The organism is Zoogloea sp. LCSB751, from assembly GCF_002028455.1.
GTDB lineage: Bacteria > Pseudomonadota > Gammaproteobacteria > Burkholderiales > Rhodocyclaceae > Zoogloea.
Window position 1 is genome coordinate 1 of sequence record NZ_MWUM01000031.1, and the last position, 56173, is coordinate 56173.

At 64.4% G+C, this 56173-nt stretch carries 52 protein-coding genes (1 of these 52 cut by a window edge); 34 read left to right on the forward strand and 18 right to left on the reverse strand.

The window, feature by feature from the left end:
- Positions 1-497: 497 nt before the first annotated feature.
- Together B4920_RS22805 and sugE are read right to left on the reverse strand one after the other, a co-directional pair.
- Positions 498-782, reverse strand: a complete 285-nt coding sequence (locus B4920_RS22805) for a hypothetical protein (RefSeq protein ID WP_079436984.1) — start codon at positions 780-782, stop codon at positions 498-500.
- A gap of 717 nt (positions 783-1499) precedes the next feature.
- A complete protein-coding gene (gene sugE, locus B4920_RS22815; protein WP_079436986.1) occupies positions 1500-1820 on the reverse strand; it encodes a quaternary ammonium compound efflux SMR transporter SugE in 321 nt (106 codons plus the stop codon).
- A gap of 175 nt (positions 1821-1995) precedes the next feature.
- Here sugE and B4920_RS22820 point away from each other — a divergent pair, with 175 nt between their 5' ends.
- Both B4920_RS22820 and B4920_RS22825 read left to right on the forward strand, forming a co-directional pair.
- Positions 1996-2520, forward strand: a complete 525-nt coding sequence (locus tag B4920_RS22820) for a PleD family two-component system response regulator (RefSeq protein ID WP_079436987.1) — start codon at positions 1996-1998, stop codon at positions 2518-2520.
- Positions 2495-2929, forward strand: coding sequence for a response regulator (locus tag B4920_RS22825; RefSeq protein WP_139379605.1), 435 nt, complete (start codon positions 2495-2497; stop codon positions 2927-2929). Before B4920_RS22820 ends, B4920_RS22825 begins: the two co-directional genes overlap by 26 nt.
- A 37-nt stretch (positions 2930-2966) precedes the next feature.
- Here the strand turns inward: B4920_RS22825 and B4920_RS22830 are convergent, their stop codons facing one another.
- Positions 2967-3554 (reverse strand): TetR family transcriptional regulator, encoded by a 588-nt coding sequence (locus B4920_RS22830; RefSeq protein ID WP_079436989.1) that lies wholly within the window; start codon positions 3552-3554, stop codon positions 2967-2969.
- Positions 3555-3675: 121 nt separating this feature from the next.
- Here B4920_RS22830 and B4920_RS22835 point away from each other — a divergent pair, with 121 nt between their 5' ends.
- Together B4920_RS22835 and B4920_RS22840 are read left to right on the forward strand one after the other, a co-directional pair.
- Positions 3676-4689, forward strand: a complete 1014-nt coding sequence (locus B4920_RS22835; RefSeq protein WP_079436990.1) for a zinc-binding alcohol dehydrogenase family protein — start codon at positions 3676-3678, stop codon at positions 4687-4689.
- A gap of 37 nt (positions 4690-4726) precedes the next feature.
- Positions 4727-5134 carry a nuclear transport factor 2 family protein gene (locus B4920_RS22840; protein ID WP_161493376.1) on the forward strand — a complete coding sequence of 136 codons (408 nt, stop codon included), beginning with the start codon at positions 4727-4729 and terminating at the stop codon, positions 5132-5134.
- A gap of 61 nt (positions 5135-5195) precedes the next feature.
- Here B4920_RS22840 and B4920_RS22845 read toward each other — a convergent pair whose 3' ends face one another.
- Complete coding sequence (locus tag B4920_RS22845) at positions 5196-6845, reverse strand: NADP-dependent glyceraldehyde-3-phosphate dehydrogenase (RefSeq protein ID WP_079436992.1); 1650 nt, start codon at positions 6843-6845, stop codon at positions 5196-5198.
- A gap of 247 nt (positions 6846-7092) precedes the next feature.
- Here B4920_RS22845 and pgi point away from each other — a divergent pair, with 247 nt between their 5' ends.
- From pgi to B4920_RS22865, 4 genes are all read left to right on the forward strand, one after another.
- A complete protein-coding gene (gene pgi / locus B4920_RS22850) occupies positions 7093-8736 on the forward strand; it encodes a glucose-6-phosphate isomerase (protein ID WP_079436993.1) in 1644 nt (547 codons plus the stop codon).
- 129 nt (positions 8737-8865) lie between these two features.
- Entirely contained in the window at positions 8866-9342 is a 477-nt protein-coding gene (locus B4920_RS22855) for a hypothetical protein (RefSeq protein WP_079436994.1), read from the forward strand.
- Positions 9339-10676 carry a GAF domain-containing protein gene (locus tag B4920_RS22860; protein ID WP_088179534.1) on the forward strand — a complete coding sequence of 446 codons (1338 nt, stop codon included), beginning with the start codon at positions 9339-9341 and terminating at the stop codon, positions 10674-10676. Before B4920_RS22855 ends, B4920_RS22860 begins: the two co-directional genes overlap by 4 nt.
- A gap of 68 nt (positions 10677-10744) precedes the next feature.
- Complete coding sequence (locus tag B4920_RS22865; protein WP_079436995.1) at positions 10745-11431, forward strand: cytochrome c; 687 nt, start codon at positions 10745-10747, stop codon at positions 11429-11431.
- A gap of 79 nt (positions 11432-11510) precedes the next feature.
- Here B4920_RS22865 and B4920_RS22870 read toward each other — a convergent pair whose 3' ends face one another.
- A complete protein-coding gene (locus tag B4920_RS22870; protein ID WP_079436996.1) occupies positions 11511-13127 on the reverse strand; it encodes a methyl-accepting chemotaxis protein in 1617 nt (538 codons plus the stop codon).
- A 359-nt stretch (positions 13128-13486) separates the two neighbouring features.
- Between B4920_RS22870 and B4920_RS22875 the strand changes: the two genes are divergently transcribed.
- Genes B4920_RS22875 through B4920_RS22885 form a run of 3 tightly spaced genes read left to right on the forward strand, consistent with a single transcriptional unit; the run spans position 13487 to position 16015 of the window.
- A complete protein-coding gene (locus B4920_RS22875) occupies positions 13487-14443 on the forward strand; it encodes a thiamine pyrophosphate-dependent dehydrogenase E1 component subunit alpha (protein WP_079436997.1) in 957 nt (318 codons plus the stop codon).
- Positions 14444-14452: 9 nt separating this feature from the next.
- Positions 14453-15421, forward strand: coding sequence for an alpha-ketoacid dehydrogenase subunit beta (locus B4920_RS22880; RefSeq protein WP_079436998.1), 969 nt, complete (start codon positions 14453-14455; stop codon positions 15419-15421).
- A gap of 27 nt (positions 15422-15448) precedes the next feature.
- Positions 15449-16015, forward strand: a complete 567-nt coding sequence (locus B4920_RS22885) for a c-type cytochrome (RefSeq protein ID WP_079436999.1) — start codon at positions 15449-15451, stop codon at positions 16013-16015.
- A 156-nt stretch (positions 16016-16171) separates the two neighbouring features.
- On the opposite strand, the gene groL is transcribed toward B4920_RS22885, so the two are convergent.
- Positions 16172-17806 carry a chaperonin GroEL gene (gene groL / locus B4920_RS22890; RefSeq protein WP_079437000.1) on the reverse strand — a complete coding sequence of 545 codons (1635 nt, stop codon included), beginning with the start codon at positions 17804-17806 and terminating at the stop codon, positions 16172-16174.
- Positions 17807-17860: 54 nt separating this feature from the next.
- Positions 17861-18151, reverse strand: coding sequence for a co-chaperone GroES (locus tag B4920_RS22895; RefSeq protein ID WP_079437001.1), 291 nt, complete (start codon positions 18149-18151; stop codon positions 17861-17863).
- Between the two features lie 378 nt (positions 18152-18529).
- Here B4920_RS22895 and B4920_RS22900 point away from each other — a divergent pair, with 378 nt between their 5' ends.
- The 4 genes from B4920_RS22900 to B4920_RS22915 all read left to right on the forward strand — a co-directional run bounded on the left by B4920_RS22900 (position 18530) and on the right by B4920_RS22915 (position 21360).
- Positions 18530-18850, forward strand: a complete 321-nt coding sequence (locus B4920_RS22900) for a DUF2325 domain-containing protein (RefSeq protein ID WP_161493377.1) — start codon at positions 18530-18532, stop codon at positions 18848-18850.
- Positions 18851-18974: 124 nt separating this feature from the next.
- Entirely contained in the window at positions 18975-19823 is an 849-nt protein-coding gene (locus B4920_RS22905) for a methionine ABC transporter ATP-binding protein (RefSeq protein ID WP_079437003.1), read from the forward strand.
- On the forward strand, positions 19816-20481 hold the full coding sequence (locus B4920_RS22910) for a methionine ABC transporter permease (RefSeq protein WP_079437004.1): 666 nt from the start codon (positions 19816-19818) through the stop codon (positions 20479-20481). The genes B4920_RS22905 and B4920_RS22910 overlap by 8 nt, the downstream gene beginning before the upstream one ends.
- A gap of 42 nt (positions 20482-20523) precedes the next feature.
- Positions 20524-21360 (forward strand): MetQ/NlpA family ABC transporter substrate-binding protein, encoded by an 837-nt coding sequence (locus B4920_RS22915; RefSeq protein ID WP_079437005.1) that lies wholly within the window; start codon positions 20524-20526, stop codon positions 21358-21360.
- Between the two features lie 141 nt (positions 21361-21501).
- Here B4920_RS22915 and B4920_RS22920 read toward each other — a convergent pair whose 3' ends face one another.
- Complete coding sequence (locus B4920_RS22920) at positions 21502-22650, reverse strand: iron-containing alcohol dehydrogenase (protein WP_079437006.1); 1149 nt, start codon at positions 22648-22650, stop codon at positions 21502-21504.
- A gap of 237 nt (positions 22651-22887) precedes the next feature.
- Between B4920_RS22920 and B4920_RS22925 the strand changes: the two genes are divergently transcribed.
- From B4920_RS22925 to B4920_RS29005, 5 genes are all read left to right on the forward strand, one after another.
- Positions 22888-23799: an AraC family transcriptional regulator gene (locus B4920_RS22925; protein ID WP_254051028.1), complete on the forward strand. Its 912-nt coding sequence runs from the start codon at positions 22888-22890 to the stop codon at positions 23797-23799.
- A 262-nt stretch (positions 23800-24061) separates the two neighbouring features.
- Entirely contained in the window at positions 24062-24517 is a 456-nt protein-coding gene (locus B4920_RS22930) for a hypothetical protein (protein WP_079437007.1), read from the forward strand.
- Positions 24518-24654: 137 nt separating this feature from the next.
- Positions 24655-25344, forward strand: a complete 690-nt coding sequence (locus B4920_RS22935; RefSeq protein WP_254051033.1) for a DUF2145 domain-containing protein — start codon at positions 24655-24657, stop codon at positions 25342-25344.
- A gap of 132 nt (positions 25345-25476) precedes the next feature.
- Positions 25477-26703, forward strand: coding sequence for a PAAR domain-containing protein (locus B4920_RS22940; RefSeq protein WP_079437009.1), 1227 nt, complete (start codon positions 25477-25479; stop codon positions 26701-26703).
- On the forward strand, positions 26700-27161 hold the full coding sequence (locus B4920_RS29005; protein ID WP_139379602.1) for a hypothetical protein: 462 nt from the start codon (positions 26700-26702) through the stop codon (positions 27159-27161). Before B4920_RS22940 ends, B4920_RS29005 begins: the two co-directional genes overlap by 4 nt.
- A gap of 99 nt (positions 27162-27260) precedes the next feature.
- Here B4920_RS29005 and B4920_RS22945 read toward each other — a convergent pair whose 3' ends face one another.
- Positions 27261-28073, reverse strand: coding sequence for a hypothetical protein (locus B4920_RS22945; protein WP_079437010.1), 813 nt, complete (start codon positions 28071-28073; stop codon positions 27261-27263).
- Between the two features lie 118 nt (positions 28074-28191).
- Between B4920_RS22945 and B4920_RS22950 the strand changes: the two genes are divergently transcribed.
- Entirely contained in the window at positions 28192-28575 is a 384-nt protein-coding gene (locus B4920_RS22950) for a hypothetical protein (RefSeq protein WP_139379603.1), read from the forward strand.
- A gap of 84 nt (positions 28576-28659) precedes the next feature.
- Complete coding sequence (locus B4920_RS22955; protein ID WP_079437012.1) at positions 28660-28965, forward strand: hypothetical protein; 306 nt, start codon at positions 28660-28662, stop codon at positions 28963-28965.
- Between the two features lie 480 nt (positions 28966-29445).
- Here B4920_RS22955 and B4920_RS22960 read toward each other — a convergent pair whose 3' ends face one another.
- The gene (locus B4920_RS22960; RefSeq protein WP_079437013.1) at positions 29446-30522 is read right to left on the reverse strand and encodes an AraC family transcriptional regulator; all 1077 of its coding nucleotides are present in this window, start codon (positions 30520-30522) and stop codon (positions 29446-29448) included.
- Between the two features lie 148 nt (positions 30523-30670).
- On the opposite strand from B4920_RS22960, the gene B4920_RS22965 reads away from it, so the two are divergent.
- The 6 genes from B4920_RS22965 (at position 30671) to B4920_RS22990 (ending at position 38985) form a co-directional block, all read left to right on the forward strand.
- Positions 30671-31843, forward strand: a complete 1173-nt coding sequence (locus B4920_RS22965; protein ID WP_079437014.1) for an isovaleryl-CoA dehydrogenase — start codon at positions 30671-30673, stop codon at positions 31841-31843.
- 14 nt (positions 31844-31857) lie between these two features.
- Positions 31858-33465, forward strand: a complete 1608-nt coding sequence (locus B4920_RS22970; protein ID WP_079437015.1) for a carboxyl transferase domain-containing protein — start codon at positions 31858-31860, stop codon at positions 33463-33465.
- A gap of 9 nt (positions 33466-33474) precedes the next feature.
- Positions 33475-34266, forward strand: coding sequence for an enoyl-CoA hydratase/isomerase family protein (locus tag B4920_RS22975; RefSeq protein ID WP_079437016.1), 792 nt, complete (start codon positions 33475-33477; stop codon positions 34264-34266).
- 13 nt (positions 34267-34279) lie between these two features.
- Complete coding sequence (locus B4920_RS22980) at positions 34280-36283, forward strand: acetyl/propionyl/methylcrotonyl-CoA carboxylase subunit alpha (RefSeq protein WP_079437017.1); 2004 nt, start codon at positions 34280-34282, stop codon at positions 36281-36283.
- Between the two features lie 86 nt (positions 36284-36369).
- Complete coding sequence (locus tag B4920_RS22985) at positions 36370-38058, forward strand: AMP-binding protein (protein ID WP_079437018.1); 1689 nt, start codon at positions 36370-36372, stop codon at positions 38056-38058.
- A 15-nt stretch (positions 38059-38073) separates the two neighbouring features.
- Positions 38074-38985 (forward strand): hydroxymethylglutaryl-CoA lyase, encoded by a 912-nt coding sequence (locus B4920_RS22990; RefSeq protein WP_079437019.1) that lies wholly within the window; start codon positions 38074-38076, stop codon positions 38983-38985.
- Between the two features lie 38 nt (positions 38986-39023).
- On the opposite strand, the gene B4920_RS22995 is transcribed toward B4920_RS22990, so the two are convergent.
- Positions 39024-39404 carry a rhodanese-like domain-containing protein gene (locus tag B4920_RS22995; protein ID WP_079437020.1) on the reverse strand — a complete coding sequence of 127 codons (381 nt, stop codon included), beginning with the start codon at positions 39402-39404 and terminating at the stop codon, positions 39024-39026.
- A gap of 134 nt (positions 39405-39538) precedes the next feature.
- Here B4920_RS22995 and B4920_RS23000 point away from each other — a divergent pair, with 134 nt between their 5' ends.
- Both B4920_RS23000 and pal read left to right on the forward strand, forming a co-directional pair.
- Positions 39539-40846: an NAD(P)/FAD-dependent oxidoreductase gene (locus tag B4920_RS23000; RefSeq protein WP_079437021.1), complete on the forward strand. Its 1308-nt coding sequence runs from the start codon at positions 39539-39541 to the stop codon at positions 40844-40846.
- Between the two features lie 271 nt (positions 40847-41117).
- Positions 41118-41648, forward strand: coding sequence for a peptidoglycan-associated lipoprotein Pal (pal, locus tag B4920_RS23005; RefSeq protein WP_079437022.1), 531 nt, complete (start codon positions 41118-41120; stop codon positions 41646-41648).
- Positions 41649-41773: 125 nt separating this feature from the next.
- On the opposite strand, the gene fdhF is transcribed toward pal, so the two are convergent.
- The 3 genes from fdhF to B4920_RS23020 are packed head-to-tail and all read right to left on the reverse strand — an operon-like array spanning position 41774 to position 46672.
- On the reverse strand, positions 41774-44623 hold the full coding sequence (gene fdhF / locus B4920_RS23010; RefSeq protein WP_079437023.1) for a formate dehydrogenase subunit alpha: 2850 nt from the start codon (positions 44621-44623) through the stop codon (positions 41774-41776).
- A gap of 10 nt (positions 44624-44633) precedes the next feature.
- Complete coding sequence (locus B4920_RS23015; protein ID WP_079437024.1) at positions 44634-46184, reverse strand: NADH-quinone oxidoreductase subunit NuoF; 1551 nt, start codon at positions 46182-46184, stop codon at positions 44634-44636.
- Positions 46181-46672 carry a formate dehydrogenase subunit gamma gene (locus tag B4920_RS23020; RefSeq protein WP_079437025.1) on the reverse strand — a complete coding sequence of 164 codons (492 nt, stop codon included), beginning with the start codon at positions 46670-46672 and terminating at the stop codon, positions 46181-46183. Before B4920_RS23020 ends, B4920_RS23015 begins: the two co-directional genes overlap by 4 nt.
- Before the next feature lie 418 nt (positions 46673-47090).
- On the opposite strand from B4920_RS23020, the gene B4920_RS23025 reads away from it, so the two are divergent.
- Positions 47091-47903 carry a response regulator gene (locus tag B4920_RS23025; protein ID WP_079437026.1) on the forward strand — a complete coding sequence of 271 codons (813 nt, stop codon included), beginning with the start codon at positions 47091-47093 and terminating at the stop codon, positions 47901-47903.
- Between the two features lie 12 nt (positions 47904-47915).
- Here B4920_RS23025 and mfd read toward each other — a convergent pair whose 3' ends face one another.
- From mfd to B4920_RS23045, 4 genes are read right to left on the reverse strand one after another with little or no spacing between them, the layout of a single operon-like run.
- On the reverse strand, positions 47916-51359 hold the full coding sequence (gene mfd, locus B4920_RS23030) for a transcription-repair coupling factor (protein WP_079437027.1): 3444 nt from the start codon (positions 51357-51359) through the stop codon (positions 47916-47918).
- Positions 51360-51408: 49 nt separating this feature from the next.
- Positions 51409-52176 (reverse strand): NRDE family protein, encoded by a 768-nt coding sequence (locus B4920_RS23035; RefSeq protein ID WP_079437028.1) that lies wholly within the window; start codon positions 52174-52176, stop codon positions 51409-51411.
- Positions 52167-52457, reverse strand: a complete 291-nt coding sequence (locus B4920_RS23040) for a DUF4936 family protein (RefSeq protein WP_079437029.1) — start codon at positions 52455-52457, stop codon at positions 52167-52169. Before B4920_RS23040 ends, B4920_RS23035 begins: the two co-directional genes overlap by 10 nt.
- 9 nt (positions 52458-52466) lie before the next feature.
- The gene (locus tag B4920_RS23045) at positions 52467-53498 is read right to left on the reverse strand and encodes a folate-binding protein YgfZ (RefSeq protein ID WP_079437030.1); all 1032 of its coding nucleotides are present in this window, start codon (positions 53496-53498) and stop codon (positions 52467-52469) included.
- Between the two features lie 173 nt (positions 53499-53671).
- Here B4920_RS23045 and mltG point away from each other — a divergent pair, with 173 nt between their 5' ends.
- The 3 genes in view from mltG to holB are tightly spaced (each overlapping or abutting the next) and all read left to right on the forward strand, a layout consistent with a single transcriptional unit that may run on beyond the window.
- Positions 53672-54673 (forward strand): endolytic transglycosylase MltG, encoded by a 1002-nt coding sequence (gene mltG / locus B4920_RS23050; protein WP_079437031.1) that lies wholly within the window; start codon positions 53672-53674, stop codon positions 54671-54673.
- On the forward strand, positions 54670-55287 hold the full coding sequence (gene tmk / locus B4920_RS23055) for a dTMP kinase (protein ID WP_254051029.1): 618 nt from the start codon (positions 54670-54672) through the stop codon (positions 55285-55287). Before mltG ends, tmk begins: the two co-directional genes overlap by 4 nt.
- Positions 55284-56173: the 5' portion of a DNA polymerase III subunit delta' gene (gene holB, locus B4920_RS23060; RefSeq protein WP_079437033.1), read on the forward strand. Its footprint extends 172 nt past the window's final position; the window shows 890 of its 1062 coding nt (coding positions 1-890); its start codon is at positions 55284-55286; its stop codon lies beyond the right edge, outside the window. Before tmk ends, holB begins: the two co-directional genes overlap by 4 nt.

The window sequence follows — 56173 nt, forward strand, 5'->3', positions numbered from 1 at the left end:
GGTTCTAGAGCGTGTAAATTCACAGATGCGTAACGCGCGAAAGGAGTTAGCCTACCTCAAAGCGGTCGCTCACCGAAGTCGGCTTCTGGCCGACAGCTGCGTGACGCGGCGTGGTTGCTGGAACGAAGGACAGCACCCGACCCAATGCCGTCCTTCGGCCCGTCACATGCGGAAGTGCAGGTAACAAGGTACGGCTGCCGTTCCAAACGATTGCTCACCGACAAGTCCTCGGTCGAAACGGACGATAGCTTTCTAAAAAAATGGTCAGTTCTGATTACAGACCGGCCATTTTCACTTTAAGAACAGAAGCTACAGCATTGTTCGATGATCCTCAGATGGCGAAACTTGGATCAGCAAGCGGTCGATGTACAGCAGTGGGGAAGGGGGCATCACCAATAACAGGAAGAGTTTTGACTGGCATCGTGGTCAATCGCTGTGATGGCAACTCCTGCAAGGTGAAAGAATCGTCTCACGGGAGCTCATTTCCGCTCTCCCTACTACACTGCCTTCCCGGAAAACCGGGTGTTAATGAAATCTTTCACATTGATCGACACGTAGAAGCGTTCTTCGAAAATACTGACATCTACCTTTTCATACCTCTCGACACAGTAGGCCAAGGCCTCTTTCAGCTTTTTCTCGATATCCTGTACCGTTGGATAATTTACGTCAGGAGTGAGTTCAAATTTATACGGCTTTTTGAGTTCGGTCTCAATTTCAACTTGAACCGAGTTGCCCGAGGGGGCAATGCCAACCTTGAAAGATTTGACTTGATGTCTTGCCATGTTTGCACATCTCCTGTGTGGCCAATGAAAATGCATTGGCGTAAGCAATAAAGTTGGGGTGTCAGGGGAAAATAAAAGGGAGATAATCTACTTTTTTGGAATGGTATGAAAAACGGAACACCCACTCAAACGATGGCTTCGCGGGAGATGGATAGCCGGCGGATCTTAGCCGAGAACAGTCAGTCAGATTTGCCTAAACACTCATAGCATTTCTTGAAGAGTCTCACCCAACATGGGTAGATTCTATGAATTATGTCACTTGTGCTTTTCCCGCTTGATGAGCTAAACGTCATCGAGTGCGATATGTCCTGAGAACACCCAGCCTGGCACCCCATCCGTCCCACGAAGACCTCCACGCCCCAGAACTTCATCTCACTCTCCCCAACATTCAACTTCACCACCCCAAAGTTCTTCTCACACCAGTCAACGAAGACCTTTAGCACGTGCACGAAGAACTTCAGCGGCCGATACATCAACCTCGTCGCGTGCACGAAGACCTCACAGCCGTGCACGCTCAACGTGCACGCGCCAATGTTCTATGTGCACGGCGTGTACCTCTTCGTGCACGCGTGCACATTGAGGTAACACGCGCTGAAGTTCTTCTTCGGATGTGAAAAAGCCTTGATCAGGCTGGGCTGATCAAGGCCTTGGGGTGGGATGAAGCACTTGCGGGGTGGGGAGGTCTTCGTGCACCGTCCGCCGTAGCGGTGCTCGATGTCAGGCCGGGGACGACAGCTTGAGGCCGACGATGCCGGCCACGACGAGGCCGAGGCTGAGTATGCGCGGGAGGGAGGCTGGTTCGCCCAGCAGGCTCATGCCGACGATGGCGGTGCCGACGGCGCCGATGCCGACCCATACCGCGTAGGCGGTGCCGACGGGGAGATCGCGCATTGCCCAGCCGAGCAGGCCGAGGCTCATGAGAAAGGCCAGCGCGGTGCCGACGGAGGGCCACAGCCGGGTGAAGCCTTCGGTGTATTTGAGGCCGATGGCCCATACGACTTCAAGCAGGCCAGCGACGAAGAGTGCGATCCAGTTCATCAGTTTTCCTCAAGGTATGGGGCCGTCCCCGATGAAGTGCGAGAAGCAGGGTCGTCCCTGCGTCTGTCCAGCGCCCGGATGGCGATGGAAGAGAATTCGATGAAAGCGTCACAAGGCAGGCGCCGATGGAATATCCTTGTGCCCATTTAGGGCATCGTACTTACGCACGGCACATATGGCTATCAACATCCTGTTGGCCGACAGTGGACATTTGTACCGGGATATTCTCAAGAACGCCTTGGCCGACGAGAGTGTTCGAATCGTGCTGGTCAGGAGCATTGTCGAGGCTCTGGATGCCGTCGCAAAGGAGTATTTCCATTGCTTCGTGGTGGCGTCCTGGAACGCCATCCACGAGCAGCGCTACGACATTCTGATCTGCGACATCGTGCTGGGTGGGCACATGACGGGATCCCGCTTCATCAACCGGATCAGGCGGCAACCTGCGCCGCTGGGAAACATCCTGATCCTGGCCACCACGGCATTCGATAATGCAGCCAGGCGGATCGAATTGTTCCACCTGGGTATCGATGATTATGTGGCCAAGCCCATTCTTCCGCTGGAGCTGAAGGCGAGGATTCAGAACCTGCTCGTGCGCAAGCGATCCGAGGAGACCTTGCTACTGCAGATATGGGGGCACGGGCCTGGGCTTGGCGATCAGCAGACGGCTCGTTCATATGATGGGCGGCGAGATCGGTGTTGAGAGCGAGGCCGGCAAGGGCAGCAACTTCTGGTTTACGGTGCGCCTGCAAAAGGGGAGCGCCGAAGAGCTTGCCGCGCCAGCGCTGACTGCTTTGCCGCCCGCCGATCAACGATTGCTCAAGGTACATGGGGGTGCGAAGGTTCTGGTGGTGGAGGATGAGCCGGTCAACCAGGAGGTATCGCGGATTCTCCTGGAGGACGCCGGGTTGGCGGTCGATCTGGCGGAGGATGGTCGCGTGGCGGTCGCCATGGCCAGGCGGCAGCACTACGCGCTGATCATGATGGACATGCAGATGCCCAACCTCAACGACTTCGTCGCCAAGCCGGTGGTGCCCGAGCTTCTCTATGAGACGATCCTGCGCTGGTTGTCCCGCCCGCAAGCCAAGGCCTTAGTCCAAAGGGAATCCTGATCGAACCTCACCGATGGAGGGTGCGGGTCCATCCGCCCTAGGGTGCCGATGCGAGGCGCCGAGCCGCCTCGACGACCGACGCCCGTCGCCGGGCGTGTTCCTGGGGATCGTCGCGCCCCGTCAGCATGCGTGCAACCTGAGGCACGGCTGACCACCATCCCGCCAGCGCAAGTACCAGGAAGACCAGATGATCGGCTTCTATCGCGCGGGTGACGATGCCTTGCTGCTGACTGTCGGCAACGGCCTTGATCTTGTAGCCGTAGTACTCGCGCCGTTGCGCCTCGTCCGGCACTTCGCCGTCGAAGGTCAGCCCTTCCCAGCGCAGCAGCCGGCTCAGTTCGGGGTGCTCGCAGTGGTAGTCGTAGGCGCGGCCGGCGTACTCCCCGACGTCTTCGGTGGCGAACGATTCCAGCGGCACGGCCAGCGCGACCTTGGCGAGTTCGCTGCGCAGCACCGCGGAAAACAGTTCGCGCTTGTCGCCGAAGTAGTTGTAGATGCGTTCCTTGTTCACGCCGGCCACCTTGGCAATCCGTTCGACGGTGGTGCCGTCCGGGCCAAGTCGGGCGAATTCGCCCATCGCCGCTTCCAGAATCTTGCGCTTCGTGCCTTCGGTGTCCCAGGCCATCGTTCTTGTTCTCTCGGTTGTACTGTTTGCCAAAATCATACTAGAATCAACTCCAACGTTTTAGTTGGATATTTCGAGAGATCGGGATTCCAGTGGATGCGACGAGATGAAAGGTGCAGCGATGAAATCCGTAGGCGTGTTGAATGCCTTACCCATTGAAGACCCGGAATCCCTGATCGAGCGGGACATACCGGAGCCATTGCCGGGCGCTGGCGATCTGCTGGTGCGGGTTCAGGCGGTATCGGTCAATCCGGCCGATTACCGGCAACGGCGCCGCAAGCAGGACGATGGGCGCTTCGAGGTGCTGGGATGGGACGTGGCGGGCGAAGTCGTCGGCCTGGGGGCAGACGTCTCCGGCTTCGCCATTGGCGATGCGGTGTATTACGCCGGCGACCTGAGCCGTCCGGGCGCCAACAGCGAACTGCATGTCGTCGAGGCCGTAATCGTCGGGCAGCGCCCCAAGTCCTTGTCTTCGGAGCGCGCCGCCGCCTTGCCGCTGACCGCACTGACCGCCTGGGAAGCCTTGATCGACCGGATGGGCCTGTCACTCCAGGCTTCGGCCGGAAAGCACACGTTGCTGATCGTGGGCGGTGCCGGTGGCGTGGGTTCGATGGCGATCCAGCTCGCCTGCCAGGTGCCCGGCCTCACGGTGGTGGCCACCGCGTCGCGGCCCGAATCGCGCGCCTGGTGCGAGGAACTGGGTGCCCATGCCGTCATCGACCACTTCGGCGACATGGGGGCGCAACTCAAGGCGCTGGGGCTGGCCGCGCCGGACTTGATCCTGCTGCTCAACGATCCCGACCGCCATTACCCGGCCCTGGCCGAACTCATCGCTCCGCAGGGCAAGCTGTGCTGCATCGTGCCGTTTGCGGCGAGCCCGGACCTGAATCTGCTGATGCGCAAGAGCGCCAGCTTTCTGTGGGAGTTCATGTTCACACGCTCCCTGTTCTCGACCGCCGACCGGGCGCGGCAGGGCGAGATTCTCAACCGCGTGGCGGCGATGGTGGACGGCGGCCAGCTGGTGTCCACCGCCTCGCAAGTGCTCGGCCCCATCGATGCCGCCACCCTGCGCACCGCCCATCGGCAACTGGAAAGCGGCCGCACCGTCGGCAAGCTGGTGCTGTCCGGCTTCTGATTCATCCCAACCTTCAACCCTGACTGGAAACACCCCCATGACGACACTCAATATTGTTCAAGACTTCCTCGGCCACATCTTCAGCGGCCGGATGGACGACGCGCTGGCCCTGGTGGCTCCGGAGGCGAAGTTCATCTCGACCCGGCCGCAAGCCAATCCGCACAACCCATTGCACGGCACCTTCGTGGGTACCGAGGGCGCAAAGCGCTTCTTCGGCGGTTTCGTCGAGCTGCTCGAACCCGGCGAGTTCAATGTCCAGTCGACCTTCTCCGAAGGCGAGCATGCTGCACTTTATGGAACGCTGCGCCACAAGAGCCGCCAGACCGGCAAGGAGTTTGCAAGCGATTGGGCTCTGATCTGCAAGGTGAAGGATGGGCGCCTGACGCTTTACCACTTTTACGAGGATACGGAAGCCTTGCGGGATGCGCTGACCTCGGATCGCTGACCGAAAGAACCTCAACCCCTTGCGCGGCTCGGGGTAAGGATGGAGAGAGAGGGGCTGCGACTCAGAGGATGAAGTGGGTGTTGAGGAAGTTGGACTTGTGGCCGAGCACGATGGCGTCGAGCAGTGTTTTGGTGGCGTCGGTCTGCTTGGCGGCGACCATGGTGCGGATGGAGAAGGCGCGCAGCGCGTCGTGCACCGACAGGGTGCCCTCGGCGGAGTCCTTGCGGCCGGTGAAGGGGAAGATGTCCGGGCTGCGCTGACACTGGCAGTTGATGTTGACGCGGCATACCTGGTTGACCAGCGGATCGATGAGGCTGGCGATCTGGTCCGGGTTGGTGCCGAAGATGGACACCTGCTGGCCGTGGTCGGAGCTGATCACGTATTCCAGCGCGGTCTCGATGTCCTCGAAGGGGGCTACCGGGATCAGCGGGCCGAACTGCTCTTCGCGGTAGAGCTTCATGCCTTCCTTCACCGGGTACACCACGGCAGGGTAGAACAGGGTCTCCACCGAGGTACCGCCGCCTTCGTTGAGCACACGGGCGCCCTGGCCGACGGCGTCGGCAATGCAGTCGTTCATGTAGGCGACCTTGTTCATCTCGGGCAGCGGGGTGAGGGTGACGCCCTTTTCCCAGGGCATGCCGATCTTGAGCTTGCTGATTTCCTCGCAGAAGCGGCGCAGGAAACGCTCGGCGATGGCCTGGTGTACCAGGATCATCTTGATGGCGGTGCAGCGCTGGCCATTGAAGGACAGGCTGCCGGCGATGCATTCCTTGACGGTCAGCTCCACGTCGGCGTCGGGCAGGATGATGGCGGCGTTCTTGGCCTCCAGGCCCAGCACGGCGCGCAGGCGGTTGGATTTGGGGTGGGCCTTCTTGAGTTGGTCGGCGACCGTGCTGGAACCGATGAGGGCCAGCACATTCACCTTGCCGGAGGCCATCACATGGGGCACTACCACGCTGCCCTGGCCGTACACGATGTTGATGACACCGCGCGGGAAGGCGCTGCGGAAGGCTTCGAGCATCGGGTAGTAGAGCAGCACGCCGAAACGCGGCGGCTTGAAGACCACCACGTTGCCCATGATCAGCGCCGGGATCAGGGTGGTGAAGGTCTCGTTCATCGGGTAGTTGTAGGGGCCCATGCACAGCACGATGCCCAGCGGCGAGCGACGGATCTGGGCGATGGTGCCGTCCACGATCTGGAAGCGCGAGTTGCCGTTGTCGAGCTGCTTGAGCTCGGCGATGGTGGCGTTGATGTAGTCGACGGTGCGGTCGAACTCCTTCTCCGAATCGGCCAGGCTCTTGCCGATCTCCCACATGATCAGGTTAACGATCTCGCGGCGGTGGGCGATGATCTGGTTGGTGAAGTTCTGTACGCAGGCGATGCGCTCGGCCACCGACAGGGTGGGCCACTGGCCGCGACCGTGGTCGTAGGCGCGCTCGGCGGCGGCCAGCGCGGCATCGGCCTCGGCGATCCCGGTCATTGGGTAACTGCCCAGCTCCACGTGGGTCAGGCTGCCGTCGGCGCCGCGCACGCACATCGGCGAAAACACCGGGCGGGTCTCGCCCTTCCAGACGTGCATTTCGCCGTCGAGCAGGATGCTGCGCTGATGCAGCGGGGAGAGGATGCGGCACGCCTCGGCGATCTGGTGCTCCTCGGGGAAGAGGGCGAGCAGGCTTTCCTTGAGATTGCCGTGGGCGTCGGTGGCGGTCATGGTCGTGTCCTTTGGTGGGCTGTCGCTTTATAGAGATGGGCCTGGGGGCCGTAGCGCAAGGCGGGTAGAGCATCTTTGACCGCAGCATCGGCGCTTTGCTCACTGTGCGGAACGATTTTGTCCCGGTGCGCGTGGTGCAGCGAGTTCCACGGCATTGGTAATTCGGGCATTCTGGCCCACAAGGTCCCGTACCAGGGAACCAGGCCAACCCTCCGCGCCAAACGCATCCGAGGATATTGAGACGCCCATGAGCACGCTGACCACCAGCCGGGAATGGCTTGCGCTGCAGGCCCACCGGGAAGACATCCAGACCGTCCACCTGCGCCGCCTGTTCGCCGACGATCCGGCGCGGGCGGAGCGCTTTTCCATCGAGGCCGCCGGGGTGTTTCTCGATTACTCGAAGAACCGTGTCACCGCCGCCACGATGGAGGCGCTGATGGCCCTGGCCCGCGCCCGCGGGCTGGAGGAGGCGCGCGACGAGATGTTCTCCGGTGCGCCGGTGAACATCACCGAGCACCGGGCGGTACTGCACCGGGCCCTGCGCGCCCGCAGCGACGAGACCATCCTGGTCGGCGGCGAGAACGTGGTGCCCGGCGTGCGCAACGTGCTCGAACAGATGCGCCGCTTTACGGACCAGGTGCGCGGTGGCAGCTGGAAGGGCTACCGCGGCCAGCCGATCAGCGACATCGTGAACATCGGCATCGGTGGTTCGGATCTCGGTCCGCAGATGGTCTGCGAGGCGTTGCGGCCGATCGGCCACCCGCGTTTGTCGATGCACTTCGTGTCCAATGTGGACGGGGCACAACTGGCCGACGTGCTGAACCGCGTCAATCCGGAGACGACGCTGTTCGTGGTGGTGTCGAAGACCTTCACGACCCAGGAGACGCTGCGCAATGCCACCAGCGCGAGGAGTTGGTTCTTGGACAACGGCGGCGGGCAGGAGGACATCGCGCGGCACTTCGTGGCAGTCTCCACCGATGCCCGCCGGGTCGCCGGGTTCGGCATTGACCCGGACCATATGTTCGGTTTCTGGGACTGGGTCGGTGGGCGCTATTCCCTGTGGTCGGCGGTCGGCTTGTCGATTGCGCTGTACATCGGCATGCCGGCCTTCGCGGCGCTGCTGGACGGGGCCCGGGAGATGGACGAGCACTTCGCGGCGGCGCCGCTGGAGCAGAACATGCCGGTGATCCTCGGCATGCTGGGGGTGTGGTACCGGCAGTTTTTCAACGCCGGTAGCCACTGCATCGCGCCCTACGCGCACCGCCTCAACCGTTTTCCGGCCTACCTTCAGCAGCTGGACATGGAGAGCAACGGCAAGTCGGTGACCCGTGACGGCCGCCCGGTGTCCGGCGCCACCGGTCCGGTGATCTGGGGCGAGGTGGGCACCAACGGCCAGCACGCGTTCTTCCAGCTGCTGCACCAGGGTACCGACGTGGTGCCAGTGGATTTCATCGCCCCGTTGAAGGCCGACCACGCCCTCGACGATCACCAGCTGTTACTGCTCGCCAACTGCCTGGCCCAGAGCGAGGCGCTGATGCGCGGCAAGACTGCCGATGAGGTGCGCGCCGAACTCAGCGCGACCGGCATGGCCGGCGATGAGCTGGAGGAACTGGTGCCCCACAAGGTCTTTCCCGGCAACCGGCCGAGCAACACCCTGCTGCTGCCCAACCTGTCGCCCCATTCCCTCGGCGCGCTGATCGCTCTGTATGAGCACAAGGTGTTCGTGCAGGGGGTGATCTGGAACATCAACTCCTTCGATCAGTGGGGCGTGGAGCTGGGCAAGCGGCTGGCGGTGGATATTGTGGCGGAGCTGCGCTGCGATGGCCTGGGCCATCACGACGCGTCCACGCGGGCGTTGATCGAGCGGGTGAGGGTGTCGTTGAAGGGTTGAGTGCGGGGGTGGGCCGGGATGGGCGAATGAATTCGCCCATCCCACGTGCATCGGCCGCTGGTATTTCTTCATGTCATTTTGGGTAGTGCCTGCCTATAGTGGCGGTGATCTTCTTTCTCAGGATGACCGATGCTCGATAGTGAAACCCAGGCTTTCCTGCAGACCGGCGTCAGCATCAGCCTGGCTGCCTGCAATGCGCAGCGGCTGGCCTGCATGAGCCGGGGCATGGGCTGTAAGGTGCTGGACGGTGGGCGGAGACTGGCGGTGTTCATCAAGCGCTCCCAGTCGCAGGAACTGCTCGATAACATTGCGGGCTGCAACAAGGTCGCCTGCGTCTTCAGCCTGCCGAGCAGTAACCGCACGCTGCAGTTGAAGGGTGAGGATGCCGTCGTGCAGTCCTTTGATCCGGCCGACGGCGGGATCGTCGAGCACCATGTCACCGAGTTCGTGCGCGAGGTGGTGCCACTGGGGACGCCCGAGCCGGTGGTGCGTGCGGTGTTCTCCTACACCACCGATGATCTGGTGACGGTGATCTACACGCCCACGGCGGTGTTTTCCCAGACGCCTGGCCCGAAGGCCGGCGAGCCGGTGGGGGCCGCCAAGTGAACGTACGCCTGGAAACCATCCGCGAATGTCTGGAGGGCATCATCCCCGGCCACATCGGCACCTGCGACGCGGAGGGCATGCCCAACCTGGCTTATCTGTCCCAGGTGGAGTTCATCGACAACCAGCACGTCGCGCTGTCCTACCAGTTCTTCAACCGCACGCGGCAGAACGTGCTGGCGGGCTCGCCGGTGCGCCTGCTGCTGACCAGCCATCTCACCGGCGCCCAGTACCGGGCCGAGCTGCAGTTCCTGCGCACCGAGACCGCCGGGCCGCTGTTCGAGCAGATGAAGGCCAAGCTGGCCGGCATCGCCGCCCACACGGGCATGAGCGGGGTGTTCAAGCTGCTCGGTTCGGACATCTACCGGGTGCTGTCCATCGATCAGGTGGTCGGCCCGACGGTGGCGCCGCCTCCGCCGCCGGTCAATTACCTCACTGCGCTGCGCCGGGCCGCGCAGAAGCTGGTCGGCTGCGCCAACCTGGAGTGCCTGCTGGAGACCGCCCTCGACAGCCTGCAGTCGGAGTTCGGTATTGGCCACGTGATGCTGCTGATGCACGACGAGGGGCGCGGGCGGCTGTACACGCTGGCCAGCCGCGGTTATCCGGAATCCGGCGTGGGTTCGGAGATTCCGATGGGGGTCGGGCTGATCGGCATCTGCGCGCGCGAGCGTTCGCCGATCCGCATCGGTTTTATGACCAGCGAGTACGCCTACGGCCGCACGGTGCGCGACAGCATCGCCGCGGAGGGCTATGCGGACACGCTGGAGACGGCGATTCCGCTGCCGGGGCTGCCAGAGGCGCGCAGCCAGATGGCGGTGCCGATCCTGGCCTGCGAGCGGGTGCTCGGCGTGCTGTACGTGGAGAGCGTGGCCGACCTGCATTTCGGCTACGACGACGAGGACGCGCTGGTGGCCTTCGCCGCCCAGCTGGGGCAGGCGATCCTGCACCACCAGCAGGTGGATGAGGTGGAAGAGGAGGCACAGGCGTCCGACGCCGCGCCGCCGGTCCCGGCTGGCCCGCCGCTGCGGGTCCGCCACTACGCAGCCAACGACAGCGTGTTCCTGGGCGACGACTACCTCATCAAGGGCGTGGCGGGGGCCATCCTGTGGGCTTTGCTGCAGGATTTTGCCGAGCGTGGCCGCACCGAGTTCACCAACAAGGGCCTGCGGGTGGACCCGCGCATCCGCTTGCCCGGCGTCAGCGACAACCTGGAGGCGCGCCTGGTGCTGCTGCAGCGGCGCCTGGACGAGCGAAGCGCCGGCATCCACCTGGCCAAGAGCGGGCGCGGACGCTACGCGCTGGCCGTGGATCGTCCGCTGGAATTGGTCGCGGACTGATCCTTGGGTATCGTTGCCGGCCGGGTGCCGAGTGGCGCCCACGATAACGAGAACCGGGAAGCCCCATCATGAAGAAGACGCTGATAAGCCTCGCGGTGCTGACTGCCGCGGGTGTGGTGGCGGGCGCCGCCGTCCTTTACGCCGGCGCCATCAACGTTGCGGCCGATGAACCGCATCATCCGCTGACCTACCGCCTGCTTGAATTCGCTCGCGAGCGCTCGATTGCGGTACGCGCCAGCGAGCTCAAACCGCCCGGCGACCTGGCGGATCCGGAGCGGGTCCGGCGGGGCTCGGGCAATTACGACGCGATGTGCGTGGGCTGCCACCTGTCGCCGGGCGTGGAAGACTCCGAAATCCGCAAGGGGCTTTATCCCGTGCCGCCCAGGCTGGCGGACAAACCGGCCGCGCTGCTCGACCCGCAGTTCGCCCAGGCGCGCCAATTCTGGATCATCAAGCACGGCATCAAGGCGTCCGGCATGCCGGCTTGGTCGAAGGGCGGGATGGAGGACGAAGCGATCTGGGATCTGGTCGCCTTCGTGCAGAAGCTGCCCGGGTTGACTGCCGCCGACTACCGAGTGCTGGTTGCCGCCAGCGAGGGGCACAGCCATGGCGGGCTCGATGGGCATCACGATGGGCATGATGAAGACGACCATGACCACGACGATGCGGATCACCACGAGGATGAGCGGCCAGTGGTGCCGTCCGGCGAGAAGAAGGGGCATACCCACCCGCCCGGCTTCAAGCATCGCCACTGACGACGCGCCGGGATTGCCGAAAGCAAACCCGGCTCGCGCTGCACGGCAGAGAAGAGGCGGTGTCCAGGCCGGACCCGGTCTACACCTTGTACTGCTGCAGTGTGGAGATCTGGCGCTGGGACTGTTCGTTGAGGCGCAGCGCCGTGGCGGATGATTGCTCGGCCGAGGCGGCGGCTTCCTCCGCCATCTGAGCGATGCGTTCGATCTGCACCGCGATGTTGTTGCTGGCGGCACCCTGTTCGCGGATCGCATCGGAGATTTCCGATACGACCTGGGTGGTATCGCCCGCCGCGGTGTCGATTTCCTTGATGGCCCTGTCCGTATCGTCGGCGCGACCGACACTCTGCACGACCAGGCGTTCGGCGGCCTCCATCTCGCGTGCGGCCTGCTCGGAGTGGCGGCGCATGGCCTCGATGGTGGAGGAGATCTCCTGCGTCGAGCTGGATGTACGTTCGGCCAGCTTGCGTACTTCGTCGGCCACCACCGCGAAGCCGCGTCCCTGTTCGCCGGCCCGGGCCGCTTCGATGGCGGCATTGAGGGCCAGCAGGTTGGTTTGATCGGCCACGTCCTTGATGACTTGTACGACCGAGCCGACCCGCTCGCCCTGGGCACCCAGTTCCCGCAGGGATTCGGCGGCAGCGCTGACCGAGGAGGAGATGCTGCGGATGTCGGCGATGGTCCGGTCGATGGTGGTGGCGCCACTCCGAGCCATGTCGCCGGAACGCGTGGCCAGCTCATGGGCTTCGCTGGCGCGGTTGCCGACGTGATTGACGCTGACCGTCATCTCCTCGACGGTCGCTGCGATGGCCGAGGAGGCCTCGCTCTGCGCACTGGCGGCGTTCGAGACGTGGCTGGAGGTATTTGCCATCTCATGGCTGGCTTCGGCTACGGAGTAAGCGCCGGCGGTGAGGCTGCGGAAATTGTCCTGCAGCTTGGACAGCAATTGGTTGAAGGCCGTGGCCGTCTCGCCGATCTCGTCCATCCGGTGAATGGGGGCGCGAATCGTGAAGTCCTGGCTGTCATTGACATGGGTGAGCGTGTCGCGGATGCCGGCAAGGCTGGTGCGCAGCGAGCCGATCAACAGGTAGCCCATGATGCCGACGATCACGAAGGCTCCGACGAGGGTTCCCGCGACGCTCCACAGGGCGAAGGCCGCATCGGCGGTGTTTTCGCGCTCGAGCCGGTTGGCGAGTTCATAGTTGTAATCCACATGCTTGGCGATGGCGCTTGAGCTGGCTGCGGCCTTCTCGCTCATGGTCACGCGCAGGAAGTTGCGGATCGTATCCATGTCGTGGCCTTCGAGCTTGCTGTAATACTCGGTGCGGATCTTCCGGTACTCCTCGACGGCCCGCCGTACTTCACCGAGAAGCTGTCTGTCGATGTTGTCCGAAATCAGCTCGCGTTCGTACTTTTGCAGTGCGGCGTCCAGCTTGTGGTCAGCCTCTTGAACCTCCCGGGCGATTTCCTCCCGGTGGGCGGCGTCCACTGCCAGCGCCATCTGGTAGGTGCCCACGCGACTGGCGGTGAGTTTGCTACGTGCTTCGAACAGGACCTGCAGGCTCGGGAAAGTGTTGATCTGCACGTAGTCGAAGCGGGCATTGGCTTGCCGGAGCTGCCAGATCCCCAGGCCGCCGACAATGATCAGCGCAAGCAGGGCGGCGCCCAAGGTGACGATGAGACGTTGCGTCAGTTTCATGGTGACTCCAAACGGATCGCGGGAAAGAGTGGTGGGTTCAGGCGACCCTATTCTTATAGATCTGAAAAAATATTAGTGTGACTTTTGTTGAAATTGGTGAATTTAATGGATTAAGCGATTTATTGAGATCGGCTCCCGGCCGCTCGGGTGCGGTGAGCAGCCACCATCCTCGAAGCGCTCCGTAGCCGTCGTCCGGCGCCGCCGCCATACGTCGGGCGTGGGCGGATCCGGGCGAAACCGGCCTTTCTTAAATATTCATTCAGCGTTTCTTAAAAGATTCGTAAGCGGCCTGTTACCCGATTTGCAAGGGGCCGGGGGCGACCTAGACTGACTTCCATCGAACAACGACGGGAGACGTCATGGCAACCCACACCACCGATCCGCGCAAGCTTCTCGAACAGATGCTGCTGGTGCGCGCCTATGAAGAGGCGATCGTCGCCGGCAGCCAGGCCGGCAAGGTGCCCGGCACCTGCACCTCGGTCGGCCAGGAGGCCGCCGCGGTGGGCGTCGTCAATGCGCTGGCGCCGGAAGACCTGATCCTCACCAACCACCGCAGTTCGGGCCATCTGCTGGCCCGCGGCGCGGACCCCGGCCGCATGCTGGCCGAGGTGATGGGGCGCAGCGGCGGCTATTGCGGCGGCCACAGCGGCTCGCTGCACATCTCGGTGAAGGAGCTGGGCGTGGTGCTCACTTCCACCATCGTCGGTGCGGAATTGTCCTTGGCGCCGGGCGTGGCGCTGTCCCAGAAGATGCTCGGCCGGCCCGGCATCGTGGCCTGTTTTTTCGGTGATGGCGCTGCCTGCGAAGGCAGCTTCCACGAATCCATCAACCTGGCGGCCCTGTGGAATCTGCCGGTGCTCTACATCTGTGAGAACAACCACTGGCAGGCCTTCGTGCATCGCCGTGAGGCGATGTGCAAGGACCACGTGTCCGACTGGGCGGCGTCCTACGGCATCCCCGCCAAAACTGTCGATGGCAACGACGTCGGCACTGTGCTGGTGGCCGCGCAGGCGGCGGCGGCCCAGGTACGCGACAGCGGCCGGCCCTACCTGCTGGAAACCTACACTTATCGCACCCGTGGCCACTTCGAGCCGGACGACCAGGCCTACGTGGACCCCGCCGAGCGTGAGCCGTGGCTGGCCCGCGACCCGATCAAGCTGTGCCGCGAATGGCTGATTGCCGACGGCCAGCTCAGCGCGGCCCAGGCCGAAGCCCTGGCCGACAAGGTGGCAACCCGCATCGCCGCCGCCCAGGCCTTTGCCGACGACTCGCCTTTCCCTTCCACCGACGCACTGACTCGCTACGTCTACGCCTGAGGAATCCCCATGACCACCCTGACTCTCTACGACGCCGTCGGTGCCGCCCTCACCGAGGAAATGCGCCGCGACCAGACCGTCATCGCCTTTGGCGAAGGCATCGCCACCAAGCGCCACGATCTGGTGCAGGAGTTCGGCGCCCTGCGGGTGCGCAACACGCCGCTGGCCGAAGGCATCATCGCCGGCACGGCGGTGGGGGCCGCCGGCACCGGCCTGCGCCCGGTCATCGACCTGCTGTTCGCGCCCTTCATGTGCTACGCAATGGACGAGATCGTGAACAGCGCTGGCAAGCTGCGTTTCATGTCCGGTGGGCAGTTTTCCTTTCCCCTCGTCACGCTGGCGCAGACCGGTGCCGGCTGGGGCGTGGGCGCGCAGCACAACCACAACGTGGAAGCGTGGTTTGTGCACAGCCCGGGCCTCAAGGTGGTGATGCCGAGCAACCCTGCCGACGCCAAGGGCCTGCTGAAGGCCGCGATCCGCGACGACAACCCGGTGATGTTCTTCCTCGATATCGGCCTGCTCTACGTGCCTGGCGAGGTGCCGGCCGGCGACGTGGTCGTTCCGCTCGGCAAGGCCGCGGTGGCCCGCGCGGGCGCAGACGTGAGCCTGGTGTCCTACGGCAAGACGGTGCTCCACTGCCTGCAGGCCGCCGAGGCGCTGGCGGGGCAGGGCATCTCGGCGGAGGTCATCGACCTGCGCAGCCTGAAACCGCTGGACGAGGCGGCGATCCTGGCGTCGGTTACCAAGACCGGCCGGCTGGTCGTCGTGCATGAAGCCAGCAAACTGTGCGGTGTCGGTGCGGAGATTGCCGCGCTGGTTGCCGAGCAGGCTTTTACCGCATTGAAGGCGCCCATCGTGCGCCTCGGCGGTCCTGACGCCCCGGTGGCGTCCAGCTATCCGCTCGAACAGGCCTTCGTGCCGCAGGCGGATGCCATTGCCGCTGCCGCCGTCCGCCTGTGTGGCCGACAGCGGGTCTGATTCTCATCATAGATAAGGAGTACAAGCATGTTTTTCAACGTCAAGAAGGCCGGCCTCGGCGTGCTGGCCGGCACCATCCTCGTTCCCGCTGCCCTTGCCGGCGGCAGCAACCCGGCACTCATCAAGCGTGGTGCCGAACTGGTGGCCGTCGCTGGTTGCGGGGACTGTCACACCCCGTTCAAGATGGGGGCCCACGGTCCGGAGAAGGATGTTGCACGCGGTTTGTCGGGGCATCCGGAGGATTTGGCGTTGCCGCCGCCGCCGCAGCTGGCCGCGGCCTGGAACTGGGCCGGTTCGGCCTCCATGACGGCCTTCGTCGGTCCGTGGGGTATTACCTACTCCCCCAACCTGACCCCCGACAAGGAGACCGGTCTCGGCGCGGTTTCCGAAAAGGCATTCATCCACAGCCTGCGCACCGGCCAGCATCTGGACGGCAAGCGTCCGATCCTTCCGCCGATGCCCTGGCAAGCCCTGGGCAAGCTGTCCGACAAGGACCTGAAGGCGATCTTTGCCTATCTGCAGGCACAGCCGGCAGTGCGCAACAAGGTGCCGGAATACCAGCCACCAGCAGGCGCGCTGACCAAGATCGAGTGAGTCTGGGGGCCGCGCTGCACACGGCCCGAACAGGCCCTGTGGGCGCAGACCGAACCTTGTAGGGGCAGGTTCATTCGCCCCTACAAGTATAAAAAAAGCCGGCCCCGAAGGGCCGGCCGTCACAAGCAGGGGGGCTGCCGTGAGGTGATCAGCTGATCAGAAGCCGCCGCCGAAGCCTTCCGGATGGTGGCCGGGAGGCACGGCTGCCTTGTCTTCCGGCAGCTCGGCGACGATGGCGTCGGTGGTGAGGATCAGCGCGGCCACGGACGCGGCGTTCTGCAGCGCGGAGCGGGTGACCTTGGCCGGATCGAGCACACCTTGCTCGACCAGGTCGCCGTAGGTGCCGTTGCCGGCGTTGTAGCCGAAGTTGCCGTCACCCTCGATGACCTTGTTGACGACCACCGAGGCTTCGTCGCCAGCGTTGGTGACGATCTGGCGCAGGGGCTCTTCGACGGCGCGCAGCACGATCTTGATGCCTGCATCCTGGTCGTGATTGTCGCCCTTGAGCTCGGAGATGGCCTTGCGGGCGCGCAGCAGCGCCACGCCGCCGCCGGGCACCACGCCTTCTTCCACCGCAGCGCGGGTAGCGTGCAGTGCGTCTTCCACGCGGGCCTTCTTCTCCTTCAGCTCGACTTCGGTGGCCGCGCCAACCTTGATCACCGCCACGCCGCCAGCCAGCTTGGCCTTGCGCTCCTGCAGCTTCTCCTTGTCGTAGTCGGAGGTGGCTTCGGCGATCTGGGCATCGATGATCCCCACGCGGGCCTTGATGGCGTCGGCGCTGCCGAGGCCGTCCACCACGGTGGTGTTTTCCTTGCCGACTTCGATGCGCTTGGCTTGGCCGAGATCGTCCAGCGTGGCCTTGTCCAGCGTCAGGCCGACTTCCTCGGCGATCACGCGGCCGCCGGTCAGGATGGCGATGTCTTCCAGGATGGCCTTGCGGCGGTCGCCGAAGCCCGGCGCCTTGACGGCGACAACCTTCAGGATGCCGCGGATGGTGTTGACCACCAGCGTCGCGAGGGCTTCGCCTTCCACGTCCTCAGCGATGATCAGCAGCGGCCGGCCGGCCTTGGCCACTTGCTCCAGCACCGGCAGCAGGTCGCGGATGTTGGAGATCTTCTTGTCGAACAGCAGGATGAACGGATCGTCCAGCGCGGCGATCTGCTTGTCCGGGTTGTTGATGAAGTAGGGCGACAGGTAGCCGCGGTCGAACTGCAGGCCTTCCACCACGTCCAGCTCGTTGGCCAGGGACTTGCCATCTTCCACGGTGATCACGCCGGACTTGCCGACACGGTCGATGGCGTCGGCGATGATCTGGCCGATGTCGGCGTCGGAGTTGGCGGAGATGGCGCCGACCTGGGCGATTTCCTTGCTGGTGGTGGTCGGGCGGGCGATGTTCTTGATCTCTGCGACGATGGCGACGACAGCCTTGTCGATGCCGCGCTTGAGATCGGTGGGGTTGTAGCCGGCGGCCACGTACTTGAAGCCTTCACGCACGATGGCCTGGGCCAGCACGGTGGCGGTGGTGGTGCCGTCGCCGGCGTTGTCGGAGGTCTTGGAGGCGACTTCCTTCACCAGCTGGGCGCCGATGTTCTCGTACTTGTCCTTCAGCTCGATTTCCTTGGCGACGGACACGCCGTCCTTGGTTACCGTCGGGGCGCCGAAGGCACGCTCCAGGACCACGTTGCGGCCTTTGGGGCCGAGGGTGACCTTGACCGCGTCGGCCAGGATGTTGACGCCAACGACGATGCGGGCACGGGCGTCGTCGCCGAAGAGGACTTTCTTGGATGCCATGAGTGGAGAGCTCCTGATTCTTTATGTGTTGTCGGGTGCGGGGGGCTGAAGGGATCAGCCTTCGATGATCGCGATGACGTCTTCCTCGCGCAGCACGAGGGCGTCGCTGCCGTCGATCTTGACGGCCTGGCCGGCGTATTTGCCGAACAGCACGCGGTCGCCGACCTTGACGGCCAGCGGACGCAGCTCGCCGCTGGCGAGCAGCTTGCCGTTGCCGACGGCCAGCACTTCACCCTGATCGGGCTTTTCACCGGCGCTGTCGGGGATGACGATGCCGCTGGCAGTGGTGCGCTCCGGATCGAGGCGCTTGACGATGACGCGGTCGTAGAGCGGACGAATAGCCATTTTTGTATGTTCTCCGTTACATGATTGGACAATCCGGCCGGCCTGCAGAGGGCAGGGCCACGGCCTTGCGTTTTCCTTCGCAAGGGTAATGCCAGCACTCAACGCCCTTGATTGCTAACAAAAATCTTCCAGGCCACGGATTGAGGGGTGTTTGTAAATCAGCAGTTTTGTTTTTGAGGTGCTTGTCCGGCAGCACTTTGCGGGCTTTGTGACGGAGAATGAATTCAAAATATTCAATAGCTTAGCTTTGAACGTGGAATATTGCTTATGCCCCCATGAGCTGCAATGCATATCGAAAGAATTTGGTTTGGTGCGCTGCGAGGCCACGACACACTCGTGCCATTCGTGCTCAGACACGCTTTGGAAGGAGTTGCCGATATGCAGGCAGTGATCGTGGGAGCGGACCGCATCGAAGGCATCCGCAGTGAAATCCTGCGGGTGGCCGACCAGTTCGGCATCAAGCAGATCGACCATTGGACCGGCCGCAAGGCTTCGGAGAACCGGCGTCAGCTGTCTCGCCGCACCGGTCTGGTGGTCTTCATGTGCGACCGTGCCAATCACATGCTGATGCGCAACGTGCGCAAGCAGGCTGAGGACTTGGGCATCCCCATGGTGTTCTGCCGGCATTCCGCCACCGAGGTGCGCGAGCGGCTCGACGACCTGAGCTGTGCCCGTTGCTCGCATAGCAAACAGCAGTAAGGAATGGCCCGTGGAGAGTGAAAAGCTATCCACGGCAGGGCTGTAAAGCTCAGCAGGATTACTTGGTTTGGGGGTGGGCGGGGCGGCGCTAAAGTCACCCCATTGTTTCATCTTGCATAACCCCATGCCCCGAACCAGCAGCCCAACACCGGTGTCCGTGCCGGCCATCGAATTGCGCGGCGTCTCCCGCCGCTTCACCGATCCGGGCGGGCAGAACGTCGGTGTCCAGCCGACCAGCCTGGCGGTGCCTGCCGGCGAGATCCACGGCATCATCGGCTTCTCGGGTGCCGGCAAGTCCACGCTGCTGCGCCTCGTCAATCTGCTCGAACGGCCCGATGCGGGCGAGGTGATAGTGCACGGCCAGGACCTCACTCGCCTGTCCGCGCCGGCGCTGCGCCAGGCGCGCCACCGCATCGGCATGATCTTCCAGCACTTCAACCTGCTGCATAACCTGACGGTGGCCGAGAACGTCGCGCTGCCGATGCGGCTGTCCGGCGAGCCGGCGGCGCGCATCCGCGAGCGCGTGGCGGCCTGCCTCGACTTCGTCGGCCTCTCCGCCAAGGCCGACGTGCATCCGGGCCGCCTCTCGGGTGGACAGAAACAGCGCGTCGCAATCGCCCGCGCGCTGGCGCCCGAGCCCCATGTGCTGCTCGCCGACGAACCGACTTCCGCGCTGGACCCACGGACCACGCTGGACCTGCTCGGCGTGCTGGCCGATGCCAACCGGCGCTTCGGTGTGACGATCCTGCTGGTCAGCCACGAGATGGAAGTCATCCGCCGCCTGGGCCATCGCGTGTCGGTCATGGAGGCCGGCCAGATCGTCGAACAGCTCGACATCGCCGACGGCCGTATCCCGGAAGGCTCGCGCCTGGGCGGCTGGCTGGCGGAGTTCGGCGGAGCGGCGGGCGGTGCGTCGTCCGCGCCGGACGAGCCCGCTCCCCATCACCTTGCTCAGGAGAGCGCCAATGCTTGAGACCCTCGAAGAACTGCTGCCGGAGATCCTCAAGGCCACCGGCGAAACCCTGCTGATGATGGGCATCTGCCTGTCGGCGGCCCTCGTGCTGGGCGGCGCCCTTGGGCTGCTGGTGTTCCTGACCAGCCGGGGCCAGGCGCTGGAGCGCTACCGCGCGTTCAACCTGCTGGCCAATGGCGTCATCAACGTCGTGCGTTCCTTCCCCTTCATCATCCTGCTGGTGGCGATCTCGCCCTTCACGCGGGTCGTCGCGGGCACCTCCATCGGGCCGCTGGCCGCCAGCGTGCCCCTGTCCATCGCGGCGATCTTCTATTTCGCGCGCCTCATCGAGCAGACCCTGCGCGACGTGCCGCGGGGCGTCATCGAGGCAGCCGAAGCGATGGGCGCCTCGCCGCTGCAGATCGTGCGCCACGTGCTGCTGGTCGAGGCCCGTTCCGGCCTGGTGTTGGCCGTCACCGTGCTGGCGGTGAGCTTCCTGTCCTACTCGGCGGTGGCCGGCGTGGTGGGCGGCGGTGGCATCGGCGACCTGGCCATCCGCTACGGCTACTACCGCTTCCAGACCGACGTGATGCTGATCACCATCGTCCTGCTCGTGGTCCTCGTGCAGAGCATCCAGTTTCTCGGCCAGTGGCTGGCCCGGCGCGTGGACAAGCGCTGACCCCACAAGAATTCAATCCAAGCAAAAACAGGAGAACACAGCATGCATTCCTCTCGACGTCAGTTCGGCCTGAAGGCGCTGCACATTGCAGCCGTCCTCGGTGTGGCCGCCAGTCTGGGCCTCGGCCATGGAACCGCCCACGCTCAGGAGAAGAAGACCCTGACCCTCGGCGCCACCGCCGGCTCCAACTTCGACCAGCTCAAGCTCGGCATCAAGCCCGTGCTCGAAAAGAAGGGCTACACCGTCAAGCTCGTCGAATTCAACGACTACGTGCAGCCCAACCTCGCGCTGGCCCAGGGCTCGCTGGATGCCAACCTGTTCCAGCACATCATCTACCTCAAGAAATTCTCGGCGGACAAGGGCCTCAACCTGACGGACATCACCAAGGCCCCCATCGCGCCCCTCGGGCTGTACTCCAAGAAGCGCAAGAGCCTCGCCGAGCTGAAGAACGGCGACCGCATCACGCTGCCCAACGACCCCAGCAACCTGGCCCGCGCGCTGGTCTTCCTCGAACAGAACAAGCTCATCAAGGTGAAGCAGGGCGTCGACCCGCTGAAGGCCACCGAAAAGGACGTCGCCGAGAACCCCCGCAAACTCGTGCTGACCCCCATCGAAGCCGCCCAACTGCCACGCACGCTGGACGACGCCGACTTCGTGGTGATCAACGGCAACTTCGCCATCTCCTCCGGCCTCAAGCTCACCGAAGCGGTGGTGCTGGAAAAGACCCCGGACCACTACCTCAACGTGGTCGCGGTGAAGACCGAAGACAAAGACAAGCCGTGGGCCAAGGACCTGGCCGCAGCCTTCCGCGCGCCGGAATACCGGGCGGCGCTGGACAAGCACTTCCAGGGCTATGCGCGGCCGGCATTCCTCCAGTAAAGACGGGGACGGCAGCACTGAGAGGTTGGGGAGGGCTGCCCGGCAGCACCCTCCCGACCACACGCACGACTCGTGCTCAGGCGGCCTTCGACCACTGGGCCCGTGAGATCAGAAGAGCCAGTACCGGTCCCCATCTCACAATCACAGCGCATTCCTCAAGATGATGGTCACCGCATCCGGCGTGTAGACCTCGGCGATGCCGAAGACACGTACGTTGCCCTGCACGTTATCGACGATGGCGGGCAGGTCGCTGGCCTTGATCTCCAACTGCGACAGGCGGGTGGGTGTCCCGATCTTGTCGAACCACTTTTCCAGGGCGGCGATGCCGTCGGCAGCGGACCCCACGCTGAATACCTCGCTGGCAAAGCGTTCGAACTGTCCCGGGTTGCGGCTCTGGAACCACTTCATCCAGGCCGGCACGACCACCGACAGGCCGGCGCCGTGCGGCACGTTGAACAGCGCCGAGAGCGAATGTTCGATGGCATGGTTCGGGTAACTGAAGCCGGCCGTGCCGGAAGAGGTCAATCCGTTCAGGGCGAGCGTGGCGGCCCAGGCAAACTGGGCGCGGGCGTCATCGTCGTGCGGATTCTCAAGCAGCGCCTCGGTCGTCTCGATCACGGTGCCGATGAGCGACTCGACCAGCCGCGATTGCAGTTTCGGATGCACGCTTGCCGTGAAATAGACCTCGATGAGGTGGGCAATGACATCCGATGCGGAGTACACGAGATAGTCGCGCGACACGCTACGCATGAGCGCCGGATTGACGATGGAGACCTTGGGGAACAGGGTGGGGGAGGAGATGAAGAATTTCTGCCGGGTCTCTTTGTTCGTCACGACCGCGCCGGGGTTCATTTCGCTGCCGGTCGCGGCCAGCGTCAGGATGGCGAACAAGGGCAGGGCCGCTGCGACGCCGGCCTTGCCGACGAACAGATCCCAGACATCGCCGGCGTAGCAGATACCTGCGGCAATGGCCTTGGCACTGTCGAGCACTGAACCGCCGCCGACGCTCAGGATGGCGTCGACCTGATGCTCTTTCGCCAGCGCAATACCTTCACGCACCTTCGAAATAACTGGGTTGCTGACGATGCCGCCGAGTTCGACCAGTTCGATACCGTTTTCGGAAAGACGCTGGCTGACGACCGCAAAGAGCCCTTCGCGCTTGATGCGCTCGCTGCCATAGCAGAGGAGCACTTTCTTGATGCCGTGTTCGGCCAGATGCTGGCCGATCAGTTGTTCCTTATCGGCTCCGAATTCGATCCGGGTGGGATTGAAAAAAGTGAAATCGTTCATTTGCTGCCCCTTCGCCATTCAAAGTGAATTTCCTGCGTTGCCTTCGTCCATGGAGAGCAAAGGTGTTAAGGGCATTTTTATGCGGCAGCCTTGATGATCGGTATAGAGATCCTGCTAATTTCTTGCCTGATCCGCCGAGCCTTGGTGTGCCTGTATGGCTAGTCGTTCAGGGTCGGGCTACATTGGTCAGAGGGAATATCAATCGGATCAAAGGCATTGCAGGGGAGATTGGAAGTGGTGAACGAAGCGTTGGTGCAGATGATTGATCGCTGGACCGCTGGCCTCAGGGATTGCCCAACACCGATTCCCAATTTGAGCCTGTGGCGGCGCGAGAGACCGGAGCCGCCGGCCATCTGTCTGGTAGCGCCGAGCATCGTGCTCGTTGTTCAGGGCGCAAAGAAAATGTGGGTCGGCGACGAAGCCTACGAATACGACGGCAAGCGCTTCCTGATCACTTCGCTCGACATTCCTGCCAACTCCGAAGTGCTCACCGCCAGCCCGGAAAGGCCGTGCCTTGGATTGGTGCTGAGTCTGGATCTGAGAATGCTGGCGGAGCTGATTTCGCAAGGCCATCAGCCGCCACCCGCCGAGCGCTCCGGCGAGCAGGGCATGAGCGTCGGTACGGTTACACAGCGGCTCATCAAGCCCTTTGAGCGCCTGCTCGATTTACTTGATGAACCGGACTCCATCCCCGTTCTGGCGCCGCTGATCCAGCGGGAAATCCACTATCGCCTGTTGATGAGCGATCAGGCTGCGCTCCTGTGGCAGATCACCTCGGCAGGCAGCCAGAGCCAGCGGGTGGCCAAGGCGATTGACTGGTTGAAGGTGAACTACGCCTCGCCCTTGCGCATCGAAGATCTCGCCTCGCGGGTGCAAATGAGCACATCGAGCCTGCATCACCACTTTCGCAAACTCACCGCAATGAGTCCCTTGCAGTATCAGAAATGGATGCGGCTCAATGAAGCCAAACGCCTGATGCTGAACGAAGCCATGGACGCCACGAGTGCCGCATTCCAGGTGGGCTATGAGAGCCCCTCGCAATTCAATCGCGAATACAGCCGGATGTTCGGAATCTCCCCCAAGCGCGACGTCGTTACCTTGCGCGGCGAGGCTGAGAGAAGGAAGCAGGCGGTGGCGAAGTCGGTCTAGTCGGTGTCGCTAGCTGCCCAAGGCTAGCAGGCCGTCGGTCGACGATTGTTTCCCTGCCGCCGACTCTCCGTGGATGGAATGCCTGCTTTGCTCAGGCCAGGAGCGCCCCCAGCCACGTGAAGAAGTTCTTGCCCCGCGGGTACTGCTCGCCGGAGCGTGAAAGATAATGTCATAATTCCGGGGTCAGACACACCAACGTTTGCCTCTTCGGTCATCCCCATCGTCATTCGTTGGCCTTCTCTAAATGCTCAGGAGTCATTCCGTGTTCAACAAATCGTTCATTTGCGCCGCGCTCAGCTCGTTGGCGACTTTGGCGCATGCACAACAGTTCTTTAGGGCTCCCGGCCTGGAGGATATATCCAAATCGCCCAGTGGCAGCCTTGAATTCTCTGCCTTCTATTCAGTGGTGTTAGTCGTCATTCCGCCTATCCTGCTTGGTGCTGGCATCTTTAATACCTTGAAAGCCTCCGTCCACCACATCGAGCACTCACCGCACAACGCCCAGGTGACCTTGAATCACGCCGGCCCGGAGTCACAGCAAACCGTTGTACAGATACCGCAGAAGATGCTGAACGAGGCCAATGTGACCGTCGGCACGGAAGTGCAACTGACGCGTGTGGAAGGCGGTATTCAACTCGCCGCTCACGGCAAGCCTTTTGCCGTCGCTCTGGATTCGGAAGGCGTTGCGAGACTTCGCCGTGAGCAAATACCGCAGTGATCCCGCTCTCGATGATTTCGTTGTGCAGGCTGCCGGCAGTGGTCCTCCTGGCACTTGTACTTCTCCCTTGCGCGCCTTGTTTTGCAGGGCAACCATGCGCCGCGGCCCAGCTACCCACGCCGCAGGCGCTGGTGGCAATGCTGGACATGGCGGCTACGCTGGAGCGGGCGCTGGATGCCACAGAGGCTCAGGTCGTCATCATTGGCCGCGTGGGGCAGGATCTATCGCGGTGGGGAATGAAATACTCCCATGCGGCCATCGCCTGGAAAGCCAATCCGCTGGTTCGCTGGGGTGTGGTGCATCTGCTCAATGAATGCGGCACTGCCGACTCTCACCTGTATCGCGAGGGCTTGGGCGCGTTTTTTACCGACGTCATCGCCTACAACGCCTTGGTGCTTGTGCCTTCTGCCGCTGCGCAAGCGCGGATTGCCCAGAGTCTGAGCGATGGCAGTGCGGCCCGTCTGCACTCGCCGCGCTACAACATGGTGGCTTATCCCTTTTCGGATAAATACCAAAACTCCAATCAATGGGTCCTGGAGACGCTGGCATTGGCCAAAATGAATACGGGAGCCCCGGCCCCTCGGGCCTCCTCGCGTTCTTCCGTTCAAGCATGGTTGCGCGAAAAGCACTTTGCGCCGCAGCGCGTGGAAATAGGGCTTCTCAAGCGATTGGGGGCCGATATTTTCCGTGCCAATGTGACTTTCGACGACCAGCCTACGGGGCAACGGATGGCCGGGCAGATCGATACCATCTCAGTGGAATCGATTCAGCACTTCTGGCGTGAGATCGATCCCGGCTCGTCAGCGTTCGTCGTACGTTTGCCTTGAGGTGCTCAGCTTTACTCTAGGGCCGGCTAGAACCATCTGGCTGGCGCGGGGCCTTCTGGGCCTTTTACAAGGCTCCCATCGAGGGACCGCTTGATTCTTTCTTTATCCTCTCCATTTACCAAAAAGAACACCATGGCTAAACGCGCGATCATCCGCGAAGGCGATCCCACCTCGCATGGCGGTACTGTACTTGAGGCGTTCCCCACATTTAGCATCTATGGCAAGAATGCCGTCGGTGTTGGTCACCGTGGTTACTGCCCGTTATGTAAGACAACTTTCACCATCGTCTCGGGGGCAAGAAACTACACGTTCATGGACAAGAACGTGGCGGTCGAAGGAATGCATACATCTTGCGGTGCGGTGCTGATCGCAACGCAAGGGCAAGCGACACTAGACGATGCGCTGGGCGCTAACCCCATACTGGCCAACGCGCCGTCCAGCAGAACATTGCCATTATCAAGAAATAATGAAACAGCCGCATTTGACGAACAGATCCGCTTTTTCACCGCAGATCGCAATGTCTTGGCTAATACCCGCTACAAATTGACGCTTGAAGACGGCCGCACGGTCGAAGGGACTACCGACTCAACCGGCAGAACCGCGCGAATCACGACAGATACTCCTACTACCATTACCTGCGCCGAGTTCTACCCCGATACGGTCTATGGCTGTGCCTGCCAGGTTGAACACATGTGTGAGGCTGAAGGGCGCGGGCCTGCTCCGGCTCTAACCACAGACATCAAAGACATAAAAACGAACCCACAAGCTATTGGCTCATCTACGGTCGACCATACCTTGCCCAAGGCAACAGACACGCGGAACATGACCGCAGGCGAGATTGCCATGGCACAGACTGTCTTCAAGAGTTCGCTGGATTACAGCGCGGTAAAAATCCACCGAGGAGGATTATTTGGTCAGCCAAGCCGCTCGGGCAATGCCATGACGCCGAGAGGTGAGATTCATTTTCCTGACAAAGACTACAAGGAAGATTTTTCGATTGAAATTCGAGAAAACAAGATTTGGTTCATCCACGAAATGACTCATGTGTGGCAATACCAACTTGGATATAACGTGGTATTCGGCGGCATGACGATTGGCTTAAAAGGAGGATACTCGGATGATGGGAAGAGGGGCCTCCCATCACCGGCATACCGCTATGATCTTACGGGTGAAGATAAGGGCAAGACAATGTCTCAGTTCAACATGGAGCAGCAGGGTGAACTGGTATCACACTATTTTGGCGTAACTCAATTAGGCATGAACAAAAACATCAATGCGCTAGAGGCTGTCCTAGCTGATTTTCTGAAAAATCCAGCCGACCCGAGCCTTCTACCTATAACCACAAAGATTGAGCCGTGAAATATCTGCTATTAGCAGGACTGGTGCTGGCGGGCAATGGACTGGCAGTGTCAAAGCCATTCGACGCATATGCGGCTGCTGTCATGAAGGACGGCAAGCCTTGTTTCTACTTGCCTCCACCTATCGCGGAAGAGACGCCACATTCTCTGCGTGGGGAAGGGGTGTCCATGGAGGTGTTCGATGACGTTGCTAAAAGGTACAAATGGGAGTCGTGGCTTAAAACACGCCCGAAAGTGAACCCAACGTCGCCTAGTACCTGCATTCCCTACGGTTTTAAATCTCCAGATAAAAACCGAACTCTGGAGGAGCCGCTAACCAACGACACCGCCTATATCTTCGATATGTACGGCGAGTACGGTAGAAACCGGCTCTACTTCTGCATCAAAAAAGATGCTCAGGGAAAAGATTACCTAGCCAAATCCGGCCCGCGAGGAAATTGCTCGTCAGAGCCTCTGTAGAATGCGAGCCCAAACCTCGGGATTCAACAAGATGGGCAGCTACCGGCCGGGCCTTCTTCAAATCGCTGAGTCAGCTGAACAGACTGTCGCTTCTTTCTCTCAGGCGCCTGACGAACCCTGGGCCAGCAGCGCCCCCAGCCGCGTGAAGAAATCCTTGTCCCGCGCGTACTGCTCGCTGGAGATGAACCCCCGCTGGGCCTCCAGCGCAGCCAGGAAGTTGCTGACGATCTGGCGGTAGCTGTCCATGTCGTCGGCCTTGTAGGGGGAGGGCGTGTTGTGGCCGTCGATGCGCAGGCCATACACGGCGTCGTGCATCATCAGGCCATAGGTCATCGCATCGCCATCGGGCATGGCCGCGGTGGCTTGGAACCACGCCTCCCGAACCGCAGCGGGGGCGTCATCGGGCGGGAAGTGGGCGGTCAGGGCCGCCCCGACCTCCTCGAAGCCGTCTCCATTGAGATCCACGCTGAAGCCCTCCGGCAACAGCAGGTTGCGGGCGCCTTCCTCGCTGATCGCCGCCACGTTGATCGGCTCGGCCAGGCAGTGGTTCCTGCGGACGGCCTCCAGCTCCTCGGCCGACAGGCTGCCCAGGAACTGGCGGGCGTTACCCATCGCGCCGCTGCCGTAAGCCTTGTTCAACACCCCTGCATACACGGCCTGGCTGTCGGCGCCCACGTCCCGCAGCGCGGACAACTCCGCGTGGGTCCGCCCGAGAATGGCCTCCAGGGCCTCGGACGACGTGGGGCCCGCCTGGCCAGCCGCCGCCTGCGGCCCGGTCGCGCCCCCGTCGGCAACAACCTTGGCCGCAGCAAAGGCCGACTGGAAGGTCTGGTAGAAACTGCTGTCGGGCGTCTCGGCGTAGCTGTGGCGCTGAGACGCGGTGATCGGTTGCCCTACGGCCCGAATGTCCATTTTCTGCCTCCGTGTCGGTAAGAATTGCCGGTTGGCGGAATCGCTTGCCGGTGTCCTGCGGTGCAGGAGAAATACAACGACATTCAGGCAGAAAGCGTACCTGGATATGGCTCTATTGTTGGCCACCGACGTCCTGATGCTGATAGTCATCGAAGCCGCCCAATTGTCGCGCGCGCTGGACGGCACCGACGTCGCGGTGATGTTCTTTAAAGCTGATCTCGACGGCGCACCAGCCGAGATGGCGTCGCAGCGGAAAGGAATGTGCTGCCTACCGATCTTGCGTCACAGAGCCCCACGGCGCATCATGCTGGGGCTGCTGCAAACAACAGTGGCCGGGCTTGGCGGCCCGGATTACATCGACGGACGACCGCCCCGTGCGGTTTTTTTGTGTCCGGAGCATGGCATCGTCCCTATGGGCGGGCCGTGCGGGAGGGGAAACCCTGCCGGTTTCGATGTACCGGTCCGCCAACCTGCACGGTTCCGCCCCCAGCTTGGCGGCTGAGGAGCGGAGTTACATACCGCTACATCGGAGATTCACCATGTCTTATCTCGTCCGTGCATTCAAACTGGGAAGGGAGGCCTGGCAATGAGCCCGAACCTGACCTTCACCGCCAGCGATCGGCTCTATAGCCTCCATTCGAATGCCAATGCGCTGACCGTTACCGATCAACTCACCGCCAGGCTCGCTCAACTGACTGCCCTGCTGGCCATGACGCGAGGTGAGCAAGGCAAGGCGTTCCGGCTGATGAATGATCAATGGCAAGACAGCTTCATGTGGGCCTGCGGCATGATGGCCATGGAAGTGCAGGAGCTGTTTGGCATTTTGAGTTGTCTGGAAGCCAAGAGCTGCCAGGAATCTGAAGACAAAAGTCATCAGGGGCTCTCAACGTAAGAGCAGGCCATATCGTTCTGGGGCGGGCCTTCGCCCCAGGGCAAGCGCACTTATCTGTCACCCTCTTCAGAATACTCAACTTGGACAGTTCGCAAAAAGGCATCTTCTCTCGTCTTTTGGACGACCCAGGATGGAAATGCCGGCACCGATGCCGCAGATGAGTTGCCTCTGCCTGGTCAGCGACCCGCGCCGTTTCGGCTATGCGCGTCGGTATCCTCTTTAGAAGATCCTGGCGATGGCTGTCTGTGCGGTGCAATGCATCATAAATACCTTTGAAGCAATCGCCTTCTGGGCCGAGAGCAAAGGGACTGGAAAGAGGCAATGAACCAATCTGCCATCCTTTACACCGAACGCTTTGAAGCGGTACGCGAATAGAATCACTACCGACTTCTCCACCGAGCAGCCTGACGGCTGCTCGGTGGAGAAGTCTCTTCAAGCCTCACACACAGAAATTCTGACACTCCCTCTGAGGGAAGCTCATCAAGCCAAAAGCCCAGCTGGCTCAGCTGAACCTTGGCCCCGCTTCCCCCGCCCGCGAAACGCCTGCGGTGACATCCCCGTCCACCCCCTGAAAGCGCGGGAAAAGCTCTTCTCGTTGCTGAACCCCACCAATGCCGAGATCTGTTTGATCGACCTGGAACTACGGTCGAGGAGGTCGATGGCTTGGTCGCGGCGGGTTTCGTCCTTGAGTTGTTGCAGGGAGGCGCCTTCGTCCTGGAGTTGGCGGTGCAGGGTGCGCACGGAGATGTGCAGGTGGCCGGCGACTTGTTCGGCGGTGGCGCTGCGGTTGCCGGCGCTTTGCAGGAACTGGCGGACGCCCTGGACGAGGAGGCGGTCGCGGCGGTATTGCAGCACGGTCAGCGGCAGGGCGCGGTGGAGCATGGCGCGCAAGGCCTGTTCATCGCGGCGGATCGGCAGGCCCAGGTAGCGGGGCTCGAAGCGGATGGCGGCTTGCGGGGCGTCGAAGCGCACCGGGCCGGGGAAGAGGAGTGCGTAGGCGTCGGCGTGGGGCGGGGCGGGGAAGGGGAAAGTGCTTTCCTGCAGCGGGATGCGCGAGTCGATGGCCCAGCAGGCGTAGCCGAGCACGTAGCGCAGCAGGGTGACGAGGCAGAACTCGTGCATGGGGCCGAGGTCGCGTTGGGGCGTGATGCTCAGGCGGGCGGAGGTGGGGGTTATTTCCAGTTCCAGTGCGATGTCGTCGGTGAGCAGGCGGTGGTGGCGGCACCAGCGCTTGAGGGCGACGCCCAGGTCCGGCGAGGTGATCGATGCGCGGCACAGCATGCCGTAGCTGCCCCACGGCAGGCGGCGCGAAAACCAGCCCAGCGCCTCATCGTCGAGTTCCTGCATGGCGTGGCCGGAAATGACCTCCATCTGGGCGGCGGTGACGCGCGCCGCGGGGTCATCCAGCAGGCGCGGGTCGATCTCGGCGCGGGCCAGTGCATTGGCCGGATCACGGCCATAACGGTGGTAGGCGAGCACGATGGCGCGGATGAAGGCAATCGGCGTGGCGGCGCGGCCACCGCTCAAGGAGGCGGGCAGGACGATCTTGGCGGACATGGCGCGGATTCTCGACGCCGGTGGCACGATTTGCAACCTCGATGGCGCCTGCGGCTCCGTGTTCCGGCGTACGCTGGCGATCATTCGGCATGGGCGCTGCAAGCGCGCGCCGTGCTGCCAGACAACGATCAGTGGAGGAGACCCGCCCATGACCATCCCCAGCCTCAACTTCCATCTCGGCGAAACCATCGAGGCCCTGCGCGACACCGTGCAGGCCTTTGCAGCCAAGGAGATCGCCCCGCGCGCCGCGGACGTGGACCGGGACAACCTCTTTCCGGCCGACCTGTGGAAGAAGCTCGGCGACCTGGGCCTGCACGGCATGACGGCGCCGGAGGAATACGGCGGCACCAACATGGGCTACCTGGCGCACATCATCGCGCTGGAAGAGGTGTCCCGCGCGTCGGCCTCGGTGGGCCTGTCCTACGGCGCGCACTCCAACCTGTGCATCAACCAGATCCGCCGCAACGGCACCGAGGCGCAGAAGCAGAAATACCTGCCCAAGCTGATCTCCGGCGACCACGTGGGCGCGCTGGCGATGAGCGAGCCGAACGCTGGCTCCGACGTGGTGAGCATGAAGCTGCGCGCCGACAGGAAGGGCGACCGCTACGTCCTCAACGGCTCCAAGATGTGGATCACCAATGGCGGCGACGCCGACACGCTGGTGGTGTACGCCAAGACCGACATTGAAGCCGGCGCCAAGGGCATGACCGCCTTCATCATCGAGAAGGGCATGAAGGGCTTCACCCATGGCACCCACCTGGACAAGCTGGGCATGCGCGGCTCCAACACCTTCCCGCTGTTCTTCGACGACGTGGAGGTGCCGGAAGAAAACGTGCTCGGCGGCGTGGGCAACGGCACCAAGGTGCTGATGAGCGGCCTCGACTACGAGCGCGCGGTGCTGTGCGGCGGCCCGCTGGGGATCATGGCGGCCTGTATGGATGAAGTCGTGCCCTATCTGCACGAGCGCAAGCAGTTCGGCCAGAGCATCGGCGAGTTCCAGCTGATGCAGGGCAAGCTGGCCGATATGTACTCCACCTGGATGGCGACCCGCGCCTATGTGTATGCGGTGGGCCAGGCCTGTGACAAGACCGACCACGCCCGCACGCTGCGCAAGGACGCGGCCGGGGCGATCCTGTATTCCGCGGAGAAGGCCACCTGGATGGCCGGCGAGGCGATCCAGACTCTCGGCGGCGTCGGCTACACCAACGACTACGCCACCGGCCGCCTGTGGCGCGACGCCAAGCTGTACGAGATCGGCGCCGGCACCAGCGAGATCCGCCGCATGCTGATCGGCCGCGAACTCTTCTCCGAAACGGCCTGAACGGAGCTGCAGCGATGACCGTCATCAAATCCAGCATCAATCCCCGCTCGCCGGAATTCCAGGCCAACGCGGAAGCCATGGGGCGCATCGTCGCCGACCTGCGCGAAAAGGCCGGCCAGGTGTCCCTCGGCGGCGGCGAAGCGGCCCGCGCCAAGCACGTGGCCCGCGGCAAGCTGCTGCCCCGCGACCGGGTGGACCATCTGCTCGATCCGGGCACGGCCTTCCTCGAGATCGGCCAGCTGGCCGCCTACGGCATGTACGGCGGCGACGCGCCGTCGGCCGGGGTGATTGCCGGCATCGGCCGGGTCAGCGGCGTGGAGTGCATGATCGTCGCCAACGACGCCACCGTGAAGGGCGGCACCTACTACCCGATGACGGTGAAGAAGCACCTGCGCGCCCAGGAGATCGCCCAGCAGAACAAGCTGCCGTGCCTCTACCTGGTGGATTCCGGCGGCGCCTTCCTGCCCAAGCAGGACGAAGTGTTTCCGGACCGGGACCACTTCGGGCGGATCTTCTTCAACCAGGCCAACATGTCCGCCGAGGGCATCCCGCAGATCGCGGTGGTGATGGGCTCGTGCACGGCTGGTGGCGCCTATGTGCCGGCGATGAGCGACGAGACCATCATCGTCAAGAACCAGGGCACCATCTTCCTCGGCGGTCCGCCGCTGGTGAAGGCGGCGACCGGCGAGGTGGTGACGGCCGAAGACCTGGGTGGTGGCGACGTGCATACGCGCATCTCCGGCGTGGCCGACCATCTGGCCGAGAACGACACCCACGCGCTGCACATCGCGCGGCGCATCGTCGGCACCCTGAACCGGACCAAGCCGACGGACCTCAAGCTCGCCGACGCGGAAGAGCCGCTGTACGACCCGGCCGAGATCTACGGAATCATCCCCACCGACACCCGCAAGCCCTACGACGTGCGCGAGGTGATCGCCCGCATCGTCGATGGCTCGCGCTTCGACGAGTTCAAGGCTCGCTACGGCACCACGCTGGTCACTGGCTTCGCGCACCTCTACGGCATGCCGGTGGGCATCGTCGCCAACAACGGCATCCTGTTCGGCGAGTCGGCCCAGAAGGGCGCCCACTTCATTGAGCTGTGCGCCCAGCGCGGCGTGCCGCTGGTCTTCCTGCAGAACATCACCGGCTTCATGGTCGGCCGCAAGTACGAAAACGGCGGCATCGCCAAGGACGGCGCCAAGATGGTCACCGCTGTCGCCACGGCGCAGGTGCCCAAGCTGACGGTGCTGATCGGCGGCAGCTTCGGCGCCGGCAACTACGGCATGTGCGGCCGTGCTTACAGCCCGCGCTTCCTGTGGATGTGGCCGAACAGCCGCATCTCGGTGATGGGCGGCGAGCAGGCGGCCAGCGTGCTGTCCACCGTGCGCCGCGAGGGCATCGAGGCCAAGGGCGGCAGCTGGAGCCGCGACGAGGAGGAGGCTTTCAAGTCGCCGATCCGTCAGCAGTACGAGGACCAGGGTCATCCGTACTACGCCACCGCCCGCCTGTGGGACGACGGTGTCGTCGATCCGGCCCAGACCCGCCGCGTGCTGGGCCTGTCCCTGTCGGCCAGCCTCAACGCACCGATCCAGCCGACCCGCTTCGGCGTGTTCCGGATGTAAGGAGCCGCCATGTACGAGACGCTGGAAATCCTCCGCGACGGCCCTGTCGCGACGATCTGGATGAACCGCCCGGAGGTGCATAACGCCTTCAACGAGCTGCTCATCTTTGAGCTCACCGCCGCCTGTCAGGTTCTCGACGCGGACGGCAGCGTGCGCGTGGTGGTGCTCGCCGGGCGCGGCAAGAGCTTCTCGGCAGGCGCCGACCTCAACTGGATGAAGCGCGCCGGCGCGGCCACGGTGGACGAGAACCTCGCCGACGCGCGGCGCCTGGCCGGCATGCTGCGGGTGCTTGCCGAGCTGCGCAAACCCACGCTGGCCCGCGTGCATGGCGCGGCCCTCGGCGGCGGCATGGGGCTGGCGGCGGCCTGCGACATCTGCGTGGCCGGCGAGGGCGCGGTGTTCGCCACGTCGGAGGTGAAGTTCGGGATCATCCCGTCGGCCATCAGCCCCTACGTGCTGCGCGCCATCGGTGCGCGCCAGGCCTACCGCTATTTCCAGAGCGCCGAGCGGATCTCCGCGACACGGGCTTATGAACTGGGCCTCGCCCACGAGGCAGTGCCGGCCGATGGGCTGGACGCCAAGGTGGGCGAGATCGTCACCGCGCTGCTGCAGGGCGGTCCGCTGTCCCAGGGCGCCGCCAAGGACCTGATCCGCGCGGTGGCCGACAGGCCCGTCGATGACGCCCTGGTCGAAGACACCGCCCGCCGCATCGCCAGCCTGCGCGCCACGCCGGAAGCCCGTGAAGGCCTCGCTGCCTTCCTCGACAAGCGGCCGGCGGCGTGGATCGCGGATAAACAATAAGAAGGGAGACAGCATGTTCAACAAGATCCTGATCGCCAATCGGGGGGAGATAGCCTGCCGCGTCATCAAGACGGCGCGGCGGCTCGGTATCAAGACGGTGGCGGTGTATTCCGAGGTGGACGCGGGCGCGCGCCATGTGCGTCTGGCCGACGAGGCGGTGCTGATCGGGCCGGCGGCGGCACGGGAGAGCTATCTGGTGATCGAGCGGATCATCGACGCCGCCAGGCAGACTGGCGCCCAGGCGATCCATCCGGGCTATGGCTTCCTGTCGGAAAACGAGGACTTCTGCCATGCCTGCGAGCAGGCCGGCATCGTCTTCATCGGGCCGCCGGTGTCGGCGATCCGCGCGATGGGCTCCAAGTCGGAAGCCAAGAAGCTGATGGAAAAGGCCCACGTGCCGCTGACCCCCGGCTACCACGGCGACCACCAGGAGCCGGGTTTCCTCAACGTACAGGCGGACGCCATCGGCTACCCGGTGCTGATCAAGGCGGCCTCCGGCGGTGGCGGCAAGGGCATGCGGCTGGTGGAGCGCAGCGAGGACTTCCTCGACGCGCTGGCGTCCTGCAAGCGCGAGGCGGCGTCCAGCTTCGGCAGCGACCATGTGCTGGTCGAGAAATACCTGACCCGGCCGCGCCACATCGAGATCCAGGTTTTCGGCGACACGCTGGGCAACTACGTCTATCTGTTCGAGCGGGACTGCTCCGTGCAGCGCCGCCACCAGAAGGTGCTCGAAGAAGCGCCGGCGCCGGGCATGCCGGCGGAGCGCCGCGCAGCGATGGGCAAGGCCGCGGTCGATGCGGCGCGGGCGGTGGGCTATGTGGGCGCTGGCACGGTGGAATTCATCGCAAACCAGGACGGCAGCTTCTACTTCATGGAGATGAACACCCGCCTGCAGGTTGAGCATCCGGTGACCGAGATGATCACCGGCCTCGACCTGGTCGAGTGGCAGCTCCGCGTGGCAGCCGGCGAGCCCTTGCCACTGGTCCAGGAGCAGCTGGCGATCAACGGCCACGCGCTGGAGGCGCGCATCTACGCGGAAGACCCGTCCAAGGGCTTCCTGCCTTCCACCGGCAAGCTGCTGCATCTGGCACCGCCGGAAGAGGGCATGCATGTGCGCGTGGATACCGGCGTGGAGGAGGGCGACGAGATTTCGCCCTTCTACGATCCGATGATCGCCAAGCTGATCGTCTGGGACGTGAACCGCGACCGGGCCCTGGCGCGCATGCTGCAGGCGCTGGCCGAATACCGGGTCGTCGGTGTCGCCAACAACATCGAGTTCCTGTCGCGCCTGACGGCCTGCCCGGCCTTCGCCAACGCGGACCTGGACACCGGCCTGATCGAGCGCGAGAAGGACTATCTCTTCCCGGCCCAGCAGCAGCCGACCCGCGAAGCCTGGCTGGCCGTGGCGCTGGCCGGGCTGCTGCGGGAACGCCAGCGCGCGGCAGCCATGGCGGCGCGGCACCCCGAGCCAGCGTCGCCGTGGCACCGGCGCGACGGCTGGCGCATGAACGCCCCGGCGGCCCGCAACCTGATGTTCCGCTTCGGCGACGTGCAGAAGACCCTGCGTGTGGCGGCCCACGGCGAGCGCTTCGACATCACGCTGGATGACGTGACGAGCGCGGTGAGCGGTAGCCTCAACCCGCGCGGCCTGCTGCGGGCCGAGTTCGACGGCCTGCGCACCACCGCGACGGTGGTGGTGGCCGGCGAGCGGCGCCACGTCTTCGGGCACGGCCACACCTGGCAGTTTGCTGCGGTGGACCCGCTGCACCACAGCGGCGAAGGCGGCGGGGCCGAAGGCGGCCTGCTGGCGCCCATGCCCGGCAAGGTCATCGCGCTTCTGGCCGAGGCCGGTGCCACGGTGGCCAAGGGCGCGCCGCTGCTGATCCTGGAGGCGATGAAAATGGAGCACACCATCACCGCACCCTCCGCCGGCCTCGTCAAGGCCTTCCACTTCGCCGTTGGCGACCAGGTGGGCGACGGCGCCGAACTGGTGGAGTTCGAGGCGGTAACAGAGTAAGGAAACGCCACTGACAGTTTCAATCCGCCAGCCCGCGCAGACGGGAGCGGAACGCAGCAATCCACAACCAAGATGTGAGGAGACCCATGAACGCGCTGAGCTACGTCCACGGAGCATCGAACAAAGCCCTGATCGGCCAGACGATTGGCCGCCATTTCGACCTGGCCTGCGCCCTGCACGCCGAGCGGGAGGCGCTGGTGGTACGCCACCAGAACGTGCGCCTCAGTTATGCGGAGCTGCGCCTGAAGGTTGATGCGCTGGCCTGCGGCCTGCGTCGCCTGGGCCTGCAGCCGGGGGAGCGGATCGGCATCTGGTCCCAGAACCGGCTGGAATGGACCCTGACCCAGTTCGCCACCGCCAAGGCCGGCCTGGTGCTGGTGAACATCAACCCGGCCTACCGGCGCAGCGAGCTGGAGTACGCGCTGAACAAGGTCGGCTGCCGCGCGCTGATTCTGTCGCCGGCCTTCAAGAGCAGTGACTACCTGGAAATGCTGGCCGATCTGGCACCGGAGCTGGGCCATTGCGAGCCGGGCCTGCTGCGCGCCCACAAGCTGCCGAGTCTGGAGATCGTCATCCGCCTGGGCGCCGAGCACACGCCGGGCATGCTCAACTTCGACAGCCTGTGCGCGGCGCCGAGCCGCGACGAGCTGGCGGAGCTGGAAGAGCTGGGCGAGCGCCTGCAGTTCGACGATCCGATCAACATCCAGTTCACATCGGGCACGACCGGCAACCCCAAGGGCGCCACGCTGTCCCACCACAACATCCTCAACAACGGCTATTTCGTCGGCGAGGCGATCCGCCTGGTGCCGGGCGACCGGGTGTGCATTCCGGTGCCGCTGTACCACTGCTTCGGCATGGTGATGGGCAACCTGGGCTGCCTGACCCACGGTGCGACGATGGTCTATCCGGCGGAGGCCTTCGAGCCGCTGGCGGTATTGCAGACGGTGGCCGAGGAGAAGTGCACCGCCAGCTACGGCGTGCCGACGATGTTCATCGCCCAGCTCGACCACCCGGAGTTCGCGCGCTTCGACCTGTCCAGCCTGCGCACCGGCATCATGGCCGGCAGCCCGTGCCCGATCGAGGTGATGAAGCGGGTGATCGAGCGGATGAACATGAGCCAGGTGACCATCGCCTACGGCATGACCGAGACCTCGCCGGTGAGCTTCCAGAGCGCCACCGACGACAGCATCGAGCGGCGCGTTTCTACTGTTGGCCGCGTGCAGCCCCATTGCGAGGTGAAGATCGTCGACAGCGACGGTCGCATCGTGCCGCGCGGCACGCCCGGCGAGCTGTGCACCCGCGGCTACTCGGTGATGCTCGGTTACTGGGGCGACGACGCGAAGACTGCCGAAGCCATCGACAAGGCCGGCTGGATGCACACCGGCGACATCGCGACGCTGGACGAGGAAGGCTTCTGCAACATCGTCGGCCGCAGCAAGGACATGGTGATCCGCGGCGGCGAGAACATCTACCCGCGGGAGATCGAGGAGTTCCTGTACCGCCACCCGAAGGTGCTGGACGTGCAGGTAGTCGGCGTGCCGGACAAGAAGTACGGCGAGGAGCTGTGCGCGTGGATCATCGTGCGCGAAGGGGAACGCCTGACGGAAGAGGACGTGCGCGCCTTCTGTCAGGGGCAGATCGCCCATTACAAGATTCCGCGCTACATCTGCTTCGTGGACAGTTTTCCGATGACGGTGACCGGAAAGATCCAGAAATTCCAGATCCGCGAGAAAATGAAGCAGACCCTCGGCCTCGATGAGGCCGCGACAGCCTGAAGAAGAAAGGAAGCCATGAACCTGCCCCAGCGCGTACGCATCGTCGAAGTCGGCCCCCGCGACGGCTTGCAGAACGAGAAAAAGCTCGTCAGTACCGACACCAAGATCGAACTGATCGCCCGCCTCGGGGCTGCCGGTTTGAAGGCCATCGAGGCGACGGCCTTCGTGTCGCCCAAGTGGGTGCCGCAGATGGGCGACAACGCCGAGGTGATGGCGCGCATCGTGCGCCTGCCCGGCGTCGACTACCCGGTGCTGACGCCCAACCTGAAGGGCTTCGAGGCGGCGCTGGCGGCTGGGGTGAAGGAGGTCGCGGTGTTTGCCGCTGCATCCGAATCCTTCAGCCGCAAGAACATCAACTGTTCGGTTGCCGAGTCGCTGGAGCGCTTCGTGCCTGTACTGGCGGCGGCCCGTGCTGCCGACGTGCGGGTGCGCGGCTACGTGTCCTGCGTGCTGGGCTGCCCCTACGAGGGCGAGGTGGCGCCGGAGGCTGTGGCCGACGTGGCGGCGCGGCTCTATGAAATGGGCTGCTACGAGGTCAGCCTCGGCGACACCATCGGCACCGGCACGCCCGGCAAGACACGCCGCATGCTCGATGCGGTAGCCCGCCGGGTGCCGATGGACAAGCTGGCCGGCCATTACCACGACACCTACGGGCAGGCGCTGGCCAACATCTACGCGTCGCTGGAGGCGGGCGTGGCGACCTTCGACACCTCGATTGCCGGCCTTGGCGGCTGCCCATACGCAGTGGGCGCATCCGGTAACGTGGCGACCGAAGACGTGGTGTACATGCTCGACGGCCTCGGTATCGAGACCGGCATCCAGCTCGATGCGCTGGTGGACACCGCCTGGTGGATCTGCGGGGAAATCGGCCGGGCTTGCGGCTCGAAGGTGTCGCTGGCCCGGCGCGGCTGCGCGGCAGCAGCCTGAAGAACGTGGCCCGGCTGGCCGGGCCACTGCTGCATCGTTTATTCGAAATCCGGCAATTGGGGCCGTGCGACCGGATGGCCGGCGGCGGCCCAGGAATCGAAGCCCCCGGCGAGCGATTCCACCTTCAGGTAGCCCATGTCGAGCAGCGTGGCGGCGGCCAGCGCGGCGCGTCCGCCGGTCTTGCAGTACAGCATGATCTGCAGGTCGCGAGCGGTGAGCTCTGGCGCTGCGCTCATGCGGAACTCCAGCATGCCGCGCGGGATGTTGATGGCGCCGGGGATGTGCCCGCCGGCGTATTCGTCGGGCTCGCGCACATCCAGCAGGATGTTGGCGTCGCGGATGGCCGCGTCGGCCTTGCTCATCTCGATTTCGGTGATCCGCTGCTTGGCGGCGGCGACCAGGTCGTGGGCTGATTTCATGGTTTCCTCGCAAAGGCTTGCGTGACTGGCGTTCGCGCCTGAAGTGCGTGAACGTAGTTTTCGCTTTTGGCTTGGGTTTAATATTAGAAAACACTAATATTAAAATTATAACCCATCCATAAAGGAGGAGACACATGGCCAGGATTGTCGTCGTCGGTGCGGGCATCGGTGGAGTACCCGCGGCTTATGAGCTGAAAGCCCGGCTGGGCAAAGGGCATGAAGTCACGCTCGTCAATGCGAGCGATTACTTCCAGTTCGTTCCCTCCAACCCGTGGGTCGCGGTGGGCACACGCACGCGGGACGCGATCACCGTGCCGCTGCGTCCGCATCTCGAAAAGAAGGGCATCGCCTTCGTGGCGCAGGCTGTTACCGCGGTGCAGCCCGAGCGGAATACGCTGCAACTCCTCGATGGCAGTGCGCTCGAGTACGACTATCTCGTGCTGACGACCGGCCCCAGGCTGGCCTTCGAGGAAGTGCCCGGCGCCGGGCCGGTCGACGGACACACCCATTCGATCTGTACGACCGACCACGCCGAGCGGGCCCACGCGGCTTACCAGGAGTTCCTGCACAACCCCGGTCCGGTGATCGTCGGCGCGATGCCTGGCGCCAGCTGCTTCGGGCCGGCCTACGAATTCGCCTTCATCCTCGACGCGGACTTGCGTCGCCGCAAGCTGCGCCACAAGGTGCCGATCACCTTCGTGACCAGCGAGCCTTACATCGGTCACCTGGGCCTGGGCGGCGTCGGCGATTCCAAGTCCATGCTGGAAAGCGAGTTCCGCAACCACGACATCAAGTGGGTGACGAACGCGAAGACGACCCGCGTGGAGCCGGGCCTGCTGCACACGACGGAGCTCTACGGTCTGGGCAATCCGCTACGGGATCATGAACTGCCCTTCCGCTACGCGATGATGCTGCCGGCCTTCAAGGGCGTCGACGCAGTCGCCGGCGTGGAAGGGCTGTGCAATCCGCGCGGCTTCGTGTTGATCGATGAGCATCAGCGCAGCCGGGCGTACCGCAACATCTTCGCGGCGGGCGTGTGCGTGGCCATCCCGCCGGTGGAGGTGACCCCGGTGGCAACCGGTGCGCCGAAGACTGGCTACATGATCGAGACGATGGTGACCGCCATTGTCGACAACATCGCCGCCGACCTGGAAGGGAAGGAGGCGAAGGCCAAGGGCACCTGGAACGCGATCTGCCTCGCGGACATGGGCGACAGCGGTGCGGCCTTCGTCGCCTTGCCGCAGCTTCCACCGCGCAACGTCAATTGGTTCCGCAAGGGCAAGTGGGTCCATCTGGCCAAGGTCGCCTTCGAGAAGTACTTCCTGCACAAGGTGAAGGCCGGCACCTCCGAGCCGATCTACGAGAAGTACATCCTCAAGGCGCTGGGCATCCTGCGGTTGGAGGGCTCGCAACTCAAAGGGGAGAAGTCCGAAGTGCGATGAAGGGTCGAGGCGGCGGGATGGTCAATCGGCGCAGTGGCCTTCAGCCGGACGCACAGCACAGGGTGTTGTCAGCTTTGTGAAAGCAGGCTTGAGCGACCATGCGTGGGCACGATGTTGCCGTCCCCGGATCAAACGGCCCATATCGTGTGGGAATGCAGCATTTTTCCGCGATCTGCCCGGATAAGTGGGCGCCCCAACTTGCGCAAGCATCGTTGCCTCACTATATTCAGCGACCTTGTAACCCACCCCATCCCAGAGGAGCCTGTAGTTCATGAAAAAGTCCGCCCTGTTGACCGTGTTGTGCGCCGCCGTGCTGGCCGCCTGCTCGTCCAATGCACCGAAGACCGCCGCCACCACCGAGCAACCGGTGGCTGAGGCGTCCAAGGCCGTTCCGGCTCCGGCCCCCGCCCAAGGCGTGTCCGCCGCTGAACTCGAAGCCCGCAAGCTGGCCGCCGAGCGCGCCGAGCTGGCCAAGCAGAGCGTTTACTTCGCCTTCGACAAGTTCAACGTCGAAGCCAAGTACACCGACGTGCTCAAGAGCCAGGCCGCTTTCACCAATGCCCACGCCAGCGACGTGATCAGCATCGAAGGCAACGCCGACGAACGCGGCAGCCGCGAATACAACCTGGCCCTCGGCCAGAAGCGTGCCGAAGCCGTGCGCAAGGCGCTGGTCGTGCTGGGCGTGTCCGACTCCCGTCTGGAGGCTGTCAGCTTCGGTTCCGAGAAGCCCCGCGCCGAGTGCCACGAGGAGAAGTGCTACGCTGAAAACCGTCGCGTGGACTTCAACCACAAAGACAAGTAAGACGTCCCGCTGCCGAAGCAAGCCGCCGGGCGGGAGATCGCCAGGCGCAACCACCGGGCCCAGCAGCCGCTCCCTTTCGGATGCGGTGGCTGGGCCCGGTGGTTTCTGAGGTGTGGAAGCGCGCGTCAGCCGGTGGTGGTGGCGCGTTGCAGCAGCGCGTGCTGCTCGTCGCGACGGCGGGCAAAACGCTGTTGCCAGTCGGACGGCTGCGAGCACAGGCTGACCTGTACGGCGGTGACCTTGTATTCCGGGCAGTTGGTGGCCCAGTCCGAGTTGTCGGTGGTGATCACGTTGGCACCCGACTCGGGGAAGTGGAAGGTGGTGTAGACCACGCCAGGCTGCATGCGCTCGGTGATGGTGGCGCGCAACACCGTCTCGCCGGCCCGGCTGGCGATGCCGACCCAGTCTCCGTCCCGGATGCCCCGGTCTTCCGCGTCCACCGGATGGATCTCCAGCCGGTCCTCGTCGTGCCAAGCCACGTTGGCGGTGCGGCGGGTCTGGGCGCCGACGTTGTACTGGCTGAGGATGCGGCCGGTGGTGAGGATCAGCGGGAAGCGCCGGGTGACCTTCTCGGTGGTCGGCACGAAGGCGGTCAGCATGAAGCGCCCCTTGCCGCGGACGAAGCCGCCCACGTGCATCGTCGGCGTGCCGTCTGGCGCGGCCTCGTTGCATGGCCACTGGATGCTGCCCTTGCGTTCGAGCAGGTCGTAGCTCACGCCGTGGAAGCTGGGCGTCAGGCGGGCGATCTCGTCCATGATCTCGGACGGGTGGCCGTACTGCATCGGGTAGCCCAGCGCGGCGGCCAGTGCCAGCGTGGTCTCCCAGTCCGCCTTGCCGGCCAGCGGCGGCATCACCTTGCGCACTCGGGAGATACGCCGCTCGGCGTTGGTGAAGGTGCCGTCCTTCTCGAGGAAGCTGGAGCCGGGCAGGAAGACGTGGGCCCACTTGGCGGTTTCGTTGAGGAACAGGTCCTGGACAACCACGCACTCCATCTGCGCCATGGCGGCTTCCACGTGCTGGGTGTTGGGGTCGGACTGCACGATGTCCTCGCCCTGGATGTACATGCCCTTAAAGCTGCCATCGAGCGCCGCGTTGAACATGTTGGGGATGCGCAGGCCGGGCTCCGGATCGATGCTGACCTGCCAGGCGTCCTCGAAGAGAGCCCGGGTCGTCGCGTCCGACACGTGGCGGTAGCCGGGCAGTTCGTGCGGGAAGGAGCCCATGTCGCAGCTGCCCTGCACGTTGTTCTGGCCGCGCAGGGGATTGACGCCGACACCGGGCCGGCCGACGTTGCCGGTGGCCATCGCCAGGTTGGCGATGCCCATCACGGTTGTCGAGCCCTGGCTGTGCTCGGTGACACCAAGGCCGTAGTAGATCGCCCCGTTGCCGGCCTGGGCGTACAGACGGGCGGCGGCGCGGATCTCCGCTGCCGGTACGCCGGTGATGGGCTCTGCGGCTTCCGGGGAATTCTCGGGTTGGGACACGAACTCGCGCCAGGCCTCGAAGGCTTCCTGTTCGCAGCGCTCGGCCACGTAGGCGTCGTCCACCAGGCCTTCGGTGACGATGGTGTGGGCCAGCGCATTCACCATCGCCACGTTGGTGCCGGGGCGCAGCTTGAGGTGATGGGCGGCGGCGACGTGGGGCGTGCGTACGAGGTCGATGGCACGCGGATCGACGACGATCAGCTGGGCGCCCTGGCGGATGCGTTTCTTCAGCAGCGAGCCGAACACCGGGTGGCCGTCGGTGGGGTTGGCGCCGATCACCATCACTACGTCGGCCTTCAGCACCGACGCGAAGTCCTGGGTGCCGGCGGACTCGCCCAAGGTTTGCTTGAGGCCGTAGCCGGTCGGCGAATGGCAGACGCGGGCGCAGGTGTCCACGTTGTTGTTGCCGAAGGCGGTGCGGACCAGCTTCTGGACCAGGTAGGTTTCTTCGTTGGTGCAGCGGCTGGACGTGATGCCGCCCACCGCGCCGCGGCCGTACTTGGCCTGGATGCGCTTGAATTCGCCGGCGGCGTAGGCCAGCGCCTCGTCCCAGCTGACCTTCTGCCACGGCGCGTCGATGCTGGGCCGGATCATCGGCGTGGTGATGCGGTCGGCGTGGGTCGCGTAGCCCCAGGCGAAGCGGCCCTTCACGCAGGCGTGGCCTTGGTTGGCACCGCCGTCCTTGGCCGGCACCATGCGCACCACCTGATTGCCCTTGACCTCGGCCTTGAAGGCGCAGCCGACGCCGCAATAGGCGCAGGTGGTGGTGATGCTGCGCTCGGCCTGGCCGAGTTCGATCACCGATTTCTCCATCAGCGTGGCGGTCGGGCAGGCATTCACGCAGGCGCCGCAGGACACGCATTCGGAGTCCATGAAGGCCTGGTCCTGGCCCGGAGACACGCGGGAGTCGAAGCCGCGGCCGGAGATGGTCAGTGCGAAGGTCCCCTGGGTCTCCTCGCAGGCCCGCACGCAGCGGTTGCAGACGATGCACTTGGCCGGGTCGTAGCTGAAGTAGGGGTTGGACTCGTCCTTGCAGGGCTCGCTGAAGTGGTTCTCACCCTTGAAGCCGTAGCGCACCTCGCGCAGGCCGACGACGCCGGCCATGTCCTGCAGCTCGCAGTTGCCGTTGGCGGAGCAGGTCAGGCAGTCGAGTGGGTGGTCGGAGATGTAGAGCTCCATCACGTTGCGGCGCAACTCGGCCAGCTTGGGTGTCTGGGTGCGGACGACCATGCCGGCTTCGACGGGCGTGGTGCATGAGGCCGGGAAGCCCTTGCGGCCTTCCACCTCCACCAGGCACAGGCGGCAGGAGCCGAAGGGTTCCAGGCTGTCGGTGGCGCACAGCTTGGGGATGGAGCAGCCGGACTGGCCGGCGGCGCGCATGATGCTGGTGCCGGCAGGCACGCAGACCGGCTGGCCGTCGATGAGCAGGCTGACCGGGGTGTCGGATTCGCGGGCCGGGGTACCGAAGTCGGTTTCGCGGGGCAGGGACATGGGACGTTCCTTACTCGGCAGTGACCGGCGCGATGCCGAAATCCTGCGGGAAATGGGTGAGGGCGGATTTGACGGGGTAGGGAGCCATGCCGCCCAGCGCGCACAGGGAGCCGTTGAGCATGGTGTCGCACAGGCTGTCGAGGAGGGCCAGGTTGGCGTCCCGCGCCTCGTCGGCGATGATGCGGTCGATGACCTCCACGCCGCGCGTCGAGCCGATGCGGCAGGGCGTGCATTTGCCGCAGGACTCTGTCGCGCAGAACTCCATCGCATAACGGGCCAGCTTTGCCATGTCGGCCGTGTCGTCGAAGGCGACCAGCCCGCCGTGGCCGATCATCGCGCCCATCGCGGCATAGGCTTCGTAATCAAGGGGCACGTCGAACTGGGATTCCGGCACGTAGGCGCCCAGCGGGCCGCCGACCTGCACGGCGCGGATCGGCCGGCCGCTGGCCGAGCCGCCGCCGTAGTCGAGCAGCAACTCGCGCAACGTGATCCCGAAAGCCTTTTCGACGAGGCCGGGGTGGCGCAGGTTGCCGGCCAGCTGGAAGGGCAGCGTGCCGTGGGAGCGGCCCATGCCGTAATCCCGGTAGAAGGCGGCGCCACGGGCGAGGATCAGCGGCACCGCGGCGAGGCTCATCACGTTGTTGATCACCGTCGGCTTGCCGAACAGGCCCTGGATGGCCGGCAGCGGCGGCTTGAAGCGCACGATGCCGCGCTTGCCCTCCAGGCTCTCGAGCATCGCGGTCTCTTCGCCACATACGTAGGCGCCGGCGCCGAGGCGCACCTCCAGCTCGAAGCTGCGGCCAGAGCCGGCCACATCGCTGCCCAGCCAGCCGGCGTCGCGGGCCTTGGCGATGGCCTGCTGCAAGGTATGGAAGGCGTGGGAGTATTCGGAGCGCAGGTAGATGTATCCGTGGCGCGCGCCCACCGCCAGGCCGGCGATGGTCATGCCTTCGATCAGGCAGTAGGGATCGCCTTCCATCAGCATGCGGTCGGAGAAGGTGCCTGAATCGCCTTCGTCGGCGTTGCACACGACGTATTTGTCCGGGCCCGCGGCATGCAGCACGGTGTTCCACTTGATGCCGGTCGGGAAGGCCGCGCCACCGCGCCCGCGCAGGCCGGAGTCGGTGACTTCCTTGACGATGGCGCCGCCGTCCAGGCCGACCGCCTTCAGCAAGCCTTCGAAGCCGCCGTGGGCTTCGTAGTCGGCAAGGGATAGCGGATCGGTGATGCCGACACGGCGGAAGGTCAGGCGCTCCTGGCCAGCGAGGAAGGGAATGTGCTCGGTCAGGCCGTGGCCCAGGCGGTGCATGCCGCCTTCGTGAAAGCCGGCGTCGAACAGGGCCGGCACGTCTTCCGGCGTCACCGGGCCGAAGGCCAGCCGCCCGGCGTGGCTCTCCACCTCCACAAGCGGTTCCAGCCAGTACATGCCGCGGGAGCCGTTGCGGACGACTTCGATGTCGAGACCACGGGTAGCGGCCTCGGCGGCGATGGCCTGGGCCACGTCCTCGGCACCGACCGACAGCGCGCCGGAATCGATGGGAACGAAGATGCGGATGCTCATGCCGGCACCTCTTCGCGCAGTTCCGCAATGACGCGGTCGAAGCGCGCGCAGCTGACACGGCCGAGGATCTCGTCACCAACGCGGATCGCCGGCGAACAGGCGCAGTTGCCGAGGCAATAAACGGGTTCGAGGCTCACCGCGCCGTCCGGCGTGGTCTGGTGCCAGTCGATGCCGAGGCTGCGCTTGGCGTGCTCCTCCAGTGCCACGCCGCCCTTCGCCTGACAGGATTCGGCGCGGCATACCTGGACCACGTGGCGTCCGGGCGGAGTGCTGCGAAAGTGGTGATAGAAACTGACGACGCCGTGGATCTCGGCGCGGCTCTGGTTGAGTGCCTGGGCAATGATCGGAATGGCGTCGGCGGGCACCCAGCCGAGGGCGTCCTGGATGGCGTGGAGGATCGGCAGCAGGGCGCCGCCGCGGTGGTGGTGGCAGTCGACTGCGGCGTGAATCGCAGCGAGCTGGGCGGGAGATACGGAGGTCTCGGACATGGCATTCCTTTGCGCGGTGCGGCAGGTGCCGCACATCGATTCCATCGAGATGGTATCGGCTGCAGGCGCAGGCGGAAAACGGGAAAAGCCGAACGACCGTTCGGAAGTGCCGAAGACTGGGAGCTGTACGCTTCAGTGCGTCAATGATTTCATAAGGATATATTTCGCTTGCATAAATATGCAAACAAGTTAAACTTTGTATCACGACACCTCGACATTCATCTCCTGTTTTGGTGTCGTTCTGTAGATGACTCCCAGCTTTTATCCGGCCGCCCCCCCCTGGCCGGTTTTTTTTTGCCCGTTTCAGGTCCGGCGAGTGCCCCGGAATCCGTCGTTCTCCATTTTTAGCGGATTTGCCTCAATTTTTTTCATTTTTGTTCGCTAACAGTGCCGTCTTCACTGGTTAGGCACAAGAACAATGACGAACATCTCTTCCCGTTTCGAAAGCACCCGGCTCCTGCTCGTCGAACCCTCGGCCCTGCAGGCCAAGATCATCCAGCGGGAATGCGAGGAAATCGGTCTGACTCACGTGCACACCGTCGGCAGCGCCGCCGAGGCGCTGGAGACGATGCGCGTGGAACGGCCTGACGTGGTGCTCAGCGCACTCTATCTGCCGGACTTGCCGGGAACGGAGCTGGTGGCCGCAATGCGCACCGATCTGCGCCTGGAAGACGTGGCTTTCATCCTGATTTCCAGCGAAACCCGTCCGCAGGCGCTGGACCCGGTCCGTCAGGCCGGCCTGTGCGGCATCCTGCCGAAGCCTTTCAACGCATCCCAGCTGGCCAAGGCAATCAGCCGCACACTGGATCTGCTCGGCACCCGGCGCGACCTGGATAACGACATCGATCTGGAGGAGTTGCGCGTGCTGCTGGTGGACGACAGCCCCAATGCGCGCAAATTCATCCGGCGCATCCTGTCCAACCTTGGCCTGCAGCATTTCATCGAGGCGAACAATGGGCGGGAGGCGATGGCGCTGCTTGCCGACACGATGGTCGATCTGATCGTCACCGACTACAACATGCCGGAGATGGACGGGCGCGAATTCGTCGAGTATGTGCGGACCCGCAGCTGGCAGCAGGCGGTGCCGATCCTGATGGTGACCAGCGAATCGGACGCCGGCCGCCTCGCTGCGGTGGAGGAGGCCGGCGTGTCGGGCATCTGCGACAAACCACTGGAGCCCGAGATGCTGCTCGACCTGCTCAGCAACATGCTGCAGCGGGAGTCGGACTGACCCGGAGACGGATCAGGCCTTCACAGCTTCCAGTAGATCGCGGGCGGCCTTGACCCGCGCCTTGATGTCCGGCATCGACAGCTTGCGTACCAGTTTGTCCGGGCCGGACATGCGGACGCTGCGGTCCTTCTGCATCAGCAGGATGACCTTGGTCGGGTCGATCGGCGCGGTGGCGTTGAACTGCACCGACAACTGGGATTCCGACGCGTCGAGCTTGGCCACGTCGAAGGGTTTGACCAGCATGCGCAGGCGGTGGGTTTCGAGCAACGCACGGGCCTGCGGCGGCATCTCGCCGAAGCGGTCGATGAGCTCTTCCTGCAGGGCCTGCAGGTCGTCTTCCGTTTCGCAGTTGGCGAGGCGCTTGTAGAGGGTCAGGCGTTCCTGCACGTCGCTGCAGTAGTCGTTGGGCAGCAGGGCCGGGGCGTGCAGGTTGATCTCCGACACCACTTCCAGCGGCTGGCTGAGGTCCGGCTCCTTGCCCTGCTGCAGGTCGCGCACCGCGCGCTTGAGCATCTCGGTGTACAGGCTGACGCCGACCTGCTGCATCTCGCCGGACTGGTTCTCGCCGAGCACTTCGCCAGCGCCGCGGATCTCCAGATCCTGCATGGCCAGGTAAAAGCCGGAACCCAGCTCTTCCATCATGGTGATCGCTTCCAGCCGTTTCTGGGCCTGGGCGGTCGGTTTGGCGTGGGCGTCGGTGAGCAGGTAGGCGTAGGCCTGGTGATGCGAACGGCCAACCCGGCCGCGCAGCTGGTGCAACTGGGCCAGGCCGAAGCGGTCGGCCCGGTTGATGATGATGGTGTTGGCGGTCGGGATGTTGATGCCGGTCTCGATGATGGTCGTACACAGCAGCAGGTTGGCCTTCTGCGTCGTGAAGTCGCGCATCACGCGCTCCAGCTCGCGCTCCGGCAACTGGCCATGGCCGATCACGATGCGCGCCTCGGGCAGCAGCTCCTCGAGGGATTCGCGCATGTTCTCAATGGTCTCGACCTCGTTGTGCAGGAAGTACACCTGCCCGCCGCGCTTGAACTCGCGGATCACCGCCTCGCGGACGATGCCCTTGCTGTGGCGCTGCACGAAGGTCTTGATGGCGAGGCGCTTCTGCGGCGCGGTGGCGATCACCGAGAACTCCCGCAGGCCCTCCAGGGCCAGGCCCAGCGTACGCGGGATTGGCGTGGCGGTGAGGGTCAGGATGTCCACCTCGCTGCGCAGGGCCTTGAGGCCTTCTTTCTGGCGCACGCCGAAACGGTGCTCCTCGTCGATGATGACGAGGCCCAGGCGCTTGAAGGTGACGTCCTTCTGCAGCAGCCGGTGGGTGCCGATGAGAATGTCCACCTTGCCCTCGCCGAGCTGCTTGATGGCCTCGGCCTGCTCCTTGGCGCTCTTGAAGCGGGACAGCTCGGCGACCCGGATCGGCCAGTCGGCGAAGCGGTCGGCGAAGGTCTGGTAGTGTTGCTCGGCCAGCAGCGTTGTTGGGCACAGCACAACCACCTGTTTGCCATCGGCCACCGCAATGAATGCCGCACGCAGCGCAACCTCGGTCTTGCCGAAGCCCACGTCGCCGCACACCAGGCGGTCCATCGGCTTGCCGGACTTCATGTCGGCGATGACGGCTTCGATGGCAGCCAGCTGGTCCGGCGTTTCCTCGAAGCCGAAGCCTTCGGCGAAAGCCTCCAGGTCGTGCTGCTTGAAGTCGAACTTGTGGCCCTTGCGTGCTGCCCGCTGGGCGTACAGCGCGAGCAGTTCGGCGGCCGTGTCGCGGACCTGCTGGGCGGCCTTCTTCTTGGCCTTTTCCCACTGGCCGGAGCCAAGGGTGTGCAGGTTGACCGCCTCCGGGTCGGCACCGGCGTAGCGGGTGATCACATGCAGCTGGGACACCGGTACGTAGAGCTTGTCGCCGTTGGCGTATTCCAGGTGCAGGAACTCGGTCTGGCCTTCCCCGAGGTCCATGTGCACCAGGCCCATGTAACGACCGATGCCGTGGCTGGAGTGGACGACCGGGTCGCCTTCCTTCAGCTCGGACAGGTCGCGCAGCCAGCCTTCGACGGTGGCCGCCTTGCGGCTGTCGCGGCGGGTCCGGGTACGGGCGGTGGCAGCGTAGAGCTCCGACTCGGTGACGACGGCCAGCTTCGCTTCCGGCAGGATGAAGCCGGCAGCCAGCGGTCCGGTGCCCAGAGCCAGCTTGGCATCACCGCTTAGGAAGGCGTCGAAATCGGCCGTCGCAGCCGGCTTCAGGCCGTACTCGGCAAAGAATTCCGCGATGGTCTGCTGGCGGCCGGCCGATTCGGCGAGGATCAGTACGCGGCCCGGGAAGCCGTCGGTGAATGCCTTCAGGCGATGCAGCGGATCGTTGGCCTTGCGTTCCACGGACACGTCGGGCAGTGCCTGGGTTGGCCCGTCGCCGCCGGATTCCGGCAGGGCCAGGCGGGTGCGCTCCTTGAGCGCCACGAAAAAGGCTTCTTCCGACAGGAACAGCTGGTCCGGCGGCAGGATCGGCCGGGTCTTGTCGCCGCCGAGCAACTGGTGGCGGCTGCGGGCGTCCTTCCAGAAGGCCTCGATGGCGCCGGGCACGTTGCGATGGAGCAGCACCGGCGCGTTGCCGGGCAGGTAGTCGAAGAGGGTCGCGGTTTCGTCGAAGAACAGCGGAAGGTAGTACTCGATGCCGGCCGGCGCGATGCCGTGGGAGACGTCCTTGTAGATCGGGCTGCGCGACGGGTCGCCTTCGAAGGTCTCGCGGAAACGGCCGCGGAAGCGCGTGCGGCCGGTCTCGTCCATCGGGAACTCGCGGGCCGGCAGCAGGCGGACTTCCTTCACCGGGAACACCGTGCGCTGGGTGTCCGGGTCGAAGGTCTTGATGCTCTCCACTTCCTCGTCGAACAGGTCGATGCGGTAGGGCAGGGCAGCGCCCATCGGGTAGAGGTCGACCAGGCCGCCGCGCACGCTGTATTCGCCCGGCGACATGACCTGGGTGACGTGGGCGTAGCCGGCTACCGTCATCTGCATGCGCAGGCGCTCCACGTCGAGCTTCTCGCCCTGCTTGAGGAAGAAGGTGTAGGCGGCCAGGAAGGCCGGCGGTGCCAGGCGGTACAGGGCGGTGGATGCCGGCACCAGCGCAATGTCGGCCTCGCCGCGGCTGATCGCGTAGAGGGTGGACAGCCGCTCGGAGATCAGGTCCTGATGTGGCGAGAAGCTGTCGTAGGGCAGGGTTTCCCAGTCCGGCAGCAGGTGGGTGCGCAGACTGGGCGCCAGCCAGGCGATTTCGTCCGACAGGCGCTGGGCATCCAGCGGATTGGCCGTCACCACCACCAGCATCCGCCCACCGCCCGCCAGACGGGCGATCGCCAGTGCGTCGGAAGAGCCGGTACAGGCCGGCAGGTCCAGGCGCTGGCCGGGCTTGGCCTTGGCATGGGCGTCGAAAGCGGGCAGGAGATCGCGGAATGAGGGTGAGGCAGTCATGCGGAATGGTGCTGCAGCAGAAACAAGACGCGAATTATAGGCGCGGGGCTCAGGCCCGCGCGATCTGGAAAGTTTCGGAGAGCCGGCCGGTCTCGATGCCCACGTCGTTCCATGTGATCTCGACGACCTGTACGACATCGTGACGATCCTGGCGGATCAGTGTCGAGCAGCGGGTGCCGTAGCCCGGCGCGCGGATGAAGGCGCTCGACAGCATGCGCTCCCAGGCCAGGCTCACGCCGGTACGGGGTAGCTCGTTGTCGGCCGCCGGCCGGTCGTCGCGCAGCAGGACCTCGAGTGGAGCGGTGTCCGGCAGTGCGCCAAGTGCCTTGCCGAGGCGGGATTTGCCAGCCACGACCTTGGGCCACGGCGTGTCGAGCAGGTGATTGGAGAGCGCGTAGAGTCCCGGCGGAAGAATGTGTGCGGAGCCGCTGGCACTCTCATAGATGCCGAGGGCGTTGCCGTCGGAAACGAGCAGGTTGAAGGCGTTGTAGCGGGGGCCCTCGTGGAGTAAGCGGTCAAGGGCTGTCGCGGTACTTTCATCGCCGGCGAGAAAGTCCGATACCAGCTGGCCGCGGGACGGCCGCCCATCCTTCTGGCGTTGGGGGTCACGGAAGTTGGTCAGGCCGGCGAAGCGTCCGTCGCGGGAAACACCGAGCCAGGTGCCACCGGCTTCGAGATCCCGTCCGGCAAAAACCGTGGGCCGTTCGTCCCACCATGCGGCTGGGGCCGCCGGGCGGGCGAAGAACTCGTCCCGATTGGCCGCCACCACCAGCGGATAGTCCGGGTGGACCTGCCAGGCCAGCAGGATCAGGCACATGGAACGAAACGCTCGATGTGACGGCGACCGCCATCCGCAATGAAACGGTTCAGCGTGTGGCGCTCGACGGCACGCTCGAGGCTGGCTTCGAACTCCGGTACTGCCGGGACATCTTCGTAGATCTCCATCCACGTCCAGGGGTCATCGGCCTTGCGCAGGAAGCGCCCGGCAATGCCGGTTTCCCGGCGAACGTCGGCTTGCAGCAGTTGCAGGACCCGGGCAAGATCGGCTTCGGCGCCGATCCGCACCGGGTAGTAGATGTAGTAATGGGACAGGGACAAGGAGCGGACTCAGGGCAGGGCGTAGGGCAGCGGAAGGAACTGGACGGTCGGGCCGGTCGGTGAGCCGAGATGTACTTCGGTCGATTCGGCGCTGGACGTTTGCAGCACCACCAGTGCGTCGTAACCGTTGTCGGGTGCCGGTGCCGCGATGACCACCTTGCCGGCCGACTGGTCGCCGAACTCGGGGGAGTAGACATCGGTACCGGCGGCCGGCGGTGCTTCGGTTTCCGTATGTACGCGGAACATCCGCTTCTTCAGCTTGCCGAGATAGTGGGTGCGGGCAACGATTTCCTGGCCCGGGTAGCAGCCCTTGTTGAAGCTCACGCCGCCGATCAGCTCGTAGTTGAGCATCTGGGCGACGAACTCCTCCTGGATCGGCTGGGTCACGGTGGGCAAGCCTTCGCTGATGTCGATCCATTGCCAGGCTGCCGAGCCGGCCGGCACGGCGCCGGCCGCGACGAACTTGTCCCACAGCCCCGCGGCCTCGGAAAGCGGCGCCGACACGATGAAGCGCGCGCCATCCAGGCGTACGACCGTTGCGACGCCGGAGGCAGTAGCCCGCGGTGCACCGGGAATGTGCAGTCCGGCGGCTTCGAGCGCGGCACCCGCCTGCGGGCCGGCCAGGCCGATCAGCACGCTGTCGCCGCTGTCATCCATCAGGCGCACCTTGGAGCGCAGGATGAACATGGACAGCTTCTTCAGCATCGCTGCGTGAATGTCTGCGGACAAGGCCAGCAGGTAGTCACTGCCTTCCCGCCACAGCAGGAGGTTGGCGAGCATGCGCCCCTTCGGGCTGTTGAAGCTGGTGAGCTGGGCTTCGTTGGGGCCGAGCTTCTTCACGTCGTTGGAGAAGAGGTTGTGGAGCAGCACGCTGGCGTCCTCTCCACTGGCGCGGATTGCGCCGAGGTGATGCAGCGGCACCACCACGGTACCCTGGGCGGCAAGTGCCACATCCTGCCGTTCGTCATCATGGAACTTGACGGAGAAGTCAGAAAAACTCGCGCCTTTCGCGCCCAGATAGTTTTGCCAAGTTGCGTTCATCAGTCGTGTCCTGTCGCAAAAACGAGTCTCAAAGCGGTTTGCGCTATTATAGGGGCGCTGCCGCACGGGGGTTGCCGAGTGCTATTGAAGCAATAATCAAGCCCTCGTAAATCTGCCAGGACATCCTCCTTTCTTCACTCCATTCGTTCGTTTCCGACGCGCCAAGTTCCCTGATGAAGCGCCTGTTTTTTCGTTTGATTGCTCTGCTCCTGTTGTGTGCTGTCGGTGCCCTCGGGCTATTGGCATGGTTCGCACACACGCCGGTGCATTTACGCCAAAGCCCCCTCGATTTCACCATCGAGCCCGGCTCGCCGATGAAGCAGGTAGCCCGCCAAGTGGTCGAGGCGGGTATCGACGTCGAGCCCTTTGCCCTTGTCCTCCTTTCCAGAATGACCCGCCAGGCCAACGGGATCAAGGCTGGAAGCTATGAGGTCGAGACGGGCGTCACGCCGCGGGGGCTGCTCGACAAGCTCACCCGCGGTGACGTCAGCCAGGCCGAACTACCGCTGATCGAGGGCTGGAGTTTCCGCCAGTTCAGGAACGCGCTGGATCGTCATCCCGATCTGCGCCACGACAGCGCCGGCCTGGGAGATGCGGAGATCCTGCGGCGGATCGGCGCCGCGGCGACTCATCCCGAAGGACTGTTCTTTCCCGATACCTACCTGTTCGCCAAGCGCAGCAGTGACCTTGACATCCTGCGCCGCGCCTATCGGCAACAGCAGAAGGTCCTGCTGCGGGAGTGGGAGCAGCGCACCGACGGCCTGCCGTACAGGGACCCCTATCAGGCCCTGATCATGGCATCTCTCATCGAGAAGGAAACCGGACAGGCCAAAGATCGGCCACTGGTCGCCTCGGTCTTCATCAACCGCCTGCAGGCCGGCATGCTGCTGCAGACGGACCCGACGGTGATCTACGGGCTCGGGACGGATTTCGACGGCAACCTGCGCAAGTACCACCTGCAGAGCGACTCTCCCTACAACACCTACATCCGGCCCGGGCTACCGCCGACGCCGATCGCGATGCCCGGTGTCGCCGCGCTGCGGGCGGCACTCCATCCGCCGCAGACCGGATATCTGTATTTTGTCGCCCGCGGTGACGGCTCCAGCGCATTCTCGCGTACCCTCGACGAACACAACCGGGCAGTGGCCCAGTACATCCGGAAACGCAACCCGTGAAATCCCGCTTCATTACTTTCGAAGGCATCGACGGTGCCGGCAAGAGCAGCCAGATCGCCGCGGCTGTCGCATTGATCGAATCCCGCGGCGTCGAGGTCGTACAGACCCGCGAGCCGGGCGGCACGCCGCTCGGCGAGAAGCTGCGCGAGATCGTGCTGCACGAATCGATGCACCTGGAAACCGAGGCGCTGCTGATGTTCGCGGCACGTCGGGAACATCTGGCACAGCGCATCGAGCCAGCCCTCGCTGCTGGCAAGTGGGTGGTGTCGGACCGCTTCACCGATGCGACCTACGCCTACCAGGTCGGCGGACGCGGGCTGGACGAAAGCCGTTTTGCGGCCCTGGAGCAATGGGTGCATCCCCACCTGCAGCCTGATCTCACGCTGATCTTCGACCTTGACCCGAAGGTCGCGGCCCAGCGTCTCGCCGGCACCGGCAATGCGCCCGACCGTTTCGAGCGGGAACAGGCCGATTTCTTTGCCCGCGTGCGCAATGCCTATCTCAGGCGCGCCGCGGCGGCGGCGCAACGCGTTAAGGTGGTGGATGCCGGCAACGATCCGGAAACCATCCGTGCCGAGGTGGCGGACATCCTCCTGCGGAACTGCTTCCAATGATCTTCGAATGGCAGGCGCCCCTGTGGCAGCGGGCAGTGGATCGGGCTGAACGCATGCCCCATGCGCTGCTGTTTGCCGGCCCGGCCGGCGGCGGCAAACGCGTCTTTGCCGAAGCGCTGGCAGCCCGTGTGCTGTGCGCCAGTCCGGGGCCCGACGGCCACGCCTGCGGCGTTTGCGAGGACTGTCTGTGGCGTCAGGCCGGCAATCACCCGGACCTGCTGCGCGTGGTGCCGGAGGCCGACCAGGAGGAGCGCGGCGAAGGCGCCGCCGAGAAGCCGGAGGGAGGCAAGGCGGCCAGCCGTCAGATCGTCATCGAGCAGATCCGCGATCTGCAGCAGGTGCTGACCACCGGCGGACACCGGGGCAGCCAGCGGGTCGTCATCGTCGATCCTGCCGAGGCGATGAACGTGTTCACCGCCAACGCGTTGCTCAAGCTGCTGGAGGAGCCGACCACCAACGTACAGTTCCTGCTCGTCTCCTCGTCCCCCAAGCGCCTGCTGCCGACCATCCGCAGTCGTTGCCAGACCTGGGCGTTCTCTCGTCCGCCGGCCATGGCGGCCGCCCGCTGGCTGGCCGAACGGCAGGTCGCCGATGCCGAAGCGCTGCTCGCGTTTTCTGGCGGCATGCCGCTGGCAGCGTCGGAGCTGGCGGAAGGCGGCGGCGCGGCGGCCTTGCGGCGTTTCGTTGCCGACGTGAGCGCCATGCCGGCCAAGGCGCCCTTGAGGCTGGCGGGGGAGTGGGACAGTTGGCTGAAGAGCAAGGATGCCCAGTCCAGTGGGCTGGACATGGCGACCCTGACCGGTTGGATGCAGCGTTGGGTCGCCGACCTGGTCAGCCTCCGCCTCGGCGGGCCGGTGCGTTTCTTCCCGACCCGGCTGAGTGCGTT

Excerpts from the sequence above, each read along its gene's own strand:
- B4920_RS22805 (WP_079436984.1), bottom strand. The coding sequence starts at position 782 with ATGGCAAGACATCAAGTCAAATCTTTCAAGGTTGGCATTGCCCCCTCG.
- sugE (WP_079436986.1), bottom strand. The coding sequence starts at position 1,820 with ATGAACTGGATCGCACTCTTCGTCGCTGGCCTGCTTGAAGTCGTATGG.
- B4920_RS22820 (WP_079436987.1), top strand. The coding sequence starts at position 1,996 with ATGGCTATCAACATCCTGTTGGCCGACAGTGGACATTTGTACCGGGAT.
- B4920_RS22825 (WP_139379605.1), top strand. The coding sequence starts at position 2,495 with ATGATGGGCGGCGAGATCGGTGTTGAGAGCGAGGCCGGCAAGGGCAGC.
- B4920_RS22830 (WP_079436989.1), bottom strand. The coding sequence starts at position 3,554 with ATGGCCTGGGACACCGAAGGCACGAAGCGCAAGATTCTGGAAGCGGCG.
- B4920_RS22835 (WP_079436990.1), top strand. The coding sequence starts at position 3,676 with ATGAAATCCGTAGGCGTGTTGAATGCCTTACCCATTGAAGACCCGGAA.
- B4920_RS22840 (WP_161493376.1), top strand. The coding sequence starts at position 4,727 with ATGACGACACTCAATATTGTTCAAGACTTCCTCGGCCACATCTTCAGC.
- B4920_RS22845 (WP_079436992.1), bottom strand. The coding sequence starts at position 6,845 with ATGACCGCCACCGACGCCCACGGCAATCTCAAGGAAAGCCTGCTCGCC.
- pgi (WP_079436993.1), top strand. The coding sequence starts at position 7,093 with ATGAGCACGCTGACCACCAGCCGGGAATGGCTTGCGCTGCAGGCCCAC.
- B4920_RS22855 (WP_079436994.1), top strand. The coding sequence starts at position 8,866 with ATGCTCGATAGTGAAACCCAGGCTTTCCTGCAGACCGGCGTCAGCATC.
- B4920_RS22865 (WP_079436995.1), top strand. The coding sequence starts at position 10,745 with ATGAAGAAGACGCTGATAAGCCTCGCGGTGCTGACTGCCGCGGGTGTG.
- B4920_RS22870 (WP_079436996.1), bottom strand. The coding sequence starts at position 13,127 with ATGAAACTGACGCAACGTCTCATCGTCACCTTGGGCGCCGCCCTGCTT.
- B4920_RS22875 (WP_079436997.1), top strand. The coding sequence starts at position 13,487 with ATGGCAACCCACACCACCGATCCGCGCAAGCTTCTCGAACAGATGCTG.
- B4920_RS22880 (WP_079436998.1), top strand. The coding sequence starts at position 14,453 with ATGACCACCCTGACTCTCTACGACGCCGTCGGTGCCGCCCTCACCGAG.
- B4920_RS22885 (WP_079436999.1), top strand. The coding sequence starts at position 15,449 with ATGTTTTTCAACGTCAAGAAGGCCGGCCTCGGCGTGCTGGCCGGCACC.
- groL (WP_079437000.1), bottom strand. The coding sequence starts at position 17,806 with ATGGCATCCAAGAAAGTCCTCTTCGGCGACGACGCCCGTGCCCGCATC.
- B4920_RS22895 (WP_079437001.1), bottom strand. The coding sequence starts at position 18,151 with ATGGCTATTCGTCCGCTCTACGACCGCGTCATCGTCAAGCGCCTCGAT.
- B4920_RS22900 (WP_161493377.1), top strand. The coding sequence starts at position 18,530 with ATGCAGGCAGTGATCGTGGGAGCGGACCGCATCGAAGGCATCCGCAGT.
- B4920_RS22905 (WP_079437003.1), top strand. The coding sequence starts at position 18,975 with ATGCCCCGAACCAGCAGCCCAACACCGGTGTCCGTGCCGGCCATCGAA.
- B4920_RS22910 (WP_079437004.1), top strand. The coding sequence starts at position 19,816 with ATGCTTGAGACCCTCGAAGAACTGCTGCCGGAGATCCTCAAGGCCACC.
- B4920_RS22915 (WP_079437005.1), top strand. The coding sequence starts at position 20,524 with ATGCATTCCTCTCGACGTCAGTTCGGCCTGAAGGCGCTGCACATTGCA.
- B4920_RS22920 (WP_079437006.1), bottom strand. The coding sequence starts at position 22,650 with ATGAACGATTTCACTTTTTTCAATCCCACCCGGATCGAATTCGGAGCC.
- B4920_RS22935 (WP_254051033.1), top strand. The coding sequence starts at position 24,655 with ATGCTGGACATGGCGGCTACGCTGGAGCGGGCGCTGGATGCCACAGAG.
- B4920_RS22940 (WP_079437009.1), top strand. The coding sequence starts at position 25,477 with ATGGCTAAACGCGCGATCATCCGCGAAGGCGATCCCACCTCGCATGGC.
- B4920_RS22945 (WP_079437010.1), bottom strand. The coding sequence starts at position 28,073 with ATGGACATTCGGGCCGTAGGGCAACCGATCACCGCGTCTCAGCGCCAC.
- B4920_RS22955 (WP_079437012.1), top strand. The coding sequence starts at position 28,660 with ATGAGCCCGAACCTGACCTTCACCGCCAGCGATCGGCTCTATAGCCTC.
- B4920_RS22960 (WP_079437013.1), bottom strand. The coding sequence starts at position 30,522 with ATGTCCGCCAAGATCGTCCTGCCCGCCTCCTTGAGCGGTGGCCGCGCC.
- B4920_RS22965 (WP_079437014.1), top strand. The coding sequence starts at position 30,671 with ATGACCATCCCCAGCCTCAACTTCCATCTCGGCGAAACCATCGAGGCC.
- B4920_RS22970 (WP_079437015.1), top strand. The coding sequence starts at position 31,858 with ATGACCGTCATCAAATCCAGCATCAATCCCCGCTCGCCGGAATTCCAG.
- B4920_RS22975 (WP_079437016.1), top strand. The coding sequence starts at position 33,475 with ATGTACGAGACGCTGGAAATCCTCCGCGACGGCCCTGTCGCGACGATC.
- B4920_RS22980 (WP_079437017.1), top strand. The coding sequence starts at position 34,280 with ATGTTCAACAAGATCCTGATCGCCAATCGGGGGGAGATAGCCTGCCGC.
- B4920_RS22985 (WP_079437018.1), top strand. The coding sequence starts at position 36,370 with ATGAACGCGCTGAGCTACGTCCACGGAGCATCGAACAAAGCCCTGATC.
- B4920_RS22990 (WP_079437019.1), top strand. The coding sequence starts at position 38,074 with ATGAACCTGCCCCAGCGCGTACGCATCGTCGAAGTCGGCCCCCGCGAC.
- B4920_RS22995 (WP_079437020.1), bottom strand. The coding sequence starts at position 39,404 with ATGAAATCAGCCCACGACCTGGTCGCCGCCGCCAAGCAGCGGATCACC.
- B4920_RS23000 (WP_079437021.1), top strand. The coding sequence starts at position 39,539 with ATGGCCAGGATTGTCGTCGTCGGTGCGGGCATCGGTGGAGTACCCGCG.
- pal (WP_079437022.1), top strand. The coding sequence starts at position 41,118 with ATGAAAAAGTCCGCCCTGTTGACCGTGTTGTGCGCCGCCGTGCTGGCC.
- fdhF (WP_079437023.1), bottom strand. The coding sequence starts at position 44,623 with ATGTCCCTGCCCCGCGAAACCGACTTCGGTACCCCGGCCCGCGAATCC.
- B4920_RS23015 (WP_079437024.1), bottom strand. The coding sequence starts at position 46,184 with ATGAGCATCCGCATCTTCGTTCCCATCGATTCCGGCGCGCTGTCGGTC.
- B4920_RS23020 (WP_079437025.1), bottom strand. The coding sequence starts at position 46,672 with ATGTCCGAGACCTCCGTATCTCCCGCCCAGCTCGCTGCGATTCACGCC.
- B4920_RS23025 (WP_079437026.1), top strand. The coding sequence starts at position 47,091 with ATGACGAACATCTCTTCCCGTTTCGAAAGCACCCGGCTCCTGCTCGTC.
- mfd (WP_079437027.1), bottom strand. The coding sequence starts at position 51,359 with ATGACTGCCTCACCCTCATTCCGCGATCTCCTGCCCGCTTTCGACGCC.
- B4920_RS23035 (WP_079437028.1), bottom strand. The coding sequence starts at position 52,176 with ATGTGCCTGATCCTGCTGGCCTGGCAGGTCCACCCGGACTATCCGCTG.
- B4920_RS23045 (WP_079437030.1), bottom strand. The coding sequence starts at position 53,498 with ATGAACGCAACTTGGCAAAACTATCTGGGCGCGAAAGGCGCGAGTTTT.
- mltG (WP_079437031.1), top strand. The coding sequence starts at position 53,672 with ATGAAGCGCCTGTTTTTTCGTTTGATTGCTCTGCTCCTGTTGTGTGCT.